Raw genomic sequence first — 57671 nt, 5'->3', positions numbered from 1 at the left:
GGCATGGCGCCGGGCGCTGCAAGCGGCCTGTTCACCGCCATGATGGCCATGCGCCGGGGCGGGCGCAGCATCGTGTTTCCCTACACCGAGGACTGCGTGCCCATGATCGTGTTCCAGGGCGATCTGGACAAGGTGGTGCATCCCACCAATGCCCAGCACCTGGTGGCGGCCTGCGTGGCGCCCGATGCCGAGGTGAGCAGCAAGCGTTTCCGTGCCAACGGCCGCGATGTGACGCGCACCAGCTACCGCACGGCTGACGGCGAGGTGATGGCCGAAAGCTGGTTGGTGCATGGCTGCGCGCACGCTTGGTGCGGCGGCCATGCCGGCGGCAGCTATACCGATCCGCTGGGGCCGAATGCCGCGGCCGAGATGGTGCGCTTTTTCGGGCAGCACGTGCGCAAGCCGGCGCGGGCGCAAGCAGCGGTCGCCGCGGCGGCCTGAGCGCCCTGCCCGGGCGCCCCCGCGCTCAGGCGCCGAAGGGTGCCACGCCAATCCAGGCGAAGTGCAGCCAGAAGGCGAATGCCGCCCACAGTGCGGTGCCGATCACAATGGCCACGGCGCTGCGGCCCAGCGTGCCCGGCGGGTAGCTGATGCCCTGTTCGCGGTCGCGCTTGCGCGCGGCGCGGTAGTCGAGCACGGCCCAGAGCAGAAAGGCGCCGAACAGCACCAGATCGGCCAACATGCTGTTGGCCAGCAGGTGGGCAAACGCCCACAGCTTCACGCCCAGGATCATCGGGTGGTGCAGGCGGCCCTTGATGCTGTTGCCCGGCACGTAGGCGGCGGTGAGCAGGATGAAAGCAAACAGCGTGAGCAGGCTGGCGATATGGCGCATGGCCACGGGCGGCTGCCACAGCACCACCGGGTCGGCGCGCGCCACCCCGTAGCCCCAGATGATGAGCACGAAACCCAGCAGCGACACCAGGCTGTACAGGCCCTTCCAGGGCTTTTCGCCGAGGCGCTGCAGCATCTGCGTGCGCCAGGGTTCGGCCACGACACGCACGGAATGCGGGCCCAGGAACAGCACCAGGCCCAGAATCAGAATGGTCATCCCTACTCCTGCTTGAAAACGACAGGACCATTATTGGCGCGTTGCGTGTCAGGGGCAAGGCGGGGGTGCGCAGGCCGTGGCGGGCAGAGAGCAGCCCGGAGGCAATCAAGGGTGACCCACGTCAGGGATTTGGCTGCATGCCGATGCGCTGTTCTCCCACAGCCTGGGAGGGATTTGATCCCTAGACTGGTTGCACGCGTGACCGGGTGATGCCGCCGCGCGTCCGTGTACGGGCGATGCAGTCTGGTCGCAAACACCAATCAGAAAAGGAGTGTTCCATGAAACGCATGATTCTGCCCGCCGTGGCTTGCGCCGCCGCGTTGACCCTGTCTGCCTGCAGCGAAGAAATCCGGGACACCGCCCGTCCCGAAACGCCAGCGTCTACCAGCGAAGCCCTTACCCGGGCCGTGAATGCGTCCGACGCCGTGGCCAACACCCGTGCCAATGCCGATCTGGCAGCCTCTGCCGCACGGGATGCGGCGGCCCTGCCGGTGCCGGGCTCGGTGGATGACGAGGCGGCCCATGCCGCGCAGCGTGCTGCTTCGAACGTGGCGGCCGCGGCGGAAAAGGCAGCCAGCGCCGCCGTGACGGCAGGCGAGAAGGCCGTGCAGGCTGCGAGTGCTGCTGCAGACAAGCGATAAAGCGAAAAAGTGGGTGCGTGGCGCAGGCCGTGCGCCGACGGAAAACGGCTGCGCCGGAAGCAACCGGCTTATGGCAACGCGCTCTGGGCTGCTTCCTGCCTCTGGCGGATTCAGTCCATCACCTGGCCACGCGTCTCGCGCCCGAGCAGCAGCACCCCCGCCACGCCGATCACGATGGTGACGGCAAACAGCGCGAAGATGGCGCTGGTGGGCCAGCCCTGCGCGCCGAGGAGGGGAATCGTCAGCGGCCCCAGAATGCCGCCCAGCCGCCCTATTCCCGCCGCCGTGCCCACGCCGCTGGCGCGGATGCTGCCCGGATAGTTCTCGGGCGTGTAGGCATACAGCGCACCCCAGGCCCCCAGGTTGAAGAAGGACAGCAGGATGCCCGCCACCAGCAGCGCGGTCTCGCTGCCGGCATTGCCAAAGGCCCAGGCGCTGACCGCCGTGCCCAGCAGATAGCTCACCAGCACGAACTTGCGCCCCGCGCGCTCGATCAGCCAGGCCGCGGTGAAATAGCCCGGCAGCTGCGCCAGCGTCATGATCAACACGTATTCGAAGCTCTTGATCAGCGCAAAGCCCTTGGCCACCATCACGCTCGGCAGCCACAGGAACATGCCGTAGTAGGAGAACACCACGGTAAACCACAGCAGCCACAGCATGGCCGTGCTGCGGCGGTGCGGGGCCGACCAGAGCAGCGCGAGGCGCTCCGTCCACGGTGGCACGGGCTGGCGCGTGTCGGGTTGGGGGGCGTCATCATCCAGCCTACGGCGCAGATAGAGCGCATACAGCGCCGGAATGGCCCCCAGCACCATGGCGACGCGCCAGCCGGTATCGGGCGCGAAGCGCGGCATCACGAAATAGGCGATCAGCGCTGCCAGCAGCCAGCCCACCGCCCAGAAGCTTTCCAGCAGCACCACCACGCGCCCGCGCTCGTGCGCCGGCACGCGCTCGGAGACGTAGGTGGACGCCACCGGCAATTCGCCGCCCAAACCGGCGCCGATCAGAAAGCGCAGCGCCATCAGCACCGCCAGGCTGGTGGCAAAGGCACTCAGCCCGCTGGCGATGGAAAACAGCAGCAGCGTGGCGATGAACACGCGCCGGCGCCCCACCCTGTCGGCCCACATGCCGAACGCCACCGCGCCCACGGCCATGCCGATGGAGTTGATGCTGCCCAGCCAGCCCATCTGCGCTGGCGTGAGCGACCAGCTCACCTTCAGCGCGGCCAGCACAAAGGCCAGCAGGCCCACGTCCATGGCATCGAACAGCCAGGCCGTGCCCGAGACGAACAGCAGGCGGTTGCGGCTGAGCGGGACCGGGCTGGGGCTGGCGGGGGTGCTCATGGTGTTCAGGCCTTCTTCAGGAACTCCGACTTCAGCATCATGCTGCCGTGCTCGGTCTTGCAATCCACGTTGTGGCCGCCGGCGCCATCCACTAGGCGGATGCTCTTGATCTTGGTGCCCTTCTTGAGCGTGACGGAACTGCCCTTCACCTTCAGATCCTTCACCAGAATCACGGCATCGCCGTCGGCCAGCGGGGTGCCGTTGGCATCGAGCGCGGCGGCAGAAGCCTCGTCGCCCTCCTCGGCCTGCGCCTGAGCCGGCCACTCGTGGCCGCAATCGGGGCAGATGAAGTTGTCGCCGTCGGGGTAGGTGTTTTCAAGGCCGCATTGCGGGCAGGCGGGGATGGTGGAATTGGGCATGGTCTTGTGATTGTCGGAATGCTTGGATGGCTTGAGTGTAGTCTCTTGCCGATGCTGCGTGGCGGTGGTGCCCTGCCCGATTGCCTTGCCGCGCACAGGGGCACCGCTTGCACGCGGGCGGAAATGGCGCATGATCGCTCTATCTTTCCCAAGGAACGCGCGCATGGACATCATCGGCAGGATTCTCGGCGTCTACACCGGCAAGGCCGTGCCCTACACCCGCCCCGGCACCTTCAGCGCCATCGACCGGCAGCCGGTGGATGGGCCGATCGCGGTGGGCACGGAAGGCCTGCAGGGCGACGAACAAGGCGACCGGCGCGTGCACGGCGGGCCGGACAAGGCCGTGCATGTGTACGCCTGGAGCCACTATGCGGCCTGGCGCGAGCAGTTTCCGGACAACACGCGCTTTGCGGCGGCGCCGGCGTTTGGCGAAAACCTCAGCGTGGAGGGCGTGGACGAGTGGAACGTGTGCCTGCGCGACCAGTGGCGCGTGGGCACGGCACTGCTGGAAGTGAGCCAGGGGCGGCAGCCATGCTGGAAGCTGAATGACCGCTTCGGCATTCCCGACATGGCGCGGCGGGTGCAGGACTCCTTGCGTGCGGGGTGGTACTTGCGGGTGTTGGAGCCGGGGGAGCTGCGGGCGGGGGATGCGATCGGGCTGGTGCGGCGGCCCTATCCGGAGTGGAGTGTGGCGCGGGTGTTGGGGGTGATTCGGGATCGGGAGTGTGAGCCCGCAGTCATGCAGGAACTGCTGGGACTGGGGCTGCCGGCTTCGTGGCAGCGGTTGTTTGCGCGGCGGCTGGATGCGGGGCTGGTGGAGGATTGGGGTTCGCGGTTGCAGGGGAGTCAATAGCCTATTCTATACATTGAAAACGCTATCACCTAGTGGAATAGGTGGCCAATGCTTCGCAATAATCCAAACGCCAAGTCTGGAATCCTAGAGGCTGTGCACGAAACGGCCTCGGATCTGCATCGCCTGGGATTCATCGACAAGCGCAAGCTGCAAAAATTGGATGTGTTGTGCCTGGAACTTATTCTCTTCAATGACAGCGAGCGTGTCTGCACTTTGAAGAATCCACAGGGATAGAACTAAGGGTAATTGTATTAGAATGTATCCTTGACTATGCCTGATCAACCTAGCGGAGTTTTAGAATGACAAAAGTGCTTTTATCTTTCATGTTTTCAATGATGCTGATTGGTTGTACGACGAAATTTGGCGGATCTTATGTTCTTAGCAGTTCGCCGACTCCAGACTTATTGCAAAACGTGTATTTTGGAGATAAACCTAATGATGACCAATTTGATGCGGGTTTTAAGCGCTGGGCAAAATATGGTTTTAAGGATGCTGATTCCATAAAATACGACTGGATTAGTCGGCCTCAGAAAGGATGGATATCTACTTGTTCCCCAGCAGAAGCATATATTAAAGGCTGCCATAAAGATAGCTTTAAATATGGCTATATTGGTCGGATATCTGTCAATGCAAAAAATTCCTATGGAGGGTACATAGGATATGAAGAATATTACATAGTATTTATGAGTGACACCGTTATGAATCTTATACCGGTGGGATTGATTAAAAATAGCGGAAATATTCGTTGAACATTGTCCTCTAGTGAAATGATTTTTGGTAAACTGGCCTCACAACGATTTGTGACGACATTCTGAGTTGCATCGGCTCCTTTAGTCGACAGCAAAAAGTCCGGATTATTCCGGACTTTTTAACTTAATGTGTCACCGATTTTTCAGGAACTTGGCGCAGATTTCACCAATCGAGTCATCCGACAGTTTTAAACATCCAAATTCGCCGCCCGCAACGCATTAGTCTCGATAAAGTCGCGACGCGGCTCCACCTCATCCCCCATCAGCATCGTAAACACCCGATCCGCCTCGATCGCATCATCAATCTGCACGCGCAGCAGACGACGAACAGCCGGATCCATCGTCGTTTCCCACAGCTGCTCGGGGTTCATCTCCCCCAGCCCCTTGTAGCGCTGGCGGCTGACGGCGCTTTCGGCCTGCTGCATCAGCCAGTCCATGGCCTGCTGGAAGTCGCTCACCGGCTGGGATTTCTGCTTTTCGCCCTCCCCGCGCATCACCACCGCATCTTCGGCCAGCAGCCCCTTGAAGGTGTCGCTGGCGGTTTGCAGCGCGGCGTAGTCGGCGCCGTGCACGAATTCGGGCGTGATCAGGCTGGCGCGCTCGTTGCCGTGGTGCATGCGCGCCACGCGCAGGTAGTGCTTGTCGGTGCGCGCATCAAAGCCGTGCGTGACCTTGGCGGTGCTGCCGGCCAGCAGCATGGCCTGCTGCAGGGCCTGGGCGCTGCTTTCGGCTTGTTCGGCGTTGTCCAGGCTCAGGTGCAGGCCGTCGCCAGGGCCGAAGCCGGCCAGTGTACGCAGCGCCTGGCCGTCCATGAAGGTGCTCAGGCGGTCGATCACGGCCATGGCCTGCACGTAGCGCTGCGCCAGGGTGCGCAGGGTTTCGCCCTCCAGCATCGGGCGCCCTGCCCCCGGGTCCACGCGCGCGCCGTCCAGCGCCACGTTGCTCAGGTATTGCTGCAGCGCGTTGGCGTCCTTGAGGTATTGCTCCTGCTTGCCCACGCGCACCTTGTACAGCGGCGGCTGGGCGATGTAGATGTGGCCGCGCTCGACCAGTTCGGGCATCTGGCGGTAGAAGAAGGTCAGCAGCAGCGTGCGGATGTGCGCGCCGTCCACATCCGCGTCGGTCATGATGATGATGCGGTGGTAGCGCAGCTTGTCGATGTTGAAATCGTCGCTGCCGCTCTTGCCGTTGCCGTCTTCAGCCGCCTTGCCGATGCCGGTGCCCAGCGCGGTGATCAGCGTGACGATCTCGTTGCTGGTGAGCAGCTTTTCGTAGCGCGCCTTTTCCACGTTCAGGATCTTGCCGCGCAGCGGCAGAATGGCCTGGAACTTGCGGTCGCGGCCCTGCTTGGCCGAGCCACCGGCGGAGTCACCCTCTACGATGTAGATTTCGCACAGCGACGGGTCTTTTTCCTGGCAATCGGCCAGCTTGCCGGGCAGGCCGAAGCCGTCCAGCACGCCCTTGCGGCGCGTCATCTCGCGCGCCTTGCGCGCTGCCTCGCGCGCACGCGCCGCCTCCACGATCTTGCCGCAGATGATCTTGGCGTCGTTCGGGTTCTCTTCCAGAAAATCCGTCAGCGACTTGGCCACGATGTCTTCCACTGGCGCGCGCACCTCGCTGGAGACCAGCTTGTCCTTGGTCTGCGAGCTGAACTTGGGCTCGGGCACCTTCACCGACAGCACGCAGCACAGGCCCTCGCGCATGTCGTCGCCGCTCACGTCCACCTTGGCCTTCTTGGCCAGTTCGTTGTCGGCGATGTACTTGCTGATCACGCGCGTCATGGCGGCGCGCAGGCCGGTCAGGTGGGTGCCGCCGTCGCGCTGGGGAATGTTGTTGGTGAAGCAGATCACCTGCTCGTTGTAGCCATCGTTCCACTGCATGGCCACTTCCACGCCGATTTCGGTGCCGGGAATACCGCCGTAGCTGTCGGCCGGGCGCGAACCCATGGCGTGGAAGGCATTGGGGTGCAGCACCTTCTTGGTGCCGTTGATGAACTCGACAAAGCCCTTCACGCCGCCCGCACCGGAGAAGTCATCCTCGCGCGCCTCGCGCTCGTCCTTCAGGCGGATGCGCACGCCGTTGTTCAGGAAGCTCAGCTCGCGCAGGCGCTTGCTCAGGATCTCGTAGTGGAAGTCGTTGTTTTCCTTGAAGATTTCGGTATCAGGCAGAAAGTGCACCTCGGTGCCGCGCTTCTCGGTATCGCCGGTGATCTTCATCGGGGAGATCTCGACCCCATCGACCACTTCGATGATGCGGTCCTGCACCACGCCCTGCGCAAACAGCAGCGTGTGCACCTTGCCGTCGCGGCGCACCGTCAGGCGCAACTTGCTCGAGAGTGCGTTCACGCAGCTCACGCCCACGCCGTGCAGGCCGCCGGACACCTTGTAGCTGTTCTGGTTGAACTTGCCGCCGGCGTGCAGCTCGGTCAGGGCAATCTCGGCGGCCGAGCGTTTGGGCTCGTGCTTGTCGTCCATCTTGACGCCGGTGGGAATGCCGCGGCCGTTGTCGCTCACGCTGATGGAGTTGTCCGCATGGATGGTGACGACGATATCGTCGCAGTGGCCGGCCAGCGCCTCGTCGATGGAGTTGTCGACCACCTCGAACACCAGATGGTGCAGGCCGGTGCCGTCGCTGGTATCGCCGATGTACATGCCCGGGCGCTTGCGCACCGCTTCCAGACCTTCCAGGATCTGGATCGCGCCTTCGCCGTAGCTGGTGTCAGGGGCTGTGGATTGCGGGAGGTTCTCGGAAGGGTTCTGCGATTCGGTCATCCGGACATTTTCGCAGATTTGACGCGGGGTTGCAGGGGATTTTGCACGATCGTCAGGGAGATGGGACCGATCTTCGGATGGGGCTTGCCAGCAGCCATGCGCATGGGGAATCAGTCGTCGGATTTCGGGCGTTTACGCGGGGGCGAGAGGGCAAGGAGGTATTGACGTGGTATATACGTTTTATATACTTTGACTGAACAACCGTGCCCCGGGAGTGTCCCATGTCAAAAAATGCCGTTTTCACCCTCAAGCTCGATCCCCAATTGCGCGCCGACTTCATGAGCGAAGCAGCCGGCGAAGACCGTCCTGCCTCGCAGGTGGTGCGCGAGTTGATGCGCGACTACATCATGCAGCGTCGCCAGGCGCGCGATTACGAAAGCTACCTGCAGCGCAAGGTGGATGCCGGGCGGGCCTCGATGCACGCCGGCCGTGGCCGATCGAATGAGGACGTGGAGGCGGCCTTTGCTGCCAGGCGTCAGCAGATCAAAGCGCCTGACGCATGAGGGTTCTCTGGACGCCGGAATAGTTTCCGTAGCGCAGGAACGGGCCGTATCAAACACAAAAGCCACCCGAAGGTGGCTTTTGCACGAAGAAAGCGCCCCGCCTCAGGCAGTCGCCATCGTATCGCTGTCGTTCACCGCAGCCAGCCAGTAGTTGGCATTGAACGGGCTGCTCATGCGCAGCGCCAGCGGGGAGACGTCCACGATCTTGTCGGTGGGCATTTTTTCTTCTTCCAGGGCCGGATCGGCGTCGTCGGTGATTTCCACCTCAGCCGTTTTCGCCCGTTCTGCTTGGCCAGCTTGTGCAGAACGGGCTACAGAAAAGAATAGAAACACCGGAAGGGTATTTTCCGGTCCCCCCAGTAGTCGGCGGCATCGCGGAAGATGTCGAGCAGTTGCTCGCGCGATTCCTTGTCGAACTTGGCGTTGGTGGGGATCTGCTCCAGCACCACGATGAAGCCCGGCTGCGGGCCCGACTTGTGCAGCGGGTCGGTGATGCAGTCGTAGAGGGCGTCGAAGTTCTTGCCGAAATGCGCCGGCAGGGTGAACTGCTGGGCGATCATGTCCAGCACGTCCTGCTTGGTCTGGGCGCCGCCCAGGTTGGCATACAGGAAGTGGTGGCCCATCTGGGTGGCTGCGGCTTGCAGGTCGGGCACGCGGAAGGCGCGGATGGACTGCACGATGTTCGTGCGTACATTGCGCAATGGCGTGGTTTCTGGGGAGAGTTTGGGGTCGATGCTCACGGTGACTTTCTGCGTCCGCTTTGAGGGCAGCCGCATCCTGGGTTGTTCTTAGTCCACTATCTGGCGGAAGCTGTTGTAGTGATCCTGGGTGTAGTAACACACGTCCGGTGTGCGCGGGGCCCCTCCACAAACGATGCGCTTGGCGCCCCGGTTGCGGGCGTGAGCAGGGGCCACGGTATATTCACGGTAATAGCCGCGCGGATGCTTGGGCAGCAGGCGTTCACGGTTGCCGAACACGTCGCCGTCCTTGTCGAACGGGAACGGGCCGCCAGCCAGAATCATCTTGTAGACGATCTGGCCCTGGCGCGGCAGTTCGGCGACGCGGATCGAGGCCATGCCCGGTTTGGCGGCCTTGTTCGCGGGTTCGGCCTGCGGACGCACGGGCTCGGGTGCGGTTTGCACGTAAGCCTGCGAAGGCGCTTCTGCCGCGACGCTGGAGGCAGCGCGGGGCGTGCAGGCGCTGGTCAGCGAGGCCAGGGCGAGCAGGGCGGCACCGGATGCCAGGGCGATTCGCCAGCTGCGTACCGGAGCCTCGGGCCGGCTGCCGGTGGCGCCGGCCGCACAGGGGGTGGCGGCAGCGAACAGGGCAGCAGTCATCGGGTTCCAGTCAGCATGAGGTTCCATTTGCACGGCTTGTGAATCACAGGATTCACAAGGTTTCCGATGGGCAAGTGTGCCGCAAAGCCCTTGGGAAATCAATAGCGCGCGGCTATTGTGCAGGACGCAACATGGGGTTGCCACAAGGCGCTTGCCTGTTGGCGCGGGAATATGCTATTTGCGTGAAAGCCGCGCCGGACAAGGGCTGCGGCGCGTCGTGCAGTGCAGCATGGTGCGGCTCGGGGAGCGAACAGCGGACGGGACATCCGCCGTTCGCAGCCAGCATGAACGGCCGGCCGGCGGTCAGCGTCCGGCGTGCACTTCGGAGACCGTCACCGCCGTCATGTTGACGATGCGGCGCACAGTGGCGCTGGCGGTGAGGATGTGCACCGGCTTTCTCGCGCCCAGCAGGATCGGGCCGATGGCGATGCCGCCGCCGGCTGCCGTCTTGAGCAGGTTGTAGGCGATGTTGGCCGCATCCAGGTTGGGCATGACCAGCAGGTTGGCCGAGCCGCTCAGGGTGGTGGCGGGCATCAGCTTGCGGCGCATGTCCTCGTCGAGCGCCGCGTCACCGTGCATTTCGCCATCCACCTCGAGCCACGGGGCCGTTTCCTGCAGCAGGGCCAGCACGGCGCGCATCTTCTCGGCGCTGGGCTGGTTGGACGAGCCGAAGCTGGAGTGGCTGAGCAGGGCGGCCTTGGGACGGATGCCGAAGCGCTTCATTTCCTGCGCGGCCATGATGGTGTACTCGGCGATCTGCTCGGCGCTCGGGTCGTAGTTGATGTGGGTATCGACGATGAAGACCTGGCGCTCGGGCAGCAGCAGGGCGTTCATCGCGGCGTAGGTGTGCACGCCTTCGCGGCGGCCGATGACCTGGTCGATGTACTGCAGGTGCATGGCGTTGGTGCCCCAGGTGCCGCAGATCATGCCGTCGGCATGGCCCTTGAGCACCATCATGGCGCTGATCAGCGACAGGCGGCGGCGCATCTCGATCTTGGCGATCGGGATGGTCATGCCCTTGCGTGCGGTCATCTGGTAGTAGCTCTGCCAGAAATCGCGGTAGCGGTGGTCGTTTTCGACGTTGACCACGTCATAATGCTCGCCTTCCTTCAGGCGCAGGCCGAATTTCTCGCAGCGCTGGGCAATGACGGCGGGGCGGCCGACCAGGATGGGGCGGGCCAGCTTTTCGTCCACCACGATCTGCACGGCGCGCAACACGCGCTCTTCCTCGCCCTCGGCGTAGACCACACGCTTTTTCTCGGCGCGGCGGGCGGCGGCGAAGATCGGCTTCATGATGGAGCCGGAGGCGTAGGTGAAGGCCTGCAGCTTCTCGCGGTAGGCGTTCATGTCGGAGATCGGGCGTGCGGCCACGCCGGCTTCCATGGCGGCCGCCGCCACGGCCGGCGCGATCTTGATCATCAGGCGCGGATCGAACGGCTTGGGAATCAGGTATTCGGGGCCGAAGGCCAGTTCATGGCCGACGTAGGCCGCAGCCACCACTTCGCTCTGCTCGGCCTGGGCCAGCTCGGCAATGGCGTGCACCGCCGCGATTTCCATCTCGTCGGTGATGGTGGTGGCGCCGCAGTCGAGCGCGCCGCGGAAGATGTAGGGGAAGCACAGGACGTTGTTGACCTGGTTCGGATAGTCGGTGCGGCCGGTGGCCATCAGGGCGTCGTCGCGCACCTGTTTGACTTCGTCGGGCGTGATTTCGGGCGTGGGGTTGGCCAGCGCGAAGATCAGCGGCTTGTCGGCCATGCGGCGCACCATGTCCTGCTTGAGCACGCCGCCAGCGGACAGGCCGAGGAACACGTCGGCACCGTCGATGATTTCGCCCAGCGTGCGCAGCGGGGTGTCCTGCATGAACTGGGCCTTGTCCTCGTCCATCAGCTCGGTGCGGCCCTTGTAGACCACGCCGGCCAGGTCGGTCACCCAGATGTTGCTGCGGCGCACGCCGAGCTTGACCAGCAGGTTGATGCAGGCCAGCGCGGCGGCACCGGCGCCGGAGGTGACGACCTTCACGTCCTCGATCTTCTTGCCGACCACCTTCAGGCCGTTGAGCAGGGCGGCGCCGACAACGATGGCGGTGCCGTGCTGGTCATCGTGGAACACCGGGATCTTCATGCGCTCGCGCAGCTTGCGCTCGATGTAGAAGCAGTCGGGGGCCTTGATGTCTTCGAGGTTGATGCCGCCGAAGGTGGGTTCCATGGCCGCGATGATCTCGACCAGACGGTCCGGATCCTTTTCGTTGAGTTCGATGTCGAACACGTCGATGCCGGCGAACTTCTTGAACAGCACGCCCTTGCCTTCCATCACCGGCTTGCCGGCCAGCGGGCCGATGTCGCCCAGGCCCAGCACGGCGGTGCCGTTGGTGACCACGCCGACCAGGTTGCCGCGCGCGGTGTAGCGGAACGCGGCTGCGGGGTCTTTCACGATCTCCTCGCAGGGAGCGGCCACGCCGGGGGAGTAGGCCAGCGCCAGATCGTGCTGGTTCACCATCTGCTTGGTGGCCTCGACGCTGATCTTGCCGGGGCGCGGCAGCTCGTGGTAGTCGAGGGCGGCCTGGCGCAGCTCGGGGTGGCGGTTGGTGCTGCTGCTGGGATTGCTGGCGGGAATATCAGTGGGCATGGGTGGCTCCGAAACGACAAAAGGCACGGCACACGGGTGGCGTGCCGGCCGGAAAACGGGGGCTGTTACATGCCGATTGTAGGTGCTGTTTCCTGCCGGTGCGGGGTTCGGGAGAACCCGCGGCGCGGCATGCGCTTTACGATTGTCATGAACGGGGCAAGGACGTAGACGCGGACGTCAACAAGTGCCCCCCGAAGCTCAACGCACGGAAAGTTGCCGCCGGCGGAGCGGCGCCGAAGCGCAATGCCTGTTTCAGGCGCGCGGATCGGGGTGCAGATCCATCTCCTGCAGCGTCACCATGCGCGTGCGGTAGCGCAGCTTGTGGTACAGGAAGAAGGCCAGAAACACCGGGATGCCCATGTAGGTGACGGACAGGCGTTGCCAGTTCAGGTCGCCATGCAGCAGCAGCTGCGTGTCCTGCCCGACGATGACCAGCAGGCACATGGCCAGCGCCATCAGCGGGCCGAAGGGGAACCAGCGGGCGCGGTAGCGCAGCGCGTTCACGTCGCGCCCCTGCACCATGTAGGCGCGGCGGAAGCGGTAGTGGCTGATGGCGATGCCGACCCAGGCGATGAAACCGGTGAGACCGGAAGCGGCCAGCACGTAGGCGTAGGCGTTGTCGCTGCCCTGCTGCAGCAGGAACACCAGCAGCACCACCGCGCTGGTGGCCAGCACGGCCGGCAGCGGCACGCCCAGGCGCGAGGCGCGGCCGAAGATGGGCCAGGCCATGCCGCTGCGGCCCATGGCAAACAGCATGCGGGTGGAGGCATACATGCCGGAGTTGCCGGCCGAAAGGATGGAGGTGAGGATCACCGCATTCATCACCGCGGCGGCAAAGGCCAGGCCGGCGCGCTCGAACACCAGCGTGAAGGGCGACTTGGCGATCTCGTTCACGTTGCCACCGAGCAGCTCGGGGCTGGTGTAGGGAATCAGCAGGCCGATCACGGCAATCGCCAGGATGTAGAAGATCAGGATGCGCCAGAACACCTGCTTGATGGCCTGCGGGATGGCTTTTTCCGGTTCTTCCGATTCGCCCGCGGTGACGCCGATCAGCTCGGTGCCCTGGAAGGAGAAGCCGGCGATCAGGAACACGCCCAGCGTGGTGAGGAACTGTCCGCCCAGGCCCTGGCCGAGGAAGGGCGCATCGCCCAGCGTGAAGTTGGAAAAGCCCACATAGGCGCCGCCGAGGATGCCGAAGATGGTGAGTACGCCCACGCCCAGAAACACGATCACCGTCACCACCTTGACCAGCGCCATCCAGTACTCGGTTTCGCCATAGACGCGCACCGGCAGCAGGTTGAGCAGCACGATGATGGCCAGGATCAGCCCGCTCCAGGCCCAGGGCGGCATGAAGCGCAGCGGCTCCCAGTAGGAGATGACCAGCGCCGCAATGGTGACGTCGGCCGCGACCGTGATGACCCAGTTGAACCAGTAGTTCCAACCCAGCGCGAAGCCGAGCGATGGGTGCACGAAGCGTGCAGCATAGGTGCTGAAGGAGCCCGTTACCGGCATGTAGGTGGCCAGTTCGCCGAGCGAGGTCATGAAGAAATAGACCATGAAGCCGATGGCGGCGTAGGCGAGCAGGGCGCCGCCGGGACCGGCTTCGTGGATGGCGGAGCCGCTGGCCATGAACAGGCCGGTGCCGATGCAGCCGCCGATGGCGATCATAGAGAGATGGCGCGTCTTGAGCTGGCGATGCATGGCCGCGTCGGCCTGGGTGGTGGCGTGGGTCATGGAAAAACCGCCCGGTGCAGGGTGCACGGGGCGGGCGGGAAAAAGTCCTGATGGGGGTGGATTCTATGCGCTCCCTGCAGAAAACCACAGGGAGGCCGTGGGGTTCAGGCCACGCGCACTGCAGGTGGCGGCACAGCTTCGGCCGGTGCTGGTGCGGGTGCCTCCAGTTGCTCGCGCAGATCCTGCCAGCGCGTGCGCGCCGCCGCCAGGTTGCGTTCCTTCACATGGCCAAAGCCGCGGATGCTGTCGGGCACCTGGGCGATCTGCAGGATCAGCTTGTGCGTATCCGGCGTGAGGCGCTGCAAGGCCTGCTCGATCAGGGCGCGATAGTCCCGGATCAGGGCACGCTCGGTGACGCGCTCGGGATGGCGGCCGAACACGTCGAGCGCACCACCGCGCAGGCCCTTGAATTTGGCCAGGAAGCGGAACAGCTGCATCATGCGCGGACCGTACTCGCGCTTGAGCAGTTCGCCCTTGGCGTTGGTCTTGGCCGAGCTGGGCGGGGCCAGGTGGTAGTGGATGGTGTAGTCGCCTTCGAACATGTCGGCGATCTTCTTCTCGAAATCGCCGTTGCTGAACAGGCGCGCCACCTCGTACTCGTCCTTGTAGGCCATCAGCTTGAACAGGTTGTGCGCCACGGCCAGCGCGATGCTGGTGCGCGGCTTGCCGCTGGGCAGGGCCGGCAGGGCGGCTTCGGCGGCAGCCACGCGGTCGACAAAGTCGCTGTACTCGCGGGCGTAGGCGGCGTTCTGGTAGTCGGTAAGGAACTCCACGCGGCGCTTGACCACGTCGGCCAGGGCCTCCGGCTTGCGGAAGGCGATGACCTGGCTCGGCGCCAGCAGCTTCTGCACGGCAGCATAGTCGTGTGCAGCGCGGCGGCCCCAGAGGAAGGCCTGCTTGTTCTTTTCCACCTGCACGTTGTTCAGCTCCATGGCGCGCAGCAGCGCGGCCTCGGAGAGCGGCACCCAGCCCTTCTGCCAGGCGTAGCCCAGGATCATGGGGTTGACGAACAGGGTGTCGCCCAGCAGTTCGCGTGCCATGGCTTCGGCGTCGAACAGGCCGAGATGTTCGGTGCCGACCACATCGGCCACGGCGCTGGCGCAGGCCTGTGCCGGGTTTTGCCACTGCGTGTTCTTCACAAACGCCGCCGTGGGGCTGGCGCTGCTGTTGAGTGCCACATGGGTGCGGCCCTGGCGCATGCGCGCCGTGGTTTCCTGGTGCGCGGCCACCAGCGGATCGCAGCCGAGGATCAGGTCGGCACCGGCCAGACTGACGCGCGTGGTGCGGATGGCGTCCTGATTGGCACCGATCAGCACATGGCTCCAGGTAGCGCCGCCTTTCTGGGCCAGGCCGGCGGCATCCTGTGTGACGATGCCCTTGCCTTCCAGATGCGCGGCCACGCCGAGCAGCTGGCCGATGGTGATGACGCCGGTGCCGCCGACGCCGGCCACCACCGTGCCCCAGACATCGGCCGGCTGTTCGCCCTGTGCAGCACGCAGCACGGGCAGCACCGGCTCGGGCAGATTGGCAAAGGCCGACAGGTCACGTTCGGGCGCTGCAGCACTGGTGGCCGGCGCCTTGCGCAACTGGCCGCCCTCGACCGTGACAAAGCTCGGGCAGAAGCCCTTCACGCAGGAGTAGTCCTTGTTGCAGGTGCTCTGGTTGATGGTGCGCTTGCGGCCGAATTCGGTTTCCAGCGGCTCCACGCTCAGGCAGTTGCTCTGTACGCCGCAGTCGCCACAGCCTTCGCAAACGGCTTCGTTGATCACCACGCGCTTGGCCGGATCCTCCAGCAGGCCGCGCTTGCGGCGGCGGCGCTTTTCGGTGGCGCAGGTCTGGTCGTAGATCATCACCGTGGTGCCGGGCGTTTCGCGCAGTTCGCGCTGCACTTCGTCCAGATCGTCGCGGTGGTACACGCGCGCGCCGCCGGGCAGGGTCACGCCCTGGTATTTCTCGGGCTGGTCGCTCACGATAACCAGCTTGCTCACGCCTTCGCTGACCACGCTGTTGGCGATCTGCAGCACGGTGTGGCCCTCCGGGCGCTCGCCCACGCGCTGGCCGCCGGTCATGGCGACAGCGTCGTTGTAGAGGATCTTGTAGGTGATGTTGACGCCCGCAGCGATGCTCTGGCGGATCGCCAGCAGGCCGCTGTGGAAGTAGGTGCCGTCCCCCAGGTTGGTGAACAGGTGCTTCTCGTTGGTGAACGGCGCCTGGCCGACCCAGGGCACGCCTTCGCCGCCCATCTGGGTGAAGCCGAAGTGCTCGCGGTCCATCCAGTTGACCATGTAGTGGCAGCCGATGCCGGCCATGCCGCGCGAACCCTCGGGCAGGCGCGTGCTGGTGTTGTGAGGGCAGCCGGAGCAGAACCAGGGTGTGCGGTCGCCGCCTTCGACGTGGATGGTCTTGAGCGCGGCTTCCTGCGCATCCAGAATCGCCAACTGTGCCTGCATGCGCGCCTGCACATCGGCCGGCACGCCCATCTTGATCAGGCGCCCCGCGACGGCACGCGCGATGATGGCCGGGTTCAGGTCGGCCGTGGCGCGCAGCAGGATGTGGTCGGACGGGTTGGGCATGCTCCACTCGCCGCCGCTCATGTCGCCTTCCATCTCGTCGAACTGGCCGAGCACGTTGGGACGCACATCTTCACGCCAGTTGTAGAGCTGCTCCTTGATCTGGTATTCGATCAGCTGGCGCTTTTCTTCCACTACCAGGATCTCGTCCAGCCCGGTGGCAAAGTCACGCGTGATGTGCGCCTCCAGCGGCCACACCACGCCCACCTTGTGCACGCGCACGCCGATGCGGCGGCAGGTGTCCTCGTCCAGCCCCAGATCCTGCAGCGCCTGGCGCAGGTCGTTGTAGGCCTTGCCGCTGGAGATGATGCCCAGGCGGTCGTTCGGCCCTTCGATGACGTTGTGATTCAGCCTGTTGGCGCGGATGTAGGCCAGCGCGGCATACCACTTGGTGTTGAACAGGCGCGCCTCCTGCTCCAGCGGGGGATCGGGCCAGCGAATATGCACGCCGCCGGGCGGCATCTCGAAATCGGGGATCACCACCTTCACGCGCCCGGGGTCGATCTCGACGCTGGCGCTGGATTCGACCACTTCCTGGATCGTCTTCATGCCGGTCCAGACGCCGGCGAAACGGCTCATGGCGAAGGCGTGGATGCCGAGGTCGAGGATTTCCTGCACGCTCGAAGGGAAGAACACCGGAAAGCCGCAGGCCTTGAAGATGTGGTCGCTCTGGTGCGCGGCGGTGCTGCTCTTGCTGATGTGGTCGTCGCCGGCGATGGCGATCACGCCGCCCCAGGGAGTGGTGCCGGCCATGTTGGCGTGCTTGAACACGTCCACGCTGCGGTCCACGCCTGGGCCCTTGCCATACCAGATGCCGAACACGCCGTCGAACTTCTGCTCTTCCTTGGGCGCATAGCCCAGCATCTGCGTGCCCCAGACGGCGGTGGCGCCGAGTTCCTCGTTCACGCCGGGCTGGAACACGATGTCGTGCTTGGCGAGGTGCTTGCTGGCGGCCTGCAGCATCTGGTCATAGCCGCCGAGAGGCGAGCCGCGGTAACCGCTGATGAAGCCGGCCGTGTGCTTGCCGGCGAGCTGGTCGCGCTGCTGCTGCAGCATCGGCAGGCGTACCAGGGCTTGCACGCCACTCATGAAGGCGTGGCCCTTGTCCAGGGCGTATTTGTCGTCGAGGGAAACCGTATCAATGGCGTGGCGCAGGCGTGCTGCGGCGCCCGGATCCAGGGGGGCGTTCATATCGCGTTGTCTCCTTGCAGGATGGGCCGGGTAGGCTTTTCCTGTGCGTGTTGTGTCTTTGGATTGCAGGGACGGGCCGCACTTGTGGCGCGGCACGACTCAGCCCGGAGTGTAAGGCTGAAGAAAGATCCCGGACACGGGGAGAAACGCTAAAAACGTGCTGCCGGCAGGGGGATTGCCCCGATCGGTGCGATCAGCGCGGCCACAGCACCCAGAGGTTGAGCGGCTGCTTCATGCGGTGCGCCAGATCGGCGGCTTCCTGGCTCCAGCCGGCGAAATAATCGGCGCGCACGGCGCCGCGGATGGCGGTGCCGGTATCCTGCGCCACCACCATGCGGTTGAGGTTGGCGGCGGGGCCTGTGGTGGAGAGCCACACTGGGGTGCCGTAGGGAATGCTCTCGCGGTCGACCGCAATCGAGCGGCCCGGTGTGAGCGGCACGCCCTGGGCGCCGCGCGGGCCGGCGTTGGTGTCTGCGCTGGAGATGGCTTCCTCGCGGAAGAACACGTAGCGCGGGTTGCTCCACAGCATCTCGTTGACCCGGCCGGGATTCTGCGCCGCCCATTGCCTGATGGCATCCCAGCTGCCGCCACGCCCGCCCTGCGACACCACCCAGGCGGAGGGGCTGCGGAAGGGCTGCTGGTTGGTGCCGGCAAAGGCCAGGCGCACGGCGCGCTCGCTGCCGTCGCGCTCGCGCACCTGCATGCGGCCGGAGCCCTGCACGTGCAGGATCATGGCGTCGACCGGATCGGCCATGTAGACGATCTCGCGACCGCGCAGTTCGGACTGGGCGGCCGGGGCGGTGTCGATCTGCTGACGTGTGAACCAGGGGCTGCGCGGCGCGCCGCTGGCCGGCACGCCATACAGCGGCACGCGGAAGCTGCCATTCGGGCTGCGGCTGGCGCGCATCACCGGTTCGTAGTAGCCGGTGAGCAGGCCGCTGGCGTCACCGCCGTGGCTTTCCACCCGGTAGGGCTGCAGGCGCTGCATCATCCAGGCGCGCTTGTCGGCATCGCTGGCGTTGCTCATGCGGCGCGCATCGTTGCAGACGCGGGCGAACACCGGGCCGGGCTTGGCGCAGCTGCGCATCCAGGCGCTCCAGGCCTCGCCGACCGGATCGCTGGCAAAGCCAGGCACGGTGTTCCATGCCACCGGCACCCAGCGGCTCTTGGCCTGGGTGATGGGCGTGCCGCTGATGCCGGGCGCGGCGGGCGGCTTGGTGGAGCAGCCGGCCATGAACAGGGCGGTGGCGATCCCGGTGGCAGCCAGCAGGCGCAGCGGGAATCGGATGTCGGACAGGCGGGGGAAGATGGCGGTGTTCGGCATGGGCTCTACTGTAGCGAAGCTTGCCTGCTTTTTTGGCAGGGTAGGCCCTTAACAGGATGTAACGCTAATGAAGGCAGAGGCAGAGGCAAGGGTAGTGCAGCAACACCGGCGATGCGGGAATGCCGCTTGTCGGATAATTTCTTCCATGAGCACGACGCTTCCCCACGATGCCGATCCCTTGGATCCCATGCCGCAACCGCCGGTGCAGCCGGATCTGGATGCCTGCTGCGGCAACGGCTGCGATCCCTGCATCTTCGATACCTATGATCTGGAGATGGATGCCTATCGGCAGGCGATGCGCGCATGGAAGGCGCGGCATCCCGAGGCACCTGAAGCCTGATCCACCCGGTTGGCCGGACAGCTGGCACGGATAGGGGGCTTGCGCTATGCTGCCCCCATGGAACCGCGCAAGACCCTGCTGATCGTCTACCACTCTCTCACCAACGGCACGCTCCAGATGGCCGAGGCGGCGCGCGCCGGTGCGCAGGCGGATGGCAGCGTGGAGGTGCGCCTGCTGCACGCCGGTGAGGCCGGGCCGGAAGAGGTGCTGGCGGCCGATGGCTATGTGTTTGCCACCCCCGAAAACCTGGGCGCCATGAGCGGCCTGCTCAAGGACTTTTTCGATCGCAGCTACTACGGCGCACTCGACCGCATCAACGGCCGGCCCTATGCCAGCCTGATCTGCGCCGGCAGCGACGGCCAGAATGCCGCACGCCAGATTGCCCGCATTGCCACCGGCTGGCGGCTGAAGGAAGTGGCCGAGCCGCTGATCGTCTGCACCCAGGCGCAGACGCCGGAGGCGATTCTGGCGCCCAAGACGATTGGCGCAGAGGATCAGGAGCAGTGTCGTGCTCTGGGCGAGGCCATGGCGGGGGGCCTGGCGATGGGAGTCTTCTAGGCGCGCACATGCCGCACGCGCGTAGCAGGCAGGCAATGCATCAACTGCTCGTCCTTGCGCGGCAGGCGCGCCGCTGACCAACTTCACGAGCAATCGAGCGCTTGCCCCGCACGCACCAGCGGCTTGGCGCTGCCCTGCGGTGTTACGCCGACAGCAGCCTGCGCCCCAATTTCTGCAACGGCGGCTGCACCCATTTTTCCACCCGTTTCGGCAGGTCCATGGGCTTGAGCAGCATGCGGATCACCTGCTCGATCGGCAGGCTGCTGCTCACCAGTTGGTAGGTGCGCTGGCTTTGCTGCTCGAAGCTGTCTTCGCGGAACAGCGGCGGGCGGTGCTGCCAGACATGGCGCAGCGCCACGTCCGAATCGCTTTCGCGCATCTCGGCCAGGCGCTTGTAGAGCACGCTGGCGATGCGTGCGCGGCTGAGCTTCTGGCTGGCCTGCAGCTCGCGGAAATACTGGAAGAAGTACTTGTAGTGCTGCACCTCGTCGGTGCGGATGCGGTTGGCCAGGTCGGCCAGCACCGGTTCGGTGGCGAGATTGCGCAGCGTTTCGTAATAGGTGGTGGTGCCGGTCTCGACCACGCAGCGCGCCACCAGTTCCAGCGTGCGGTCTTCCTCCAGTTCCTCGTCGGTGCACAGGGCGCCGTATTCGGTGAAGAAGGCGTCGAAGGCGGTCTGCCAGTCGAATTCGGGCCAGACCGTTTCCACGTAGGTGCGCAGCGCCAGCCCGTGCTGCAGTTCTTCCGGCTCCCAGCGCTGCTGCAGCCATTCGGCCACCTCGGGATAGGCGCTGTAGTGGCGCACCAGGTTGCGCGTGTACATGTCCGAGCCGGTTTCGATGAAGGACGCGCTGGTTACCAGGTAGAACAGGTCGCCATTGTGGCGGATGCGCGGGATGTCGATGCGGCTGAAGTCGATCTCGCTGATGTGCCAGCGCACCGGAGCGGGCGCCGTGCTTGCGGAAGAGGTGGGGGAGGATTGCATGCTGTTGTTCTTTTCGTCAATGGCCGGAGCCGGCCGGCGCGCCCGTCCTTGTGCGGGGCGCCGCTGGTGATTCCCTGTCGCCCATTTTGCCTAAAGGTGGCCTGCTGCAGGGGCAACAGTGGTATGCAAATGTGTCCATGGCGCGCACGCCGGAGGGACGGCGTGCCGAATTCGGGCCGGCCAGGTGCGCGGGGACAACAGAAGCTGTGTGCGGCCGGGACAGGGTGTCTGCCTGCACGGGCAGGCCCGCAATGCCACAATGGGGCTTTTTCCGCCTCACGGAGTTCCGCCATGCCTGCCAGCGCCGAAGCCGCCACCCGGCCCCATGCCCACGATCTGAGTGCCCACCTGCAGCCGCGTCCGCTGCCGGCCGAACTGCTGCAGGCGCTGCAGCAGCGCTTCGGTGCGCAGCTGGCTACCTCGCTGGCGCTGCGCGAACAGCATGGCCGCGACGAATCGGTCTACAACGTGCCGCCGCCCGATGCCGTGGTGTTTGCCGAAGGCAGCGAGGACGTGGCCGATCTGCTGAAGCTGGCCACGCATTACCGCGTGCCGGTAATCCCCTTCGGTGCCGGCTCCTCGCTCGAAGGCCACCTGCTGGCGGTGCAGGGCGGCATCAGCCTGGATCTGAACCGCATGAACCAGATCGTGGCCGTCAATGCCGAAGACCTGACCGTGACCGTGCAGCCCGGCGTGACGCGCAAGCAGATGAACGAGGCGCTGCGCCACGACGGCCTGTTCTTCCCGATCGACCCGGGTGCCGATGCCAGCATCGGCGGCATGTGCGCCACCCGCGCCAGCGGCACCAACGCCGTGCGTTACGGCACCATGCGCGAGAACGTGCTGGCGCTCGAGGTGGTGACCAGTTCCGGCGAAGTGATCCGCACCGGCACGCGCGCGCGCAAGAGCAGCGCCGGCTACGACCTGACGCGCCTGATGGTGGGCAGCGAGGGCACGCTGGGCGTGATGACCGAGATCACCCTGCGCGTGCATCCGCTGCCCGAGGCAGTGTCGGCCGCCACCTGCATGTTCCCCGGCATTGCCGAGGCGGTGCAGACGGTGATCCAGATCATCCAGCTCGGAGTGCCGATTGCGCGCTGCGAGTTGATCGACGCCAACTCGGTACGCATGGTCAACGCCTACAGCAAGATGGATCTGCCCGAGTCGCCCATGCTGCTGATGGAATTCCACGGCTCGCCCGCCGGCGTGGAGGAACAGGCCGCCACCGTGCAGGAGATTGCCAGCGACAACGGCGGCGCCGATTTTCAGTGGGCGGTAACGCCCGAGGAGCGCACCCGCCTCTGGACGGCGCGCCACAACGCGCTGTTCGCCGCGCTGGCTTCGCGCCCCGGCTGCCGCGCCATCAGCACCGACACCTGCGTGCCGATCAGCCGCCTGGCCGATTGCCTGCTGGTGTCGGCGGAAGAAACTGTGGCTTCGGGCATCCCGTTCTTTCTGGTCGGCCATGTGGGCGACGGCAATTTCCATTTCGGCTATCTGGTCGATCCCGAGGATGCCGACGAGTGCGCCCGCGCCGAGCAGCTCAACCATGCGCTGGTGAGCCGTGCCATTGCCATGGGCGGGACCTGCACCGGCGAGCATGGCATCGGCCTGCACAAGATGGGCTTTCTGCGCGACGAGGCGGGCGAGGGCGCGATTGCCATGATGCGTGCCATCAAGCAGGCGCTTGATCCGCACAACATCCTGAATCCGGGCAAGATTTTCAGTTGACGGGCTCGGCCTCGGGGCGGGTTGCAGGCAGGGTGGCTGCCGCTGGCGCGGGAGGGGTGGGAGCTTCCGGCACGGCCGGCGTGGCGGGTTCTGCGGGGGGCGCCGCTTCAGGCGCATCGGCCGGCAGGTCGCGCACCGGTGCCGTGGGCGGCACGGGGTAGGCGCCGAAGTAGTTGCTGCCCTGGCCGGTCACGGGCCACCAGTCCCACATCAGGCTGCTGCCGGTAACCGGCCACCAGTCCCACAGCGGGTCCACCGGGCGTGGCGTGGAGTGGCTGACCAGGATGCGGCGCGCGGCTTCGCTGGCCGCTTCGCCCTTGAGCGTGTCGACCACCGGCTCGTTCCACGGCCCGCTGATGTGCAGCACCTGCGTCGCGGCCGAATTGATCGATTCGCTCAGCAGCAGCTGTGCAAAATAGGTGCCCAGGCCGATGGCCGGATTCACCGCCGCAGCAATCAGCGCCGCGCCGCCCAGGTCGATCTTGGGCTGCACCAGCACGTCGAGGTTCAGCGTCTGTTCCAGCAGCGAGACTTGGCCGTTGACCTTCACATCGGCCATGGTGGTGCCGATGACTTCGGTATCGTCCGTCGTCACGATGCCGTTGTTGATACGCAGCATGCCGCCGACACGGTCGAAGGCAAAGCCCCGGCCGGGGTTGGCGCCCAGCTTGGACAGCGCCTGCAGGCTGAACAGGCTGATCAGCCGTGCCGCGCCCGGGTCGACCTTGGTGACACGGCCGTTGCGCACGTCCATGCGCACGGTGCCGTCCAGCGTGGCCATGTCGATCGAGATGGGCGAGCCGCGCCAGCGGATGGTGCCGGCCAGCACGCCCGCGCCGCCGGCCACCAGATCCTTCGCGCCGAAATGGTCGAGCATGTTGCCGAGATTGGTGGTCTCCAGCCGCACGTTCAGGGCCACGAAGCGGCGCGCCGGGGTGCCGTCGGGCAGGCGGGCGTTGCGCGGCTGGCCCCAGACGCCGCTGCCATGCAGCACGCTGTCGGGCACGGTGGCGGTGAGCTGGTGGATGCGCCAGCCGGTGCTGGCGTCTTCCGGTTCATCCACCAGCGGGGCATCGGCCACCATGGGAGTGGCGGAGTTGCTGGCCAGCAGCACCAGCTTGTCGAGCTTGTAGCCCAGCACGTCGACGTTGGTGGCCTCGATGTCCAGCGCCGGCAGGCGTTCCGGATCCTCGGTCTTGCGCACGATTTCCTTCACGTCTTCCACCTGGGCCGGCTCGATGATCAGGCGCGCCAGCCGCGCCTTGACGCTGCCCATGTTGTTGCCGCGTGGCTGCAGGTATTCGATATAGCCGTTGATCTGGCGCGAATCGAGCGTGAAGCGCCAGAGGCGGCCCTCGCGCGAGCCACCGATCACCAGGTTTTCCAGTTTGCGGTCGGCAATCTTGAGCGAGGTGGTCTGGATGGCGAGCACGCTGGGCAGGTAGCTCAGGTCGTCGCCGCTGCCGCTGTCCTGGCGGCTGCCGGCCAGCGCAGGCGCGGCGGAGATGCGCTGCAGCACCTGCTGCCAGGCGTCCACGTCCACCGCATCCAGCAGCACCAGCGCGTGCACGTCGCTCTCGGGCAGGGGTGGCAGGTTCTCGTGCGCGCGCTCGCCGATGGCGATACTGCCGCGCAGCACGCGCGGCTCCTTGCCGCGCACGTCGCGCACATAGTGCACCGACACCTGCTGGCCGGCGCGCACCAGCAGCCGGTCTTCGGCCGGCATCAGCTTGCCGTTGCGGTCGGTGTAGTTGCTGACCACCGTGTTTTCGATGTGCAGCGGCAGGCTGCCGGCTGCCGGCTTGGACAGCGGCGCCGGCAGGTTCAGCGCCATGCCGTTCAGGTCGGTGTCGATGGTGAGTTCGGGCGCGCCGCGGTCGAACTGCAGCCTGGCCTTGTAACGGCTGCGCCCCTGCATATAGCCGGCCAGCGGCGCCACGAAGCTGACCATGCGCTCCTGGCGCAGGCCCTCGGCGCTGAAGTCGCCCTCGGCGTTGAACACGATCTGGCGCTTTTCGCCCGGGCGCGTGGCGGATTTCAGGCCGCCGGCCAGCGTGGCGCTGCCGCCCAGCATGCGCGTGCGCACCTGGCGCAGCTCGAAGCCCTTTTCGGTGAAGGCGACCGCGCCGGTGCTGCCCGCCAGCAGCGGGGTTTCGGGCGTGATGCGCAGGTCATTGCTTTTGAGCACCACCTGGCCTTCCACCTTGGCGTTGTCCATGTGGTTGATGGGCAGGCCCAGCGCAATGGTCAGGTCGGTATTGCCGGTGGCCGTGGCCTTTTCCAGCGCGTGGTTGGCGATGACGGTAAGCGGCGAGGTGTTGGCCAGATGCAGTGCCTGCGAGAGCGGACCGGAGGCGCGTGCGGCCACGCCCACGGTCAGGTCGTGCGCCAGATCGGGCACGGTGGCGGCCAGCTCGTGCACCACCAGATCCGGCGCAGTGCTGAAGCGTGCCTTGGCATCGACGATCTCCAGCCGGTTGTGGTCGATGATGAGCTTGCCATTCAGGTGCGTGAGCGCCGGCCAGGGCAGATCGCCCGGCTTTTGCAGCTTCGGCGGCAGGAACTGGTAATTGGCGTTGACCAGCGGCACCTCGAAGCGGAACACGCTGGGCACCGGCTTGCCGTCCTTGTCGCGCTTGTTGGGAATATGGTCGAGATCACCCTTGATGGTGACCTTCGCATTGCGGATGTCGCCGTCACGCACGGCCAGCTGCACATACTCGCGCGCCATCTTGCCCAGCGACAGCGGCAGGTAGCGGTGGACGCGCTCGGCGCGGGCGCTTTCCATGGTGGCGCTCAGATCGAGCAAGCCGGGAAAACGGTTGGCGGCCGGCTCGTCGCCCACCAGTTCGCGCGTGCGCCACTCTGCCTTGAGCGAGCCTTTGGCATCGGCATTGGCAAAGCGCACCTCCGGCAGCGTGGCCTTGATGGCGTCGCCGTCGATCTCCCACAGCACCTTGGCATCGAAGCGGTCGAACGGCACGCGTGGCTCCTCGAACACGCCGGGCAGCACCACATTGCCCTTGCGCATGGCGATGTCCATGCGGCCGCCGCGCTCGGTCAGGTCGAAATCCACCGCGGCGCCTTCGACGCCCGGCGTGCCAGGCTCGAAGCGGTCCTTCTTGCGGTTGAAAGGTCCCTGGCGCGAGAGCCAGCCGATCTGTCTGGCCGAGCCCTTGGCGCTGTAGGCCGACGGCTGGTTGATGTTGCCTTTCCAGGTGAGGGTGATGTCGTCCAGATGGCCGCCGGGCTGGTAGGTTTCCAGCGCTTCCAGCATGGCCTCGCCCAGCGGCAGGCTACCCGCGAGTTCGAAGATGATGCCGAGATCCCAGTTGTCGCCCTGCACCAGGCCGCTGCTGTCGGGGCGCTGGGTACCGTTCTTCATTTCCACCCGCACGTTGCCGCCGGACCACTGGCGGTTGCTGAGCGTGGTGAAGGCCAGTTCCTGCGTGTTGAAGGTATAGGTGGAATTGGCCGGGGCACCCGGTGGATTCTTTTCTTCGGACGGCTTCTCGTCCGAGGCAAACTGCACGCTGAACATGCTGCGGATGTTCTTGAGTGCCAGCGGCGGCAGGCCCTGGCCCAGCGTCATGTCCACCTCGTCGAGCTGGGCGTCGACGGTGGCGGTGCTGCTGCGCATTTCCTTGAAGTCGGCCCACACGCGCATGCGGCCGTGGCCCTTGCGCAGATCCACGTTGTGGCCTATCTCCATGTAGCGGCGCAGCTGCGACACGTCCAGCTCGGGCATGTCGGCATAAGCCACGCCATTCCAGTTGCGCCACAGTGTGCGGTCGCCGAACAGCGGGTGCGACCAGTCGCTGATGAACAGGATGGGCTGGCCCCAGCCCTGCGGCGGCGTGGCGCTGATCTGCAGCGAATGCGAGGTGCCGGCGTTGGTCAGGCTGGCCTCCACCTTCGAGAGCAGCAGCGGGGGCTGCTGGCGCTGGTCGTCGGTCCAGCGGATGCTGCCGTTGTGAATGGCCAGCTCGGGCTGGGACAGCAGCCAGTTCAGCGCCGGGCCGGAATCGCCGCCCTTGCCCTGTGCCAGTCGCACGCCGGCCACGTCTACCGTGCCGTCGGGGTTGCGGCGCGCCTCCAGTTCGGGCGTGAACACCTGCAGCCGCTCGAAGCCCGAGCGCAGCAGCGCAGCCTGCAGCGAGACCACCGCCTGCACGCTCTGCACGCGCAGGCCATGGCGGCCGTTGCCGTCCTCGACCGTGAGCTGCTCCATGGCGATGGTGGGCTCCCAGCCCTGCTGCAGCACCACGATGCGGCCGATGCGCACCGGCTTGCCGAGCGCCTGGCTGGCGGCTTGTTCGATGCGCGGGCGGAAACTGTCGATGTGCGGCAGAATGGCATATTGCAGCACCACTGCAAGCAGGCCGAACAGCCCCAGCAGCAAGGCCGCCGTCAGCCACAGCCAGCGCAAGGCGCGCCGGAGCCAGGCCAGCCGGCGGCGCTTGGGAGGACTGGGGGGCGAGGCGACTTCCTGCATGGGCTCCGCAACGAGAAAAAAACGGGCATGAACAACCAGAGCAATCCCCTGCACACGCCGCACAGCACATTATCACCGGCACCGGCAGGCAGTCCAGGCGTGGTGCACCCTGTTACCGCCAGCCGTGCGCTGCATTCACGCTTCATCCAGCGCCTGCACCGCCGCTACGGGAAGGAGCTGCCGCTGCTCGCTCCCGGCCTGCCGGACCGCGACGGCATGCGCGCCTGCTACCGGACCCTGCGCGAACGCGGGCTGGACGTGGGCGGCGCCCTGCGCATGCTGCGCCAGCTGGTCATGGAGCGCCTGGCCGTGCTCGACTGCGACGCCGGCGCCCCCATGCCCGACATTGCCCTGAGCGTGACCTGGCTGGCCGAAATCGCGCTGGACATCGCCTGCATGGAAGCCTTCGAGCAGCTCGATGCCCGCTTCGGCGCCCCGCTCAAGCCGGACGGCAGCCGCTGCAAGCTGTGGATCATGGGCATGGGCAAGCTGGGCGCGCGCGAGCTCAACGTCTCCAGCGACATCGACCTGATCTACATCTACGAGTGCGATGGCGAAACCGGTGGCCGCCCCGGGCCCGATGGCCGGCCCAGCGGCGCCGGCCGCACCAGCTTCCAGGAATATTTCACGCGCGCGGTCAAGATCATCTACGCGCTGGTGGGCGAGACCACCGAGCACGGCTTCGTGTTCCGCGTCGATCTGGCGCTGCGCCCCAATGGCAATTCGGGCCCCACCGTGTCCTCGCTCGATGCGCTGGAAGAGTACCTGATGGTGCAGGGCCGCGAATGGGAGCGCTTTGCCTGGATGAAAAGCCGCTGCGTGGCGCCGCGTGCCAGCATCGAGGACGGCGCCGGCCAGGCGCTGCGCAACGTGGTGCTGCCCTTCGTGTTCCGCCGCTATCTCGACTACAACGTGTTCGAATCGCTGCGTGTGCTGCACCGCCAGATCCGCGACCATGCGGCCAAGCGCAGCGCCGGACGGCCCGAGCGCGCCAATGACGTGAAACTCTCGCGCGGCGGCATCCGCGAGATCGAATTCACCGTGCAGCTGCTGCAGGTGGTGCGCGGCGGCCAGTTTCCCGAGCTGCGCACGCGCCCCACGCTGGAGGCGCTGGAACGGGTGAGCCACGCCGGGCTGATGACGCCCGAAATCGCCGCCGAACTGGCCGAAGCCTACATCTTCCTGCGCCGCGTCGAGCACCGCATCCAGTATCTGGACGACCAGCAGACGCACCTGCTGCCCACCAACGAGGACGATCTGGAATGGATTGCCCACACCATGGGCTACGAGAGCGCCTGCCCCTTCCTGCAGGAGCTGATGCGCCACCGCGAACTGGTGGCGCGCGAGTTCGACGCGCTGCTGGGCGGCGACAGCGGCGAATGCAAAACCTGCCAGAAGAACGGCAGCGACATCGCCCGCTCGGCCGATGACATCGGCGAGCTGACCGCGCTGCTGGCCGCCACGCCGGTGCTGGCGCAACGCGTGGAGCAATGGCGCGAGCACACCCGCGTGCAGGCACTGCGGCTGGAGGCCCGTGCGCGCCTGATGCGCCTGATGCAGCGCACCGTGCAGTGGCTGCACGAGGATGGCCCGCAGCAGGGCGTGACCACCGAGGGCGTGCTGCGCTTCATCGACTGGATCGAGACGCTGTTGCGGCGCGAGAGCTATCTGGCCATGCTGCTGGAGCGCCCGGCCGTGCACGAACGCCTGCTGCGCCTGCTCGGCGTGGCCAAGTGGCCGGCGCGCTACCTGATCCAGCATCCGGCGGTGATCGACGAGCTGACCAGCAATGCCATGCTGGAAGAGCGCTTCAGCGCCGCCGATTTCCAGGATGACCTGCGCCGCCGCATCGAATCGCTGCAGTCCACCGGCGAAGACGACGAGGAATCGCTGCTCAACCTGCTGCGCCGCGCCATGCACGCCGAAACCTTCCGCACGCTGGCGCGCGACCTGGACGGCCGCCTCACGGTGGAGCAGGTGGCCGACGACCTGAGCGCACTGGCCGATGCCGTGCTCGCCATCGCCACGCGCTGGTGCTGGCAGCGCTACCTGCCGCGCGCCCGCAAGCTGGGCTGGAGCGGCCCGGACGATGCCGACATTGCCGACCGCTTCGCCATCATCGCCTATGGCAAGCTGGGCGGGCTGGAACTGGGCTACGGCAGCGATCTGGACCTGGTGTTCGTCTACGAAGACGACTGCGAACGCGCCGGCGAGGTCTATGCCGGCCTGGTGCGCAAGCTGATCTCCTGGCTGACCGTCAAGACCGGCGAGGGCGACCTGTACGAAATCGACACCGAATTGCGGCCCAATGGCAACTCGGGCCTGCTCAGCATCACGCTGGATGCCTTCGAGGCCTACCAGCTGCAGCGTGGCAGCAACACCGCCTGGGTGTGGGAGCATCAGGCCATGACGCGGGCGCGTTGCTGTTTTGGCAGCGCCCGCCTGCGCGCGCACTTCGAGCGCATCCGCAGCGCCGTGCTCACGGCCGAACGCGATCCGGCGGCACTGGCCGACGAGATCATCGCCATGCGCCGCCGCATGGGCCAGGCGCACCCGGCAGAGCCCGGCGTGTTCGAGCTCAAGCACAGCCATGGCGGCATGATCGACGTGGAATTCGTCACCCAGTACCTGGTGCTGCTGCACAGCCGCGAGCACCCGGCCATGATCGAGAACCGTGGCAATATCGCGCTGCTGGAGCGGGCCGACGACCTGGGCATCCTGCCCGGCCAGGTCGGTCACGCCGCCGCTGCCGCCTACCGCGAGCTGCGCCGCATGCAGCACCGCGCGCGGCTGGACGAGGAATCCACCGTGTTCCCGGAGGACATGCTGCAATCCCAGGCCGACGCCGGCCGGGCGCTGTGGCAGCAGGTGTTTGGCGCACCGTGGTGACGGTTACATGACGTTTCCGACTCGCCAGCAGGGATTTCAATCAAACGATTGATTTCGTGCTGTAATCCGGCCGTATGGCCACCCAGACAACTCCAATGCCATCCGACGAGCCAGCCCGCCCGGCCCGCAGCGATGGCCAGCTGGCCCGCGAGCGCCTGCTGGCCGAGGCGCTGCGCCTGTTTTCCGAGCAGGGCTTTGCCCGTACCTCCACCCGCGCCATTGCCCAAGCCGCTGGCGCCAACATCTCTGCCATCAGCTACTACTTCGGCGACAAGCAGGGTCTGTACCGCTGCGCCTTTCTCGAGCCCATGTCGGGCCACAATGTGCAGGCGCAGATCGATGACTGGAACCACCCCGGCCTGAGTCTGGAGCAGGCGCTGCACCGCTTCTTTAGTGGCCTGCTGGCGCCGCTGGAGCAGGGCGAGGCGATGCGCCACTGCCTGCGCCTGCATATGCGCGAAATGCTGGACCCGACCGGCCTGTGGCAGCACGAAATCGAGCACAGCCTGCGCCCCATCTACCACGCCTTGTGGGATCTGGTGGGCCGCCACCTGGGGCTGGCGCAGGTGGATGAAGACCTGCAGCGCCTGACGCTTGCCATGTGCGGCATGCCGATCCACCTGCTGGCAGTGCAGGACATGGTGCAGACCATCTGCCCCGCGCTGCAGCAAGGGCCCAGCCCGGTGGCACGCGCAGTGGACAAGCTGGTGCGTTACGCGCTGGCCCTGATCGACAGCGAGGCCCGTGCGCGCGGCCTGCCTTCTCCCGTTTCCGGAGCAACTTCATGACATCCCTGCAATTCCGAACCCTGGCCGCGCTGTCCGTGGCCGCCGTGCTGGCGGGCTGCGCCAGCGCGCCGCCGGAACAGGCCGAGGCTACTGCGCCCGCGCAATGGCGCGCGCCGCAAGTGGCCGGCGTGGCCGTGCTGCCGCATGGCGGCAATGTGCAGCAACTGCTGGGCTGGTGGCAGCGCTGGAACGATCCGCTGCTGGTGGATCTGATCGATGCCGCGCAGCAGGCCAGTCCGACGCTGGCCGGCGCTGCGGCGAAGATAGCCCAGGCCCGGGCCGGCGCTGTTGGCGCGCAGGCGGCCATGCTGCCGAATCTGGATGCGCAGGCAGGGGTGCAGCGTGGCACTTCCACGCAACCCGGCCTGGAGGGCACGGTGGTCAACACCGGCCAGGCCGGATTGCAGGCACAGTGGGAACTGGACCTGTTCGGCGGCCTGCGCCACGGCAACCGTGCGGCGCAGGCGCGGCTGCAGGGCGCGCAGGCGCAATGGCACGAGGCGCGCGTTTCGCTCGCGGCCGATGTGGCCAACCAGTATTTCGGGCTGCGCAGCTGCCGCAGCTCGCTCGACATTGCCGGGGCGGACGCCATCTCGCGTACGGAAACGGCGCGCCTGACCGGCCAGATGAGCAAGGCCGGCTTCACCGCGCCCGCCACCCACGCGCTGGCACAGGCTGGCGCGGCGCAGTCGCAGGCACAGCGCACCCAGATCGAGGCCCAGTGCACGGCCGCCGTGAAGGCGCTGGTGGCGCTCACGGCACTGGATGAGGACACGCTGCGCCGTCGCCTGGCAGCGGGCAGCCCGGGCAAGGCGCCCGGCCTGTCGCTGGACAGCGTGCCCGCCGCCATGCTGGCGCAGCGCCCCGATGTCTATGCCGCCGCCATGGCCGTGGCGGCGGCCAGCGGCGATGTCGGCCAGGCCGATGCCCAGCGCTACCCCCGCCTGGGTCTGAGCGGCAATATCTTCCGCACCCGGCTCGATGCGCCGCAGTTCGACCTGAGTGCCACCACCTGGAGCATCGGCCCGCTCTCGCTCACCATCCCGCTGTTCGACGGAGGGCGCCGCCGGGCCAATGTGGAAGCGGCCAAGGCCCAGTACGAAGCCGCTGCCAGCCAGTACCGCGCCACGGTGCGCAATGCTGTGCGCGAAGTGGAAACCGCGCTGTCCGACCTGCATGCCGCGCAGCAGCGCAGCAGCCAGACGGCCGCCGCCGTGGCCGGCTTCAACAAGGCATTTGTCGCCGCCAATGCCAAGTACAAGGCCGGCATGGGCAGCATGCTCGAACTGGAAGACGCCCGTCGCAGCCTGCTGGCGGCGCGCATGAGCCAGGCTACGCTGCAGCGCGAGACGCAGGCAGCCTGGGTGGCGCTCTACCGTGCACTGGGAGGCGGCTGGGAACCGGCAGCCAACCCGACCGATGCCGACAAGACCCTGGTTCGCAGTGGCGAGGCGGCGCGTGCCGCCCGCACGGCAGCCTCCACCCCCCAATCCGAAATCGCAGTCCAGCCATGAAACGCAATACCCTGATCGGCCTCGCCGCCGCTGCCGCCCTGGTGCTGGGCGGAGGCTACTGGATGCTGCAGCGCAGCTCGGTACCGGCCAGCGCACCTGCTGCCAGCGCGGTGGGGGGATCAGCCCCGGCCGGCAAGCCGGCGCTGACGGTGGAAGTGGTGCATGCCACGCGCGGCAGCGTGCCGCTCACGCTGGGTGCGAGCGGCAACATCACTGCCTGGCAGGAGGCGATTGTCGGCTCGCAGAGCAACGGACTGCGCCTGGCCGAATTGCGTGCCAACGTGGGTGACTGGGTGAAGAAGGGGCAGGTGCTGGCCGTCTTCGCTGCCGATACCGTCAATGCCGACGTGCTGCAGGCGCGGGCCGCCCTGCTCGAGGCCGAGGCGCAGGCAGCCGATGCGCGCTCCAACGCCGTACGCGCACGCAGCATTGCCGGCACCGGCGCCCTCAGCACGCAGCAGATCAACCAGTTCCGCACCGCGGAAAAGGCCACCGCGGCCCGCGTGCAGGCCGCCCGCGCCGCGCTCTCCTCGCAACAGCTGCGCCAGGGTTTCACGCGCGTGCTGGCGCCGGACAGCGGCGTGATCTCCTCGCGCAGCGCCACCGTGGGCGCCGTGGTGCCCGCCGGCACCGAACTGTTCCGCCTTGTGCGCCAGGGCCGGCTGGAGTGGCGGGCCGAGGTGGTCGGCCAGGATCTGGCCCGCATCCGCAGCGGCCAGCGTGCACTGGTCACCAGCAACGCCGGCACTTCGGTGGAAGGCACTGTACGCAGCATCGCACCCACGCTGGATCCGGCCAAGCGCGTGGCGCTGGTGTATGTAGACCTGCCCGGTGGCACCGACAACGGCGGCCTGAAGGCAGGCATGTATGCCAGCGGCCAGTTCATCCTTGGCGAGGCGGATGGCTGGCTGGTGCCGCAGACCGCCGTGGTCTCGCGCGACGGCTTCAACTACGTGTTTGCCGTCTCGCCCCAGGGCAGGGTGCTGCAGCGCAAGGTGACGCTGGGCGCGCGCCAGGGCGAACTGGTGCAGGTGCTCGAAGGCGTGGACGGCGAAATGCCGCTGGTGCGCGCCGGGGCCGGCTTCCTCAACGATGGCGACATCGTGCGCGTGACCCGCGCGCCGGCGGTGGCCGCATCGGCCGCCTCGGCGCCTGCATCCGCTGCCAGCCAGCCCTGACCCGCAAGGCAGACCCATCGTGAACGTCTCCGCCTATTCCATCCGCAACCCGATTCCGGCCATCCTGCTGTTTGCGCTGCTGACCCTGGCGGGCCTGCTGGCGTTCAAGAACACCATCGTGCAGGATTTTCCGGACATCCAGCTGCCCATCGTCACCGTCACGGTGGCGCAGCCCGGCACCGCGCCGGCCCAGCTCGAGACCGAAGTCGCGCGCAAGGTCGAGAACTCGGTCGCCACGGTGTCGGGCATCAAGAACATGTACACCACGGTGCTCGATGGCGTGGCCACCACCACGGTGGAATTCCAGCTCGAGAAGAACATCACCGATGCCGTGACCGAGGTGCGTGATGCCGTCTCGCAGATCCGCTCCGACTTGCCGGCCGATGTGCGCGAGCCCATCATCGCCAAGCTGCCCACGGCTGGTCGCGTGGTGGAAGTGCATGCGGTGCAGCTCAAGCCCGGCACCGGCTGGGATGTGCAGCAGCTGAGCTGGTATGTGGACAACACGCTCAACAAGCGCCTGCTCAACATCAAGGGCGTGGGCGCGGTCAAGCGCGTGGGCGGCGTCACGCGCGAGGTGCAGGTGATGCTGCAGCCCGAGCGCATGCAGGCGCTGGGCGTGACGGCGGCTGACGTGTCGCGCCAGATTGGCCTGGTGCAGCAGGATGCGCCCAGCGGACGCGCCGAAGTGGGCGAGGGCGAGCAGAGCGTGCGCACCGTGGCCTCGGCACGCAGCGCCGAAGAGCTGGCCCAGCTGCAGATTCCGCTTGCCAGCGGTGGCACGGCGCGTCTGGGCGATGTGGCCGAGGTGCGCGATACCGTGGCCGAGCCGCGCGCCGAGGCGCTGGTCAACGGCAAGCCGGTGGTGGCGGTCGAGATTTTCCGCTCCAAGGGTGCGAGCGAGGTGGACGTGTCGCGCGACATCGGCAAGGCCATGCAGGAGCTGCAGCAGCAGAACCCCGATGTGCTCATCACGCGCGTGATCGACAACGCCACCCCGGTCGAAGAGAACTTCGATGGCAGCATGCATCTGCTGTACGAGGGCGCCATCCTGGCGGTGCTGGTGGTGTGGCTGTTTCTGCGCGACTGGCGTGCCACCATCGTGGCGGCCACGGCGCTGCCGCTGTCCATCATCCCCACTTATCTGGGGCTGGCCTATTTCGGCTATACGCTCAACGGCGTGACGCTGCTGGCGCTGGCGCTGGTGGTCGGCGTGCTGGTGGATGACGCCATCGTCGAGATCGAGAACATCTCGCGCCACCTGGCCATGGGCAAGACGCCGTTCCAGGCGGCGCTGGAGGCGGCCGACGAGATCGGCATGGCGGTGATCGCCACCACCTTCGCGCTGGTGTCGGTGTTCCTGCCCACTGCCTTCATGAGCGGCATTTCGGGCATGTTCTTCAAACAGTTCGGCTGGACGGCGGTGCTGGCGATTCTGGCCTCCCTCGCGGTGGCGCGCCTGCTCACGCCGATGATGGCGGCCTACCTGCTCAAGCCGCACAAGGGTGCGCGCGTGGTGGAGGAGCACGGCGACGTGCCGCCCGACCAGTCGCACGACGGCCCGGTGATGCGCTTCTACATGCGGCTGATGCAGTGGTGCCTGCGCCACCGCCTGGTCACCATCCTCGCGGCCATCGGCTTCTTTGTGGGTTCGCTGATGCTGGTGCCGCTGCTGCCCACCGGTTTCGTGCCGCCGGCCGACCGCGGCCAGACGCAGATCACCATCGAGCTGCCGCCGGGCAGCACGCTGGCGCAGACGCGCAGCGTGGCAGAGACGGCGCGTGTGCAGCTGGCGCGCAACCCGAACGTGGTGAGCGTGTACTCCTCCGTGGGCGGTGGCTCCAGCGGCGACGGCTTCAAGCCCGGTGCGGCGGCCGAGGTGCACCGTGCGGTGCTCACGCTCAACCTGGTGCACCGCGACGCGCGCAGCGCCAGCCTGGCCGACATCGACGGCCAGATCCGCGACGTGCTCGACAGAATTCCCGGCGCACGCTTCCAGGTGGGCAGCGGCGACATGGGCAGCAAGATGGAACTGGTGTTGCTGGGCGATGATCCGGTGGTGCTGACGCAGGCCGCGCGCGAGGCCGAGCGCCAGCTGCGCACGCTGGAAGGCGTGGGCGGGGTCAGTTCCAGCGCCGCGCTGGTGCAGCCCGAGCTCATCATCCGGCCCGACTTTGCCCGTGCGGCGGATCTGGGCGTGTCCACCGCCGCCATTGCTCAGACTGTGCGCGTGGCCACGGCTGGCGACTACGATCAGCAATTGCCCAAGATGAATCTGGCCGACCGCCAGGTGCCGATCCGCGTCAAGCTGCCGGATGAAGCACGCACCAGCGTGGCCGACATCGAGCAGCTGCTGGTGCCCAGCCGCGCCGGCATGATCCCGCTGGTGAACGTGGCCAGCGTCAGCCTGGAAAGCGGGCCTTCCGTCATCAACCGCATCAACCGCAGCCGCAGCGTGCGGCTGGAAGTGGAGCTGGGCAGCCGCACCTTGGGCGAGGTGAACGAGGAGGCGCGCGCCCTGCCCGCCTTCCGCCAGCTGCCGCCCGGCGTGCGCATTGCCGAACTCGGCGACGCACAGGAAATGCAGGACCTGTTCAACAGCTTCGGCATCGCCATGCTGATTGGCGTGCTGTGCATCTACGGCGTGCTGGTGCTGCTGTTCCACGACTTCATGCAGCCGGGCACCATCCTGGGGGCATTGCCCATGGCCATCGGCGGGGCCTTCGTCGCGCTGCTGATCACCGGCAAGGCCCTGTCCATGCCCAGCATGATCGGCCTGATCATGCTGATGGGCATTGTCACCAAGAACTCGATCCTGCTGGTGGATTACGCCATCCTGGCGCGTGAAGCGGGCAAGAGCCGCACCAATGCCCTGATCGACGCCTGCCACAAGCGCAGCCGCCCGATCGTGATGACCACCATCGCCATGGGCGCGGGCATGCTGCCGCTGGCGCTGGGCATGAGCAAGGGCGACCCCAGCTTCAACTCGCCCATGGCCATCACCGTGATCGGCGGCCTGCTCACCTCCACGCTGCTGAGCCTGCTGGTGGTGCCGGCGCTGTTCACCTATGTGGATGACCTCAAGCTGTGGATGATGCGGCGCCTGGGGCTGCGCGAAGCAGTGCGCAAGCAGACCACGCCGCAGGAGGCGACTGCGGCTGGGGACTGGAGCGGGGCTGCACGCGCTCCCATTGCGGCCGCTGCCGCTCCTGCTTCGGCGAGTGATCCTCCCCGAGACAGTGGCCAGCCGCCTGTCCGGTGAGCCCGCCATCATGTGGACCTTGACCTTCAAGGCGCTGCTGTCGGCCGTGCTGATCGTGGCCATCGCAGAACTCGGCAAGCGCAGCAGCTTCTGGGCGGCGGCGCTGGCTTCGCTGCCGCTCACCTCGCTGCTGGCCTTCGTCTGGCTCTACCTGGATACCGGTGATACGGAAAAAGTGGCAGCCACTGCAGGGAGCATCTTCTGGCTGGTGATTCCCTCGCTGCTGCTGTTCGTGCTGCTGCCCTGGCTGCTGCGCAGCGGCTGGGGGTTCTGGCCGGCGTTGCTGCTGTCGTGCGTGGCGACGGCGCTGGCGTATGCGCTGATGGTGTGGTTGCTGCCGCGCTTGGGGATCATGCTCTGATCGGACCGGAGCAGTCATTCCATCAGCGGGCCAGCCGCAGACCCGAAAACTGCCACCGTGCCCCCGCCGGAAAAAAATTCCGGTAGCTGACCCGCGCATGCCCAGCCGGAGTCGCGCACGACCCGCCGCGCAGCACCATCTGTTCCGCCATGAACTTGCCGTTGTACTCCTGCACCGGCCCGTCCCACGGCCGAAAGCCGGGATAGGGCAGGTAGGCACTTTGTGTCCACTGCCACGCTGCATCGTCCACTTGCTGCAATGCGTCCGGCCGGGCCAGCACCGCGTGTTCCCATTCCGCCTCGGTCGGCAGCCGCCACGGCTCCGTGGTGCGGTGGGCGTGCCAAGCCGCATAGGCCGCAGCTTCGTACAGGCTGACATGCACGACCGGTGCCTGCTCCGATAACGGGACTTCGCCCCGCAGCGAAAACCGCACCCACGCACCATCTTCCCGCTGTTGCCAGTAGGCCGGCGCCGCGATGCCCAGCCGCTGCACCCAGTCCCAGCCCGCACTCAGCCACCAGCGCACCTGCCGGTAGCCGCCATCCAGCACAAACTCCAGCCATTCGGTTTCCGAAACAAGCTGGTTGCGCAGCACAAACGGCTCTAGCCACACCTTGTGCACCGGGCTTTCGTTGTCGAAGGCAAAGCCATCGCCTGCATGGCCGATCCGGACCAGCCCGCCTTCAAACGCCAGATCCGCGCGAAGCGCCGGATCCGCCAGCGCCGGCTGCGGCGCATCGGGCGCATACACGGCCTGCGTCGGGCAGGGATGGCAGGACAGCAGATGCAGGATATCGGTCAGCATCAACTCCTGGTGCTGCTGCTCGTGCTGCACGCCCAGCCACACCAACTGGCTCAGCTGCGGCGGCCCATCGGAGCGCTCCAGCAGGCGCAGCACGCGCGTCTCCACTTCGGCGCGATAGCGCAGCACCTCCCGCAGCGAGGGCCGCGTGACCAGTCCGCGCCGCGGCCGCGCATGCTGCGGCCCGATCGCGTGGTAGTAGCTGTTGAACAGCATGCGGTAGTCCGCATCGAAGGGCATGAAGCCGGGCTCGAAGGCCTCCAGCACAAAGGTCTCGAACAGCCAGGTGGTATGCGCCAGATGCCATTTGGCCGGACTGGCATCGTCCATGCTCTGCACCTGGCAGTCTTCCTCGCTCAGGGGCGCGATCAGCCGCAGCGTTGCGGCGCGCGTTGCGGCAAAACGCTCTGCCAGATCGGCGGGGGCGGCAAAGGGCAGCAGGCCGGGTTCAGGCCGCGGCGGCAAAGAGGGCGAAGCGGGCATGCTCATCGGTCCAGGAGCGCGGGGCCTGCCAGCCGGCCTGCTGCAGGCAGTCGGCAAAACCGTCCCGCGTCCATTTGTAGGAGTTTTCGGTGTGGATGTACTCGGCATCGGCAAAACGGCGCTCGCCGCCGGGCCAGTGCACGGTCTGCGCACCGATGGCGGCCAGCCGCATTTCCACGCGCTGGCGCTCGCTGTCCACATGGGCGATGTGCTGCCACTGGCGCGGGTCGAAGTCCGCTCCGATCAGCCGGTTCACATGACGCAGCACGTTGCGGTTGAAGGCGGCCGTCACGCCGGTGGCGTCGTCGTAGGCGGCTTGCAGCTCTGCCGGCGATTTCCACAGATCCACCCCGATCAGCAGCGCGCCGCCCCGTGCCACGGCGTGCATTTCGCGCAGCAGGCGCAGCGCCTGTTCCGGCTCGAAGTTGCCGATGCTCGAGCCCGGATAGAACAGCACTGCCGGGCGTGCGATATGCGAGGCCAGCCTTGGCAGCTGCCAGACCAGATCCAGCGCCACGCACTGCATGCGCACCCCGGGATGGCGTGTGCGCAGCCCCAGCAGGGCACGCTCCACGTGTTCGCGCGCCAGATCGACGGCCACATATTCGGTGCAGCCCAGCGGCCCGAACCAGAACGGCGCCTTGCTGCAGCTGCCAGCGCCCAGATCCACCAGCGGCGCCTGCGGTCCGGCATGGTCGGTGAGAAAATCGGCAATGGGCACGCGATGCTGCTCGGCAATGGCGCGCTCGGTGCGTGTGGGGTAGTACTCGTCCAGCTCCGTGATGGCATCGAACAGGTGGCAGCCCAATGCGTCGTACAGATAGCGCGGCGAGATGCTGGCCTGGCGCTCCATCAGGTGGGCGGCGATGCGCGTGCGCTCGTCCTGCAGCGGTTGCGCAGTGGGGGCGGGAGCGGGGGCAATGGTGTACAGGGCGGTAGTCAAGCGGGCCTCCTGCGGGGTGGGGTCATGGGGCATGCTACCCCGCCGCGGTGACAGGGCTGTGTGGGACTGGGCCGCATGCCGCCATGGCAGCCACCTGGATGGCACTGCAGGCGGACCCGCAGATCGCCGGCATCCAGCTGCAGCAGATCCCGCCGCAACGCAGGAGGCGATGAAGTCGCTGCCGACGCAGAAACAGGGCATACTCCATCCCGTGTGGCAAACTTGTATCAGAATGTCCTGATGCCGGTTGCGCCGCCACCTGCGGGCTTTCCCTGTCTCATGCGCACGCTTTCGAAAAAACCTGTTGCCTTCCTTGTCGCCTGTGCCGCACCGGTGCTGGTGTTCGTCGTCCTCGTGCTGACTTTCGGCCTTTTCGGCGAAAGCCAGTTCATCGATGCCCTGTTCTTTGCCAGTACCCAGCTGGCGCTGATGAGCATTCCGATCGGCTCCGGGCTCGCGCTGGCCTACAGCTGGCAGAACCGGGGTCGCCTGCGTGCCGACCGCGAACTTCTGGCCGGCCTGCTCGCCATCGGCCATGCGGCCCTGCTGGCCTCCTCGCTGGTGCTGATCTACTGGATGATTGCCTGAGCGAGCGGCGTGCAAAAAACAAGGCCACCGGCCTTGCGGCAGGTGGCCTGGTCGTGAACGCAGCCGCAATCAGGCGCGGCGTGCCAGCTCGGCGGCCTTGCCCACGTAGCTGCCGGGCGTCATGGCCAGCAGGCGTTCCTTTTCGGATTCGGGAATTTCCAGCCCGCGGATCAGGTTGTGCAGATCGGCCGCCTGCACCGTCTTGCCGCGCGTGACTTCCTTGAGCTTCTCGTAGGCGCCTTGCACGCCATAGCGGCGCATCACGGTCTGGATCGGCTCGGCCAGCACTTCCCAGGCATGGTCCAGGTCTTCGGCCAGGCGCTCCTCGTTCAGCTGCAGCTTGCCCAGGCCGGTCATCAGCGACTGGTGTGCCAGGATGGCGTAGCCCAGCGCCACGCCCATGTTGCGCAGCACGGTGGAGTCGGTCAGGTCACGCTGCCAGCGGCTGATCGGCAGCTTCTCGCTCAGGTGGCGCAGCAGCGCGTTGGCCAGGCCCAGATTGCCCTCGGCGTTCTCGAAGTCGATCGGGTTGACCTTGTGCGGCATGGTGGACGAGCCGATCTCGCCTTCCTTCAGCTTCTGCTTGAAGTAGCCCATGCTGATGTAGCCCCAGATGTCGCGGGCAAAGTCGATCAGGATGGTGTTGCTGCGCGCCACGGCATCGAACAGTTCGGCCATGTAGTCATGCGGCTCGATCTGGATGCTGTAGGGCTGGAAGGTCAGGCCCAGGCCGATCGGCTCGGGCGTCTCGATCACGTTGCGGCTGAAGGCTTCCCAGTCCAGATCCGGTGCGGCGCTCAGGTGCGCGTTGTAGTTGCCCACGGCACCGTTCATCTTGCCCAGCAGGGGCACGGCGGCGATCTGGGCGCGCGCCTTGTCCAGGCGCACCAGCACGTTGGCGATTTCCTTGCCCACGGTGGTGGGGCTGGCGGTCTGGCCGTGGGTGCGGCTCAGCATGGGCACCTCGGCAAACTTCTGCGCCATGTCGCGCAGCGTGTTGCAGATGGCGTCCAGGCCGGGCAGCAGCACCTGCTCGCGGCAGGCCTTGAGCTGCAGCGCGTGGCTGGTGTTGTTGATGTCTTCGCTGGTGCAGGAGAAGTGTACGAACTCCGAGGCGTCCTGCAGCTCGGGGCGGCCGTCGAACTTGCCCTTGATCCAGTATTCCACCGCCTTCACGTCGTGGTTGGTGGTCTTCTCGATTTCCTTGATGGCGCGCGCGTCATCCAGGGAGAAGTTCTTCACCAGTTCCAGCAGATACTTGCGGGCACCGGGCGTGAGCGGCTTGAATTGCTCCATGCCGGCATCGCTCAGGGCCATGAACCAGGCCACTTCCACCTGCACGCGGGCGCGCATGTAGCCGTATTCGCTCATGCTGGCGCGCAGGGGCTTGAGTTTGGCGGCGTAGCGGCCGTCCAGCGGCGATACGGCGGTGACGGGGGTGAGGTCGAGGGAGTTCGCTTGCATCATGGGCCACATTGTAGGGAAACTGCAGACGGCGTGGGCAATTCATGCTGCAGTGCAGCAACACTTGCGGATACCGCCTTTTACATCTGCGGCACTGCACCCGGACGCGGACGGCTGGCTACAATGAGGCCTTCGTATAACAGCTGCAACCGGCATGAAACTCTTTGGCTCCACAACCAGCCCCTACGTGCGCAAGGTGCGCGTGGTGATGGCGGAAAAGAAACTCGAATACCAGTTCGAGCCAACCGATGTGTGGGCGCCCGATTGCGACATGGCCGACACCAACCCGCTGGGCAAGGTGCCCACGCTGCAGTTGCTCAAGTCGGGCGACGTCATCTACGACTCGCGCGTCATCGCCGAATACCTCGACACCCTCAGCCCGGTGGGCAAGCTGGTGCCGGCCTCCAGCCGCGACCGGCTGGACGTGAAGGTATGGGAGGCACTTGCCGACGGCGTTTGCGATGCCGGCGCGCTGGCCCGCCTCGAAGCCGTGTGGCACGGCCGCAGCGACGCCGAGCGCAGCCAGGCCTGGATCAACCGCCAGCTTGCCAAGGTGCAGGCCGGCGTGGCCGAGATGGACCGCCGCCTGAGCGACCATCCCCATTGCTGCGGCGTGCACCTCACCCTGGCCGACATCGCCGTCGGCTGCGCGCTGGGCTGGCTGAGTTTCCGCTTTCCGCAGATCGACTGGCGCAGCGAGCATCCCAACCTGGCCCAGCTGCAGGAGCGGCTGGAGCAGCGTCCGAGCTTTGCCGAAACCATGCCGGGCTGAGCTGAGCTGAGCTGAGCTGAGCGGCACGGCACGGCCACCGGTCATCCCTCCGCCGGGCGCCCGTCTCGTCCGCCGTACTGATGCGCCGGCGATACACCCGGGCCTTGATCCGGGGCAAAAACACGCCGATTGCACGATTCACCGGGGCCTATATCGAGTATGATTCTCATTTAGAACATACATCGCCGGGCATTCACGATCATGCAACACAGTCAACACGGGATGGAAGACGTGCGCCTGCACGCGCTGCCCATCGGCCAATGGGCCACGGTGCGCCGGGTGCTCCCGGCGCCGGACGGCACTGACGACGCACTGATGCTGCGCCTGCTCGAGATCGGCTTCGTGCCCGGCGAACCGGTGCGCATCATGGCCTCTGCCGGACTGCGGCGCGATCCGCTGGCCGTGCGCGTGGGCCACACCACCTTTGCCCTGCGTCGCCACGAGGCGGACCGCATCTGCGTCACGCCGGGAGTGGCCGATGCGCACTGAACCCCTGCAGTTCCAGCCGCGCGGTTCGCGCCAGCCGCAGCGCATCGCCCTGCTCGGCAATCCCAACTGCGGCAAGACCGCGCTGTTCAACCTGCTCACCGGCAGCCGCCAGAAGGTGGCCAACTACGCCGGCGTCACGGTCGAGCGCAAGGAGGGCATTGCCGTCACACCGCAGGGCCGCAGCGTATTCGTGCTCGATTTGCCCGGCACCTACAGTCTGCATGCCGCCTCGGCCGACGAGGCGGTGGCGCGCGACGTGGTCACCGGCCGCAGCAACGAGCCCATGCCCGATCTGCTGGTCTGCGTCACCGACGCCACCAATCTGCGCCTGAGCCTGCAGCTGGTGCTGCAGGCGCGCCAGCTCGGCCTGCCGATGCTGGTGGTGCTGAACATGACCGACATGATGCAGGCTGCCCACATCGAGATCGACCGCGCCGCGCTGTCCAGGGAGCTGGGCGTGCCGGTAATCGACGCGGTGGGCGTGCAGGCCGAAGGTGCCCGGGCATTGCTGCGCGCGCTGGACGAGCCGCTGTCCCCCGCACCGCGCAAGGCGCTGGAGCAGGACTGGAGCCGCCCCCCCTCCACCGCCGATGTGCTGGCGCTGCAATCCGAGGTGCGCCGCATCCACCGCCATGCCGTGCACGAGCCCAAGAAGAAGCTGCAGACCACCGACCGCATCGACCGCGTGGTCCTGCATCCGGTCTGGGGCCCGCTGCTGCTGGCCGCCGTGCTGTTCCTGATGTTCCAGGCCGTGTTCAGCTGGGCTGCCTGGCCCATGGACCTGATCACCGGCAGTTTCGACGCGCTGGGGGGCTGGCTCAGCGAGCACATGCCCGAAGGCGTGCTGCGCAGCCTGCTGGTCGACGGCGTGATCGCCGGGGCCGGCGGCGTGCTGGTGTTTCTGCCGCAGATCCTGATTCTGTTCCTGTTCATCCTGGCACTGGAGGATTCCGGCTACCTGCCGCGCGCCGCCTTCCTGCTGGACCGCGTGATGGGCAAGGTGGGGCTTTCTGGCCGCTCCTTCATCCCGCTGCTGTCCAGCTTTGCCTGTGCCGTACCCGGCATCATGGCCACGCGCACCATCGGCAACTGGCGCGACCGCCTCATGACCATCATGATCGCGCCGCTGATGACCTGCTCGGCGCGCCTGCCGGTGTATGCGCTGCTGATCGCTGCCTTCATCCCTTCGCGCAAGGTCTGGGGCCTGTTCAACCTGCAGGGGCTGGTGCTGTTCGTGCTGTACGTGGCCGGCATTCTTTCGGCCATGCTGGTGGCCTGGAGCATGAAGCGCTGGCGCAAGAGTGCGGAATTCTCCCCGCTGCTGATGGAGCTGCCGGCCTACCGCTGGCCCAACCTGCGCAACCTGCTGCTGGGCCTGTACGAGCGCGCCTGGATCTTCCTGCGCCGCGTCGGCACCATCATCCTGGCGCTGACCATCGTGCTGTGGGCGCTGTCGAGCTTCCCCGCGCCGCCGGAAGGCTTCACCGGCCCCGCCATCGAATACAGCCTGGCCGGCCGCCTCGGCCGCCTGCTGGAGCTGGTATTTGCGCCGATCGGCTTCAACTGGCAGATCTCCATCGCGCTGGTGCCCGGCATGGCCGCGCGCGAGGTGGTGGTGGGTGCGCTGGGTACGGTCTACGCACTCTCCGGCAGTGGCGATGGGGTGGCGGAAGCGCTGTCGCCACTGATCTCCGCGCAATGGTCGCTGGCCACCGCGCTGTCGCTGCTGGCCTGGTTCGTGTTTGCGCCGCAATGCCTGTCCACGCTGGCCGCGGTCAAGCGCGAGACGCACAGTTGGCGCCATGTCTGGATCATGGCGGCCTATCTGTTCGGCCTGGCCTATCTGGCCAGCTTCATCACCTACCGCGTGGCATTGGCGCTGGGCGCGGGCTGAGGCAGGAGGAGACCAGCATGTGGCAGGAAATCATCGTCTATGCCGTGGTGGCGCTGGCCGCCGTGTATGCCGTCTGGAAGCTGATGCCGGGCGCCTGGCGCGAGCGCCTGGGGGGCAAGGCGGGCGGCTGCGGTGATGCCGGCAGCAGCGACGCCTGTGCCAATTGCCCGGGCAAGCGCGACGGCGGCAGTTGCCACTGAAGCAGCACTGACACGCAGCGCTCGTACAATAAAGGGTTGACGGCGCGGGGCGCCGGAAAGGATTGTATGGAGTTGCTGTCTCCCGGCTGGTGGTCTTCGCTGCTGGCCATTATTCTGATTGACCTGGTACTGGCGGGTGACAACGCCATCGTGATCGCGCTGGCGGCGCGCAACCTGCCCAAGCACCTGCAGCGGCGCGCCATCGTCTGGGGCACGCTGGGTGCGGTGGTGGTGCGTACCCTCATGACCATTGGCGTGGTCTGGCTGCTGCGCATTCCGGGTCTGATGCTGGTCGGTGGTCTCGGCCTGATCTACATCGCCTACAAGCTGCTCTCCGACGAAAGCCACGACGAGGAAGGCGGCGAAAGCGCCACCTCGTTCTGGGGCGCCATTAAAACCATCGTGGTCGCCGATGCCCTGATGGGCGTGGACAACGTACTCGGCGTGGCCGGTGCCGCGCACGGCGCCATCGACCTGGTGGTGGCCGGCCTGCTGATCAGCATCCCGATCATGGTGTTCGGCAGCTCGCTGGTGCTCAAGCTGGTGGATCGTTTCCCCATCATCACTTTCCTCGGCGCCGGCGTGCTGGCCTTTACTGCGGCCAAGATGATCGTGAACGAGCCGTGGCAGCTCAAGGCCTTCTTTGCCACCAGTCCGCTCTGGTACTGGGGTTTCGTGGCCCTGGTGGTGGCCCTGGTGCTGATCGCTGGCTGGCGCCGCCAGCGCCAGATCCATGCGCAGGAAGTGGAAGAAGTCAACGAGGCGCTGGCACGGCAGGAGGCGGGGCAGCGCTGATTTGCAGCACCGCGGTTGCGTTCGTGCATCGCGCCTACCGGCGTTTTGAGCCCAGCCGGATCAATGCCGCGAAGCCTGTCGCTCCGAGCACAGCCAGCGCCAGCATCTGCGGCGCCACGTCCGCCAGGCTGGCCCCCATCTGGTTGAGTCGGATCGAGGCCTCGATCGCGGGCGTACTGGGCGACAGCCAGCGCAGCAGTTGCAGGGCTTCCGGCAGCGCACTCACCGGCCAGGGGTGGCCGCTCAGGAAGAACAGCGGCAGCGCCCCGAACAGCAGCAGCTGCATGGCACGCTCGCGGTTGCGCAGCGCCAGCCCCAGCAGGCAGCCCAGCGCGGCGCAGGCCAGGCTGAACAGCGCGATCAGCAGCACGCTGGCCGGCACGTTGCCGCCATGGCCGTAGCCCTGCCACTGGAACAGCCAGCCGAAGTAGAACGCCCCCAGCAGCGCATTCGGCACGGCCAGTGCCACGACGCGTGCCGTCCAGCCGGCGGCAGTAGTGCGCAGCAGGGGAGGCGCAGCCGCCGGCATGGAACCCTCATGTGACGCTGGCGCATGGCCGCTTTCGGGGCCATCAGTGACTCGCAGGGCGCCGGAGTTCTGCAACTGCTGCCGCAGCACCGGCTCCGGTTCCGACTCCGCTTCCTGCTCCGCCCAGGTGCCGATCAGCATCCCCGCCGCCATCAGCAGCGTCTGCTGCAGGATCAGCATCGCCACCGCCGGCACCAGGCTGCTGCCATAGCCTTCGGCCGGATTGAATTGCGCCACGGCCTGCAACGGTACCGGGTCGCGCAGCGCATTGGCCACGTCAGGCGCCACCCCGCGTGCACCCAGCTGGCGCAGCTCGATCCCCGCCGAGACCGTGCCCACCGCCTCCGCAAAGCCGTACAGCACCGTCTTGTTCAGCAGCAGGTAGCTGCCATTGGCGGCCACCGGCACCACCGCCTGCCGGCCGCGCAGCACGTCGCGCTTGAGATCACGCGGCAGCACCGCATAGCCGACGATGCGTCCTTCCCAGAACGCCTGTTTCGCCTCCGCCTCGGACGCCAGCGTCTGCACGGCCAGCCGCGGGCTGGCCTGGGCAAAGCGCGTGATCTGGCGCGACAGGGCCGAGTGGTCCAGATCGACCACCGCCACCGGCACGCGCTGCGCCACTTCGGTGCTGTAGGGCCAGGGGTAGAAGAAGCCGTAGATTACCGGCGCGATCACCAGCAGCAGCACGGTACCGGCATCGGTAAAGGCGGCACGCCAGGTGGCCAGCAGTTCGCGCAGAAAGGTCGCCATCAGCAGACCTCCCGCCCTGCACAGGGACGAAGTGCCGCCATCAGCGTGCCCCCCAGCGTTCGGGCAGCGCCTGCGCGCGGCGCAACGCCAGCGCCGCCAGCGCCAGCGTTGCCAGCGTTCCCAGGGCCAGGCTTGCCAGCGGCCAGACGGCCAGCGCCAGCGGCGCCTGCATCTCCAGCATGCGCACCTGCAGCTGCAGGTAGTGCGTGAGCGGCAGTGCATTGGCCCAGAGCTGGGCGCCCGGCGGCATCGCCAGCACCGGATAGCCCACGCCGCTGAAGGCAAACGCGGGTGCAGTGATGAATCCGGTCATCGACAGTGCCATGCGCAACGACAGCGTCAGCGAGGCGGCCAGCGCCCCCAGCGCCACCGACAGCAGCACCAGCAGCAACAGGCCCGACCAGGTCATGACCCAGGCGCCCGGTGCGGCGTGCAGCCGCGTCGTCATCAGGGTGAAGGCCACGCTGGCGGCTGCCATCATGCCCAGCATGGGCCACACCACCTTGCCCAGGATCGCGGCCAGCAGTTCGCTCCAGCGCGGCAGCGCGCCGAAGGATTCGCCGATGGCATCGCGCAGCCAGACGTCGAGCGAGCGGTCGCGCAGCTTGCGTCCCATGGCCCAGGCACCGGCCGTCATGGCCAGGATGTGCAGCAGCGCCGGCATCAGCGTGGTGGCCAGAAACACCTGGTAGTTGGCGGAGATGTTGAACAGCCCGGCGGCATCGAGGCGCAGCGGCGCGAGAGCCTGCTCGGCCTGTGCCGGGCTCTGCCCGCGCCGCATGCGCGCCTCCAGTTCGATGCCGGCCGAAAGGGCCCCGATGGCTGCACGCACATCGCGCTGCACCGCGCCCGAGGGCATGCTGCGCTGGGCGTTGTGCACCAGCACCACGCGCGTGGGCCGTGCGCTTGCAACCTGCCGCGCAAAGTCTGGCGGAATCTGCACATAGGCCTCGATACGGCCGCTGCGCAGTGCCTGTTCGGCCTCACGCTCGCTCGCCAGCGAACGGGTGATGTCCAGCCCGGGCGAAGCCTGCAGCAGGCGCGCCGCCTGGCGCGACAGCGCGCTGTGATCCTGATCCAGCAGGCCGATCGGCAGCTTTCCCGGCAGTCCGGCCGAGAAAATCCACCACAGCAGCAGCACGGTCAGCATGGGCACCAGGCTGATCATGGCCAGGTCCCAGGGATCTTCGCGCAGGCGCTCCCACTCATGCAGGGCGCTGGCTCGGGCGATGCGCAGCATGGCTTGCCCCCCGGCTCAGGGCTGCACCAGCACGCTCATGCCGGGGCGCACGCCGGCAATCGGCTGCAGTGGCCTGGCCTTGATCTCGAAGGTGCGCATGTCGAAGCCCTGGTCGCTGCGCGTGGCACGCCAGGTGGCAAAGTCCGGCAGCACCGAGCTGGCGGTGACCTTGAACACCACCTTGTCCTGCTTCAGCGCCGGGATGCTGCCCTCGAACTGGCTGCCGATGGCAAAGCGCTGCACCCGGTCCTCGCGCACGTTCAGCACCAGCCACTGGTCCTGCAGGTCGACCACGGTGACTACCGGCACGCCCTGCGGCGCAATCTCGCCGACCTTGGCGTAGACCTTGGCCACTTCGCCAGCCACCGGGCTGGACAGGGCCGCTTCGGACTGCGCCACGCGCGCCTCGGCCACCACGGCAGCCACCTGGCGCTCCTGCGCGTTGGCGGCGGCACGGTCCTCGCTGCGGGCACCGGCCACGGCCAGGTCGTACTGGGCACGGGCCGCCGTGGCCTGATCGCGTGCGGCCACGAAATTGGCATAGGCTTCATCGCGCTTCTGCGCGGCCACCAGCCCTTCTCGTGCGAGCCGGTCCACGCGCTGCCAGCTCTTGCTGGCCAGATCGGCCGCGGCCTGGGCGCGCTGCCAGTTGGCGCGGGCCATTTCCACTTCCTGCGGACGGGCGCCATTGGCGGCCTTGCGCGCCACCGCGCTGGCGGCATCGCGCGCGGCCTGTGCCTGCGCCACCTTGGCCTCGATCTCGGGGCTGTCCATGCGGATCAGCGCGTCTCCGGAGCGCACCTGCTGGCCTTCGCGCACCAGCACCTCGCCAATGCGGCCGGCCACCTTGGGCGCCACATCGGTTTCCTGCGCCTCCATCTGCCCTTGCAGCACCACGGCGGGCGGCACGGCGGCACGCCACAGGCCGTAGCCGATGGTGCCCGCCACGGCCAGCAGGGCCAGGGCCAATACGGTCTTGCGAAGCGTCGTTTTCTGCATGCAATGCTTTCGGAAAATCAGGGGGCGTCAGCGCAGCCGCACATCGGCGCGCTGGGCGTAACTGTCGAACTGCTCGGGTACGCCGGCACTCTCCAGCAGGCGCGACAGCGCCAGCACATAGTCATGCGCGGCCTTGGCGCGTTCGGTTTCGGCCTTGGTGTACTGGGTATGCGCATCGATCAGGTCGATCATGGTGCTGGTGCCCTCGCGCAGACCGCTGGAGCGCAGGCGCATCATCTCCTGCGCCAGCTGCACGCCGGGCGCCAGCGCCAGATACTGCTGGCGGGCGTCGTCGAGGGCGCGCCAGTTCTTTTCCACCAGCAGCGCGATGTCGCTGCGCACCTGTGCATCGGTGCGTTCGGCCTGGATGATGCGCTGCGCCGCAGCCTGCTGCATGGCGCTGCGGTCCACCGAGGACCACAGCGTCCAGTTGGCCTGCACACCGGCCATCCAGCTGCTGTTGTTGCGCTGCAGTTCGCGCCGGCCGAACAGGGTCACGGTCGGTTTCCAGCGCGAGGATTCCAGCGCATGCAGCTGCTCGGCCTGTGCTTTCTTCGCCGCAACCTTCTCCAGCCCGGGGTGATGGCCCAGCGCCAGCTGGCGGAACTGCTCCAGCGGCGGCAGCGGGCGCGTATCGACGAACAGTGGCGTGCTCGGCTGCACTGCCTGCTCGCTGTGCAGCAGGCTTTGCAGGGCGGCCTGCGCCAGCGCCAGGTCGCCCTGCGCCTTGAGCTGCTCGCGCCGCGCCTGCTCCAGCGCCACGCTGGCCTGCAGCCGGTCCACACGGGCGATCATGCCGACCTGCAGCAGCCGCTCGGCGGCATGGTCATGCTCGGCAATGGTGCTGGCGGCCTGCTGGCGCAGCATCAGCGCACGGCGGGCCAGCTGCACGCCGAAATAGCGCTGTACCAGCGTGTCCTCCAGCTGGTGCGCGGTGTGCTGGGCCTCTGCCGCGGCCTCCTGCTGCTGGGCCGCGCTGAATCCCCTCACGGCACGCGTCAGGCCACCGGTATAGACCGGCCAGACGGCGTTGACGGACTGGCTGGTGCGGGTGCCTGTCACCTCGTAGGGAAGCGTGTCGGGAATGGCCTGCGGCAGCCGCGTCACCAGCTGCCCCAGCGGCGCCGGAAACAGCGCACCCACGCCGGAGAGCTGGCCGCCCATGTCCTGCCTGAGTTCGGCCGTGTCCAGGTCGCCCTGCAGGTTGTAGCGGGTCGCTCCGGCAGACAGGCCGACCATCGGGCCGCCCAGATACTTCAGGCTGTCGGTCTGCAGACGCTTGCTTTCCACCGCGGCCTGGGCTGCCGCAAGCTGGTCGGAAACCTGCAGCAGGCGCGTGCGTGCGTCCTGCAGGCTGATGGCCATGGCTCCGCGGGAGGCAACTCCTGGCGTGGCCGGCATCCGATCAACGGCAGCGGACAGCTTTCCAGTGCCGGCGGGTGCAGGGGGCACCGGCCGGCCTGATTCTGCAGCCAGGGGAGCCGCAACCGGCTTGACAGGGCCGGCGGCGAGGGCGCCCGGCACCGCAAGCCCCAGAGATACTGCCAGCCCCCAGGCCGGCAGGCGCTCACGCCGCATCCGTCGATCCGGCCGCATCGTGCTGGTCCGTCCCGGTGCGTTGCGATGCGCCCAGCAGACTGGTCGAGAGCGGACGCAGGTTCTGGGCAAGATGCTCGGCCTCCTGTTGCAGCAGCACCGGCAGCATGGCCTGCACCGCTTCCAGCAGCAGCAGCGGGGCGCTTTGCAGCAGGCGCTGCACCTGTTCGTCCGAATCGGCCTCGGGGCGACGGCCCGCTTCCTGCAGCACGGTACGCAGGCTGCTGCGCACCAGGCGGCGCAGGTCGCGACTCACGGTTTCCTGCATCTCCAGCGCATCGTCCAGTGGCACGCCCATGTCGGCCAGCTGCTGGGCGATGGCGCGCAGGCCGGGCGTCAGGTATTCGATGCTGCCATCAGGCAGGATGCGCTGCAGGCCGCTGCGCACCAGCTGTTCGGTCTGCGCCGGGGTGAAGTCGGCGCGCCAGGTGGCCTCGATGGTGGACAGGGGCAAGCGCAGCGCTTCCTGGTCCACCGGAATGTGCCAGGACAGCACGCGCGCCAGATCCCCAAGCTTGTTCCAGGCGCCACTGGACTCGTTGCGGTTGTTCTGCTCCACCACGGCCTTGATGCGCTCCAGGCTCAGGCCCTGGCCGCGCAGGGTGCGGATGGCCTGCAGCTGCGCCAGATGCTCCTCGCCATACAGGCCCAGGCGGCCGCGCAGCGTGGGCGGCGGCAACAGGCCGGTACTGTTGTAGGCGCGCACGTTGCGCACCGTCATCCCGACCTGGGTGGCCAGCTCCTCGATGGTCATGGTGTGGGCGCTGGCCGGACGGCTCTGCTGCACGGCGCGCAGCGCGCTGTCGGTGGCCAGCGTGGTGTGCGGCCGCTCGGAAGAGGGTGGAGTGAATGCGGTCATGAGCGTGTCGGTTTTCAATGTGACAGAAATTATGTCGCATTAGAAATGTCATATAGAGTGTCCGACCTTATTCTGTCGCAACAGTTACAGATTGGCCACAGGGTTTACTTGAGCCAGCCGCGCTTGCGGAAGTACCACATCGGCAGCAGCGCGCTGGCAATCATCAGGCCCAGCGCCCAGGCGTAGCCATACTGCCATTCCAGCTCCGGCATGAAGCGGAAGTTCATGCCATACAGGCTGGCCACCAGCGTCGGCGGCAGCAAGGCCACGCTGGCCACCGAGAACAGCTTGATGATCTTGTTCTGGTTGATGTTGATGAAACCGACCGTCGCATCCATCAAAAAGTTGATCTTGTCGAACAGGAAGGTGGTGTGGCTGTCGAGCGAGTCGATGTCGCGCATGATCTGGCGTGCCTCCTCGAACTGCTCGGCATTGAGCATGCGGCTGCGCATCATGAAGCTGACGGCGCGGCGCGTGTCGGTCGCATTGCGGCGGATGCGGCCGTTCATGTCTTCCTGGCGCGCAATGGTGGCCAGCACCTCGCCGGCCACGTCGTCCGTCACGTCACCTTTCAGCACGCGCGCGCTGGCATGCTCCAGCTCTTCGTGGATCTCTTCCAGCGTGTCGGCGCTGTACTCGGCGTCGGCGTCGAACAGCTTGAGCAGCAGCTCCTTGGCATCGGTGATCAGCCCCGGCATGCGGCGTGCGCGCAGGCGCAGCAGGCGGAACACCGGCACCGTGTCGTCGTGGATCGAGAACAGGATGTTGTAGCTCTTGAGCTCGGGATTGCTCTGGTTCAGGATGAAGGCCACGCGCTCGGTGCTCGGGTCGTCGAAATCGGCCACCAGAAAGTCGGCGCGGATGTGCAGTTCGCCGTTGTCTTCCTCGTAGAAGCGGGCGGATTCCTCGATGTCCTCGTCCATCGCGTCTTCGGGAATGGACAGGCCGTAGTGCTGCTTGATCCAGCGTTTCTCTTCGAGGGTGGGGTCTTCCAGATCGACCCAGATCGGCTTGAAGCGGGTCAGCTCCTCGAGCGACTCGATTTCTTCCTGGAACAGGCGGCCATTGGCCAGCGTGAAGATGTTCAGCATGACGGATTTCCTGCGGCCACGCACGATGCACGACCGGTATGGCGGGATAACGGGGGGCGGGAGGTGCTTCCGCTGCCCGCGACCGCCGGCTCAGGGCCGCGAATCCGTCAGGTGCGGAAGCTAGCAACTAGGGCTAGGTTCCATGGGGTGTAAGCAAGCGCTCCACATAATGAAGAAGCTGGGATTATCGCACTGCAGCATGACAGCCACAAGGCGCGCGGCAGGGGAATGCAACAACGCACAAGCAAAACGGGCATGCCGTTGCCGACATGCCCGCCCGGGGAATCAGAGGCGCCCGCCTGCGAGGCAGGGCCCCTTGTGCTGGATCAGTGGTTCGAAGCCGCCGCCGCGCCGTACCCGGTCTGTGCACGCACATACTGGTCGTCGAAGGCGTCGATCTCGTTCCTGGCACGCACGCTGCTGTCCGTCTTGGAGAAGATGTAGGCCAGCAGGAAGGCCACCGGCATGGCGAACAGCGCCGGCTGCGTGTACGGGAACAGCGGGGCCGGGTTGTGCAGCACGTCCACCCAGACCGACTTGGAGAACAGCACGAACAGCACGGCAGACACCAGGCCGCCGTAGCCGCCCCACAGCGCGCCGCGCGTGGTCAGGCCCTTCCAGTACATGGACAGGATCAGCACCGGGAAGTTGGCCGCAGCCGCCACGCCGAAGGCCAGACCCACCATGAAGGCGATGTTCTGCTTCTCGAAGGCAATGCCCAGCACGATGGCCAGCAGACCCAGCACCACGGTGGCGTACTTGGAGACGCGGATCTCGTCGGTTTCGGACACCTGGCCCTTCTTGATCACGCGGGCGTACAGGTCATGCGAGATGGCGGAAGCACCGGCCAGCGCCAGGCCCGACACCACGGCCAGGATGGTGGCAAAGGCCACGGCTGCCAGGAAGCCCAGCAGCATGTTGCCGCCCACCGCCTTGGACAGGTGCATTGCCACCATGTTGCCGCCGCCGATCAGCTTGCCCTGCAGGTCGCCGCCCTCGAAGAACTCGGGGTTCTGGCCCACGATCACGATGGACGCCAGGCCCATGATGAAGATCACGTTGAAGAAGTAGGCCACGAAGCCGGAGGCGTACAACACGGACTTGCGCGCTTCCTTGGCATCGGTCACGGTGAAGAAGCGCATCAGGATGTGCGGCAGGCCGGCGGTGCCGAACATCAGGCCCAGGCCCAGCGAGATGGCGGTGACCGGATCGGCCAGCAGGCTGCCCGGATACATCAGCTTGTCGCCCAGCTTGTGCACGGCGGTGACGCGCGTGATCATCTCGCTGTAAGAGAAGCCGAACTGGCTGAAAGCCAGCACCATCACCAGCGTGCCACCGGCCAGCAGCAGGCCGGCCTTGATGATCTGCACCCAGGTGGTGGCGACCATGCCGCCGAAGGTCACGTAAACCATCATCAGAATGCCCACGGCAAAGATGGCGACGTTGTAGTCCAGGCCGAACAGCAGCTTGATCAGCTGGCCGGCGCCGACCATCTGCGCGATCAGGTAGAAACACACCACGGTCAGCGAGGACACGGCGGCCATGGTGCGGATCTTGCCCTGGTCGAGGCGGTAGGCGGTGATGTCCGAGAAGGTGAAGCGGCCCAGGTTGCGCAGGCGCTCGGCCATCAGGAACAGGATGATGGGCCAGCCGGCGAAGAAGGCCATCATGTAGATGTAGCCGTCGTAGCCGGAGGTGAAGGTCATGGCCGTCAGGCCCAGCAGCGTGGCGGCCGACATGTAGTCACCCGCGATCGCCATGCCGTTCTGAAAGCCCGTGATGCCGCCGCCGGCGGTGTAGAAATCGGCGGCCGACTTGGTACGGCGTGCCGCCCAGTAGGTGATGCCCATGGTCAGCGCCACGAACACCAGGAACATGATGATGGCGTGCCAGTTGGTGGCCTGCTTCTGGATGGCGCCTTCCATGGCGGGGCCGGCGGCCAGTGCCAGTGCGGGAGCGGCCAGCAGCGGGGCGGCCAGCAGGCGGGAAATCGGTTTGCCTTGCATCACTTGCCTCCCTTGGCCGCGTCGCGGATGATCTGCTGGTTCAGGGCGTCGAACTCGGTGTTGGCACGGCGCACGTACAGGGCGGTCAGCACCCAGAACAGGATGAACAGGAACAGCTCCAGCACCACGCCCACGGTGAACTTGGAACCGGCCGCGATGGGCTGGCCCAGCGCCGTGGGGTTGAAGGCCACGGTCAGCACGAAACCGTAGAACAGCACCAGCACCACGATGGCCAGCGTCCAGGCGAAGCGGCTGCGTCGGCGCACCAGCTCCTTGAATTGCGGATGGTTCCGCATGTTTTTGTAAATGGCACTGCTCATGCGCCTGCCCCTTTCTTGTCTATATTTACGTTTACGTCAACTTCACTTTGTCCGGGGCGGATTGTAGGCGGCGGAGTTTCCGTCTGGCTTACAAATGGAAAAAATTGTCGTATTAGCGACAAAACAGGGGTTTTCGCTGACATTTAAACGACGATGTCTGCATGATGAGCCAAAAAAGCAAGGGTAAACCCTTGGTATTGGCGCCCGTGCAGCGGGCTGCGGGCGTGGGCAAGCCGCGTCAGGCCGTCGTGCTGCCGCGCGACAGGGCGGCGAGCATCTGTTCCAGCCGGCCCGGTTCCAGCGCCAGCACCGCCTGCGCCCCATCCAGCAGTCCCTGCTTGACTAGCACTTTCTGTTCATCGGGCGTCGGCCCCCGCTGCAGCTGACGCTGGAAATCCTCCAGCAGGGAGCCGTCGCCATGGGCCAGAAAATAATCCCAGCGGTTGCACTGTCCGTAGGTCTTGTGGTTGCCCTCGCCCATGCCGGAGGGGAACATGTTGGCATTGAGCGTGGCCAGGTGCTCGAGGATCTGCGCGTCGTCCTCGCCCGCCAGCTTGCGGTGCGCGATCTCCCCGAACACGTCGCGCGTGCGGATGCCGAAATCGTCCTCGTTCTCGATCGCCAGCGGAAAATACAGTTCGCTGCGACCCCCCACTTTCTCTAGGCACAGCGTGTACTGGTTGAGCCAGGCATGCGCCTCGCCCATTTCGCGTGAACGGGCGTAGGCTTCGGCCGAGTCGAAGCTGTCCATGGCATTCCACTGCTCGGGGTAGAACAGGGCATGTCCCAGCTCGTGTGCCAGCGAGGAATAGCGCGAATGCGTGCGCTGCGCCGGGTCCTCCGGCACATAGAAGCTGATGGCCGAAGGATGGCCGTTGGCGGCTGAAAAATCCGCAGGAATGGTCTGGATGCATCCGCCCTGCGCGTGAAAGCGCGTGAGTTGCTCCCACATCGGCGGCGTGTTGCGCACGGCCTGGATTTCCGGCTCGGGGAAGCCGGCGCTGCGCAGGTCCGACAGGATGGCGACCGGGTCGAACGGAAGGGCGGGCATGGGGAAGACGTTGGGCGCGTCAGCCCAGTCGCGCCACATCGGGCGTCGCCACGCGCACATCCGCGCACTGCGCGCGGTGCCGCAGCACGTGCTCCATCACCACCAGCGCCAGCAGCGCCTCGGCGATCGGCGTGGCGCGGATGCCGACACAGGGGTCGTGCCGGCCCTTGGTCTGCACCACGGTCGGGTTGCCCTGCAGGTCGATCGAGTCGCGCGGCGTCATGATGGAGCTGGTCGGCTTGATGGCGATGCTCACCTCCAGATCCTGCCCGCTGCTGATGCCGCCCAGGATGCCGCCGGCATGGTTGCTGGCAAAGCCCTGCGGCGTGGGCGAATCGCCGTGGTAGCTGCCCTTCTGAGCTACCGTGGCAAAGCCGTCGCCGATCTCCACGCCCTTGACGGCGTTCAGGCCCATCATGGCGTGGGCGATGTCGGCGTCGAGGCGGTCATAAATCGGCTGGCCCAGGCCCACCGGCACCTGTGTGGCCGTTACGCGCAGGCGCGCGCCGCAGCTGTCGCCAGCCTTGCGCAGGCTGTCCATGTAGGCTTCCAGCGCACTCACATCGGCGCATGGAGCGAAGAAGGGATTGTTCGGCACATGCTCCCAGCCCTCGAAGGCAATCGGCAGCTCGCCCAGCTGCGTCATGCAGCCGCGGAATTCCATGCCGAATTTTTCCTTCAACCACTTTTTCGCCACCGCACCGGCCGCCACCGTGGGTGCCGTCAGCCGCGCCGAGGAGCGCCCGCCGCCGCGCGGATCGCGGATGCCGAACTTGTGCCAGTAGCCATAGTCGGCATGGCCGGGGCGGAAGGTCTGCAGGATCTCGCCATAGTCCTTGCTGCGCTGGTCGGTGTTGCGGATCAGCAGGCAGATCGGCGTGCCCGTAGTGCGCCCCTCGTACACGCCGGAGAGGATCTCCACCTGGTCCGCCTCGGCGCGCTGCGTCACGTGGCGGCTGGTGCCGGGGCGGCGCCGGTCCAGGTCCGGCTGGATGTCTTCGGCCGACAGCAGCATGCCCGGCGGGCAGCCGTCGATCACGCAGCCGATGGCCGGGCCGTGGGATTCACCGAAATTGGTGACTGCAAACAGGTTTCCTAAAGTATTGCCGCTCATGCCGCGATTATCGGGGATAAGCTAGCGGGTGCCCTGATTTTTGGAGTTCGCATGCTGGAAGCCACCCTCGCCTATCTGCATTTCATCGCCATCCTGAGCATGACCGTATTCCTCGGCTCCGAGGCGGCGCTGTGCCGCACCGAGTGGATGAACGGCGCCATGCTGCGCCGCCTGGTGCGCGTGGACGCGATCTACCTGACGTTTGCCGCGCTGGTGCTGGTAACCGGCACGGCGCGCATGGTGTGGGGGGCGAAAGGGCTGGACTGGTACCTGGCGCAGCCCTTGCTGCACCTGAAGATCACCATCTTCCTGGTGATGCTGTGGCTGTCGGTGAAGCCGGCGCTACGTTTTCGCCAGTGGGTGCGCGCGCACGAGGCCGACGGCAGCCTGCCGGCCGAGCCCGAGGTGCGCAGCCTGCGCCGCCGGCTGATGTTGTCCTCGCACCTGATGCTGGTCATCCCGCTGCCGGCCGTGCTGGTGGCGCGGGGCTTCAGCTTCTGATCATGCCCCTTTTTTTGCGGTGCGCAAACCGGCCCC

47 protein-coding genes (1 of these 47 cut by a window edge) are annotated in these 57671 nt (G+C 66.6%); 21 read left to right on the top strand and 26 right to left on the bottom strand.

Going from position 1 to position 57671, the window contains the following annotated elements; translation table 11 throughout:
- Positions 1-441 carry the 3' portion of an extracellular catalytic domain type 1 short-chain-length polyhydroxyalkanoate depolymerase gene (locus tag ACX36O_RS13050; RefSeq protein WP_213362146.1) on the top strand. The gene continues 546 nt to the left of window position 1, outside the view, so only the last 441 of its 987 coding nucleotides appear in the window; the start codon falls outside the window, past its left edge; its stop codon occupies positions 439-441.
- Between the two features lie 25 nt (positions 442-466).
- On the opposite strand, the gene ACX36O_RS13045 is transcribed toward ACX36O_RS13050, so the two are convergent.
- Positions 467-1048: an NnrU family protein gene (locus ACX36O_RS13045; RefSeq protein ID WP_213362144.1), complete on the bottom strand. Its 582-nt coding sequence runs from the start codon at positions 1046-1048 to the stop codon at positions 467-469.
- A gap of 278 nt (positions 1049-1326) precedes the next feature.
- Here ACX36O_RS13045 and ACX36O_RS13040 point away from each other — a divergent pair, with 278 nt between their 5' ends.
- Positions 1327-1689, top strand: a complete 363-nt coding sequence (locus tag ACX36O_RS13040) for a hypothetical protein (RefSeq protein ID WP_213362142.1) — start codon at positions 1327-1329, stop codon at positions 1687-1689.
- Between the two features lie 110 nt (positions 1690-1799).
- Here ACX36O_RS13040 and ACX36O_RS13035 read toward each other — a convergent pair whose 3' ends face one another.
- Positions 1800-3029, bottom strand: coding sequence for an MFS transporter (locus ACX36O_RS13035; RefSeq protein ID WP_213362140.1), 1230 nt, complete (start codon positions 3027-3029; stop codon positions 1800-1802).
- 5 nt (positions 3030-3034) lie between these two features.
- Positions 3035-3388, bottom strand: coding sequence for a zinc ribbon domain-containing protein YjdM (locus ACX36O_RS13030; RefSeq protein ID WP_213362139.1), 354 nt, complete (start codon positions 3386-3388; stop codon positions 3035-3037).
- A 130-nt stretch (positions 3389-3518) separates the two neighbouring features.
- On the opposite strand from ACX36O_RS13030, the gene ACX36O_RS13025 reads away from it, so the two are divergent.
- Together ACX36O_RS13025 and ACX36O_RS13020 are read left to right on the top strand one after the other, a co-directional pair.
- Positions 3519-4241, top strand: coding sequence for an MOSC domain-containing protein (locus ACX36O_RS13025; RefSeq protein ID WP_371699378.1), 723 nt, complete (start codon positions 3519-3521; stop codon positions 4239-4241).
- Between the two features lie 299 nt (positions 4242-4540).
- Positions 4541-4990: a hypothetical protein gene (locus ACX36O_RS13020; RefSeq protein ID WP_213362137.1), complete on the top strand. Its 450-nt coding sequence runs from the start codon at positions 4541-4543 to the stop codon at positions 4988-4990.
- 188 nt (positions 4991-5178) lie between these two features.
- On the opposite strand, the gene gyrB is transcribed toward ACX36O_RS13020, so the two are convergent.
- Positions 5179-7761, bottom strand: a complete 2583-nt coding sequence (gene gyrB / locus ACX36O_RS13015; protein ID WP_213362136.1) for a DNA topoisomerase (ATP-hydrolyzing) subunit B — start codon at positions 7759-7761, stop codon at positions 5179-5181.
- Between the two features lie 221 nt (positions 7762-7982).
- On the opposite strand from gyrB, the gene ACX36O_RS13010 reads away from it, so the two are divergent.
- Positions 7983-8264: a CopG family ribbon-helix-helix protein gene (locus ACX36O_RS13010; RefSeq protein ID WP_213362135.1), complete on the top strand. Its 282-nt coding sequence runs from the start codon at positions 7983-7985 to the stop codon at positions 8262-8264.
- A gap of 102 nt (positions 8265-8366) precedes the next feature.
- On the opposite strand, the gene ACX36O_RS13005 is transcribed toward ACX36O_RS13010, so the two are convergent.
- The 7 genes from ACX36O_RS13005 to mltA form a co-directional block, all read right to left on the bottom strand.
- Complete coding sequence (locus tag ACX36O_RS13005; protein WP_159430741.1) at positions 8367-8528, bottom strand: hypothetical protein; 162 nt, start codon at positions 8526-8528, stop codon at positions 8367-8369.
- Between the two features lie 47 nt (positions 8529-8575).
- Positions 8576-8998: a barstar family protein gene (locus ACX36O_RS13000; RefSeq protein ID WP_371686795.1), complete on the bottom strand. Its 423-nt coding sequence runs from the start codon at positions 8996-8998 to the stop codon at positions 8576-8578.
- Positions 8999-9052: 54 nt separating this feature from the next.
- On the bottom strand, positions 9053-9385 hold the full coding sequence (locus tag ACX36O_RS12995) for a guanyl-specific ribonuclease (RefSeq protein WP_371686796.1): 333 nt from the start codon (positions 9383-9385) through the stop codon (positions 9053-9055).
- A gap of 519 nt (positions 9386-9904) precedes the next feature.
- Entirely contained in the window at positions 9905-12226 is a 2322-nt protein-coding gene (locus ACX36O_RS12990; RefSeq protein WP_213362132.1) for an NADP-dependent malic enzyme, read from the bottom strand.
- Between the two features lie 252 nt (positions 12227-12478).
- A complete protein-coding gene (locus ACX36O_RS12985; protein WP_488359871.1) occupies positions 12479-13960 on the bottom strand; it encodes an amino acid permease in 1482 nt (493 codons plus the stop codon).
- Between the two features lie 104 nt (positions 13961-14064).
- On the bottom strand, positions 14065-17721 hold the full coding sequence (locus ACX36O_RS12980) for an indolepyruvate ferredoxin oxidoreductase family protein (RefSeq protein ID WP_488359870.1): 3657 nt from the start codon (positions 17719-17721) through the stop codon (positions 14065-14067).
- Positions 17722-17914: 193 nt separating this feature from the next.
- Positions 17915-19045 (bottom strand): murein transglycosylase A, encoded by a 1131-nt coding sequence (gene mltA / locus ACX36O_RS12975; RefSeq protein WP_213362129.1) that lies wholly within the window; start codon positions 19043-19045, stop codon positions 17915-17917.
- A 145-nt stretch (positions 19046-19190) separates the two neighbouring features.
- Between mltA and ACX36O_RS12970 the strand changes: the two genes are divergently transcribed.
- Together ACX36O_RS12970 and ACX36O_RS12965 are read left to right on the top strand one after the other, a co-directional pair.
- Positions 19191-19385: an oxidoreductase-like domain-containing protein gene (locus ACX36O_RS12970; protein WP_213362128.1), complete on the top strand. Its 195-nt coding sequence runs from the start codon at positions 19191-19193 to the stop codon at positions 19383-19385.
- A gap of 57 nt (positions 19386-19442) precedes the next feature.
- A complete protein-coding gene (locus tag ACX36O_RS12965) occupies positions 19443-19943 on the top strand; it encodes a flavodoxin family protein (RefSeq protein WP_213362780.1) in 501 nt (166 codons plus the stop codon).
- Positions 19944-20085: 142 nt separating this feature from the next.
- On the opposite strand, the gene ACX36O_RS12960 is transcribed toward ACX36O_RS12965, so the two are convergent.
- Complete coding sequence (locus tag ACX36O_RS12960) at positions 20086-20928, bottom strand: ferritin-like domain-containing protein (RefSeq protein ID WP_213362127.1); 843 nt, start codon at positions 20926-20928, stop codon at positions 20086-20088.
- 291 nt (positions 20929-21219) lie between these two features.
- Between ACX36O_RS12960 and ACX36O_RS12955 the strand changes: the two genes are divergently transcribed.
- A complete protein-coding gene (locus ACX36O_RS12955) occupies positions 21220-22659 on the top strand; it encodes an FAD-binding oxidoreductase (protein ID WP_371698707.1) in 1440 nt (479 codons plus the stop codon).
- Here the strand turns inward: ACX36O_RS12955 and ACX36O_RS12950 are convergent.
- Positions 22652-27154: a YhdP family protein gene (locus ACX36O_RS12950; RefSeq protein WP_488359869.1), complete on the bottom strand. Its 4503-nt coding sequence runs from the start codon at positions 27152-27154 to the stop codon at positions 22652-22654. The two genes, ACX36O_RS12955 and ACX36O_RS12950, sit on opposite strands and share 8 nt — an antisense overlap.
- A gap of 27 nt (positions 27155-27181) precedes the next feature.
- Between ACX36O_RS12950 and glnE the strand changes: the two genes are divergently transcribed.
- The 6 genes from glnE to ACX36O_RS12920 all read left to right on the top strand — a co-directional run bounded on the left by glnE (position 27182) and on the right by ACX36O_RS12920 (position 37146).
- Complete coding sequence (gene glnE, locus ACX36O_RS12945) at positions 27182-30043, top strand: bifunctional [glutamate--ammonia ligase]-adenylyl-L-tyrosine phosphorylase/[glutamate--ammonia-ligase] adenylyltransferase (RefSeq protein WP_488359868.1); 2862 nt, start codon at positions 27182-27184, stop codon at positions 30041-30043.
- 95 nt (positions 30044-30138) lie between these two features.
- Positions 30139-30831 (top strand): CerR family C-terminal domain-containing protein, encoded by a 693-nt coding sequence (locus tag ACX36O_RS12940; RefSeq protein WP_488359867.1) that lies wholly within the window; start codon positions 30139-30141, stop codon positions 30829-30831.
- Positions 30828-32345, top strand: coding sequence for an efflux transporter outer membrane subunit (locus ACX36O_RS12935; RefSeq protein ID WP_488359866.1), 1518 nt, complete (start codon positions 30828-30830; stop codon positions 32343-32345). Before ACX36O_RS12940 ends, ACX36O_RS12935 begins: the two co-directional genes overlap by 4 nt.
- Positions 32342-33523, top strand: coding sequence for an efflux RND transporter periplasmic adaptor subunit (locus ACX36O_RS12930; protein WP_488359865.1), 1182 nt, complete (start codon positions 32342-32344; stop codon positions 33521-33523). Before ACX36O_RS12935 ends, ACX36O_RS12930 begins: the two co-directional genes overlap by 4 nt.
- Before the next feature lie 19 nt (positions 33524-33542).
- On the top strand, positions 33543-36785 hold the full coding sequence (locus tag ACX36O_RS12925; RefSeq protein ID WP_488359864.1) for an efflux RND transporter permease subunit: 3243 nt from the start codon (positions 33543-33545) through the stop codon (positions 36783-36785).
- Between the two features lie 10 nt (positions 36786-36795).
- A complete protein-coding gene (locus ACX36O_RS12920; protein ID WP_213362119.1) occupies positions 36796-37146 on the top strand; it encodes a DUF3147 family protein in 351 nt (116 codons plus the stop codon).
- Positions 37147-37168: 22 nt separating this feature from the next.
- Here ACX36O_RS12920 and egtB read toward each other — a convergent pair whose 3' ends face one another.
- Together egtB and egtD are read right to left on the bottom strand one after the other, a co-directional pair.
- Positions 37169-38437, bottom strand: coding sequence for an ergothioneine biosynthesis protein EgtB (gene egtB / locus ACX36O_RS12915; protein ID WP_371686779.1), 1269 nt, complete (start codon positions 38435-38437; stop codon positions 37169-37171).
- Entirely contained in the window at positions 38397-39374 is a 978-nt protein-coding gene (egtD, locus tag ACX36O_RS12910; RefSeq protein ID WP_371686780.1) for an L-histidine N(alpha)-methyltransferase, read from the bottom strand. Before egtD ends, egtB begins: the two co-directional genes overlap by 41 nt.
- A 279-nt stretch (positions 39375-39653) precedes the next feature.
- Between egtD and ACX36O_RS12905 the strand changes: the two genes are divergently transcribed.
- Positions 39654-39962, top strand: a complete 309-nt coding sequence (locus ACX36O_RS12905; protein ID WP_213362116.1) for a hypothetical protein — start codon at positions 39654-39656, stop codon at positions 39960-39962.
- Positions 39963-40031: 69 nt separating this feature from the next.
- Here the strand turns inward: ACX36O_RS12905 and purB are convergent, their stop codons facing one another.
- Positions 40032-41429, bottom strand: a complete 1398-nt coding sequence (gene purB / locus ACX36O_RS12900; protein WP_371686781.1) for an adenylosuccinate lyase — start codon at positions 41427-41429, stop codon at positions 40032-40034.
- A 151-nt stretch (positions 41430-41580) separates the two neighbouring features.
- Here purB and ACX36O_RS12895 point away from each other — a divergent pair, with 151 nt between their 5' ends.
- The 5 genes from ACX36O_RS12895 to ACX36O_RS12875 all read left to right on the top strand — a co-directional run bounded on the left by ACX36O_RS12895 (position 41581) and on the right by ACX36O_RS12875 (position 45576).
- Complete coding sequence (locus ACX36O_RS12895; protein WP_371686782.1) at positions 41581-42198, top strand: glutathione S-transferase family protein; 618 nt, start codon at positions 41581-41583, stop codon at positions 42196-42198.
- A 201-nt stretch (positions 42199-42399) separates the two neighbouring features.
- A complete protein-coding gene (locus tag ACX36O_RS12890; RefSeq protein WP_213362114.1) occupies positions 42400-42687 on the top strand; it encodes a FeoA family protein in 288 nt (95 codons plus the stop codon).
- Entirely contained in the window at positions 42677-44581 is a 1905-nt protein-coding gene (gene feoB / locus ACX36O_RS12885; RefSeq protein WP_347255523.1) for a ferrous iron transport protein B, read from the top strand. Before ACX36O_RS12890 ends, feoB begins: the two co-directional genes overlap by 11 nt.
- Positions 44582-44598: 17 nt before the next feature.
- Positions 44599-44781, top strand: coding sequence for a hypothetical protein (locus ACX36O_RS12880; RefSeq protein ID WP_213362112.1), 183 nt, complete (start codon positions 44599-44601; stop codon positions 44779-44781).
- Positions 44782-44847: 66 nt separating this feature from the next.
- Complete coding sequence (locus ACX36O_RS12875) at positions 44848-45576, top strand: TerC family protein (protein WP_213362111.1); 729 nt, start codon at positions 44848-44850, stop codon at positions 45574-45576.
- 34 nt (positions 45577-45610) lie between these two features.
- Here ACX36O_RS12875 and ACX36O_RS12870 read toward each other — a convergent pair whose 3' ends face one another.
- The 10 genes from ACX36O_RS12870 to aroC form a co-directional block, all read right to left on the bottom strand.
- Entirely contained in the window at positions 45611-46858 is a 1248-nt protein-coding gene (locus tag ACX36O_RS12870; RefSeq protein ID WP_213362109.1) for an ABC transporter permease, read from the bottom strand.
- A 40-nt stretch (positions 46859-46898) separates the two neighbouring features.
- Complete coding sequence (locus ACX36O_RS12865) at positions 46899-48098, bottom strand: ABC transporter permease (protein WP_213362107.1); 1200 nt, start codon at positions 48096-48098, stop codon at positions 46899-46901.
- Between the two features lie 15 nt (positions 48099-48113).
- Positions 48114-49097 carry an HlyD family secretion protein gene (locus ACX36O_RS12860; protein WP_213362106.1) on the bottom strand — a complete coding sequence of 328 codons (984 nt, stop codon included), beginning with the start codon at positions 49095-49097 and terminating at the stop codon, positions 48114-48116.
- A gap of 27 nt (positions 49098-49124) precedes the next feature.
- Positions 49125-50462, bottom strand: coding sequence for a TolC family protein (locus tag ACX36O_RS12855; RefSeq protein WP_213362105.1), 1338 nt, complete (start codon positions 50460-50462; stop codon positions 49125-49127).
- A gap of 202 nt (positions 50463-50664) precedes the next feature.
- A complete protein-coding gene (locus ACX36O_RS12850) occupies positions 50665-51552 on the bottom strand; it encodes a MerR family transcriptional regulator (protein WP_213362104.1) in 888 nt (295 codons plus the stop codon).
- Between the two features lie 104 nt (positions 51553-51656).
- Entirely contained in the window at positions 51657-52643 is a 987-nt protein-coding gene (gene corA / locus ACX36O_RS12845) for a magnesium/cobalt transporter CorA (RefSeq protein ID WP_213362103.1), read from the bottom strand.
- A 326-nt stretch (positions 52644-52969) separates the two neighbouring features.
- Positions 52970-54649, bottom strand: coding sequence for a cation acetate symporter (locus ACX36O_RS12840; protein ID WP_213362102.1), 1680 nt, complete (start codon positions 54647-54649; stop codon positions 52970-52972).
- Positions 54649-54945 carry a DUF485 domain-containing protein gene (locus tag ACX36O_RS12835; RefSeq protein WP_250131068.1) on the bottom strand — a complete coding sequence of 99 codons (297 nt, stop codon included), beginning with the start codon at positions 54943-54945 and terminating at the stop codon, positions 54649-54651. Before ACX36O_RS12835 ends, ACX36O_RS12840 begins: the two co-directional genes overlap by 1 nt.
- Positions 54946-55207: 262 nt before the next feature.
- Positions 55208-56020, bottom strand: a complete 813-nt coding sequence (locus ACX36O_RS12830) for a hypothetical protein (protein ID WP_213362100.1) — start codon at positions 56018-56020, stop codon at positions 55208-55210.
- Between the two features lie 19 nt (positions 56021-56039).
- Complete coding sequence (gene aroC, locus ACX36O_RS12825) at positions 56040-57134, bottom strand: chorismate synthase (protein ID WP_213362097.1); 1095 nt, start codon at positions 57132-57134, stop codon at positions 56040-56042.
- A gap of 51 nt (positions 57135-57185) precedes the next feature.
- Here aroC and ACX36O_RS12820 point away from each other — a divergent pair, with 51 nt between their 5' ends.
- Positions 57186-57635, top strand: a complete 450-nt coding sequence (locus tag ACX36O_RS12820; RefSeq protein WP_213362095.1) for a DUF2214 family protein — start codon at positions 57186-57188, stop codon at positions 57633-57635.
- The last annotated feature ends 36 nt before the right edge of the window (positions 57636-57671 follow it).

The sequence above is a fragment of the Brachymonas sp. KE5 genome (assembly GCF_057773645.1).
Note: the sequence above shows the minus strand (reverse complement) of the source record. Positions and strands in the feature narration are given on the sequence as shown.

What these genes read in the sequence shown, in the direction of transcription:
- ACX36O_RS13040 (WP_213362142.1), top strand. Translation starts at nt 1,327, where the DNA reads ATGAAACGCATGATTCTGCCCGCCGTGGCTTGCGCCGCCGCGTTGACC.
- ACX36O_RS12955 (WP_371698707.1), top strand. Translation starts at nt 21,220, where the DNA reads ATGCCTGCCAGCGCCGAAGCCGCCACCCGGCCCCATGCCCACGATCTG.
- ACX36O_RS12855 (WP_213362105.1), bottom strand. Translation starts at nt 50,462, where the DNA reads ATGGCCATCAGCCTGCAGGACGCACGCACGCGCCTGCTGCAGGTTTCC.
- ACX36O_RS13025 (WP_371699378.1), top strand. Translation starts at nt 3,519, where the DNA reads ATGATCGCTCTATCTTTCCCAAGGAACGCGCGCATGGACATCATCGGC.
- mltA (WP_213362129.1), bottom strand. Translation starts at nt 19,045, where the DNA reads ATGCCGAACACCGCCATCTTCCCCCGCCTGTCCGACATCCGATTCCCG.
- ACX36O_RS12840 (WP_213362102.1), bottom strand. Translation starts at nt 54,649, where the DNA reads ATGCAAGGCAAACCGATTTCCCGCCTGCTGGCCGCCCCGCTGCTGGCC.
- ACX36O_RS12990 (WP_213362132.1), bottom strand. Translation starts at nt 12,226, where the DNA reads ATGCCCACTGATATTCCCGCCAGCAATCCCAGCAGCAGCACCAACCGC.
- ACX36O_RS13035 (WP_213362140.1), bottom strand. Translation starts at nt 3,029, where the DNA reads ATGAGCACCCCCGCCAGCCCCAGCCCGGTCCCGCTCAGCCGCAACCGC.
- ACX36O_RS12870 (WP_213362109.1), bottom strand. Translation starts at nt 46,858, where the DNA reads ATGGCGACCTTTCTGCGCGAACTGCTGGCCACCTGGCGTGCCGCCTTT.
- ACX36O_RS12970 (WP_213362128.1), top strand. Translation starts at nt 19,191, where the DNA reads ATGAGCACGACGCTTCCCCACGATGCCGATCCCTTGGATCCCATGCCG.
- ACX36O_RS12865 (WP_213362107.1), bottom strand. Translation starts at nt 48,098, where the DNA reads ATGCTGCGCATCGCCCGAGCCAGCGCCCTGCATGAGTGGGAGCGCCTG.
- ACX36O_RS12920 (WP_213362119.1), top strand. Translation starts at nt 36,796, where the DNA reads ATGTGGACCTTGACCTTCAAGGCGCTGCTGTCGGCCGTGCTGATCGTG.
- ACX36O_RS12965 (WP_213362780.1), top strand. Translation starts at nt 19,443, where the DNA reads ATGGAACCGCGCAAGACCCTGCTGATCGTCTACCACTCTCTCACCAAC.
- ACX36O_RS13010 (WP_213362135.1), top strand. Translation starts at nt 7,983, where the DNA reads ATGTCAAAAAATGCCGTTTTCACCCTCAAGCTCGATCCCCAATTGCGC.
- ACX36O_RS12950 (WP_488359869.1), bottom strand. Translation starts at nt 27,154, where the DNA reads ATGCAGGAAGTCGCCTCGCCCCCCAGTCCTCCCAAGCGCCGCCGGCTG.
- ACX36O_RS12985 (WP_488359871.1), bottom strand. Translation starts at nt 13,960, where the DNA reads ATGACCCACGCCACCACCCAGGCCGACGCGGCCATGCATCGCCAGCTC.
- ACX36O_RS12875 (WP_213362111.1), top strand. Translation starts at nt 44,848, where the DNA reads ATGGAGTTGCTGTCTCCCGGCTGGTGGTCTTCGCTGCTGGCCATTATT.
- ACX36O_RS12895 (WP_371686782.1), top strand. Translation starts at nt 41,581, where the DNA reads ATGAAACTCTTTGGCTCCACAACCAGCCCCTACGTGCGCAAGGTGCGC.
- glnE (WP_488359868.1), top strand. Translation starts at nt 27,182, where the DNA reads ATGAACAACCAGAGCAATCCCCTGCACACGCCGCACAGCACATTATCA.
- ACX36O_RS12960 (WP_213362127.1), bottom strand. Translation starts at nt 20,928, where the DNA reads ATGCAATCCTCCCCCACCTCTTCCGCAAGCACGGCGCCCGCTCCGGTG.
- ACX36O_RS12820 (WP_213362095.1), top strand. Translation starts at nt 57,186, where the DNA reads ATGCTGGAAGCCACCCTCGCCTATCTGCATTTCATCGCCATCCTGAGC.
- ACX36O_RS12940 (WP_488359867.1), top strand. Translation starts at nt 30,139, where the DNA reads ATGCCATCCGACGAGCCAGCCCGCCCGGCCCGCAGCGATGGCCAGCTG.
- ACX36O_RS12905 (WP_213362116.1), top strand. Translation starts at nt 39,654, where the DNA reads ATGCGCACGCTTTCGAAAAAACCTGTTGCCTTCCTTGTCGCCTGTGCC.
- ACX36O_RS12830 (WP_213362100.1), bottom strand. Translation starts at nt 56,020, where the DNA reads ATGCCCGCCCTTCCGTTCGACCCGGTCGCCATCCTGTCGGACCTGCGC.
- feoB (WP_347255523.1), top strand. Translation starts at nt 42,677, where the DNA reads ATGCGCACTGAACCCCTGCAGTTCCAGCCGCGCGGTTCGCGCCAGCCG.
- egtB (WP_371686779.1), bottom strand. Translation starts at nt 38,437, where the DNA reads ATGAGCATGCCCGCTTCGCCCTCTTTGCCGCCGCGGCCTGAACCCGGC.
- ACX36O_RS13020 (WP_213362137.1), top strand. Translation starts at nt 4,541, where the DNA reads ATGACAAAAGTGCTTTTATCTTTCATGTTTTCAATGATGCTGATTGGT.
- aroC (WP_213362097.1), bottom strand. Translation starts at nt 57,134, where the DNA reads ATGAGCGGCAATACTTTAGGAAACCTGTTTGCAGTCACCAATTTCGGT.
- ACX36O_RS13045 (WP_213362144.1), bottom strand. Translation starts at nt 1,048, where the DNA reads ATGACCATTCTGATTCTGGGCCTGGTGCTGTTCCTGGGCCCGCATTCC.
- corA (WP_213362103.1), bottom strand. Translation starts at nt 52,643, where the DNA reads ATGCTGAACATCTTCACGCTGGCCAATGGCCGCCTGTTCCAGGAAGAA.
- ACX36O_RS12935 (WP_488359866.1), top strand. Translation starts at nt 30,828, where the DNA reads ATGACATCCCTGCAATTCCGAACCCTGGCCGCGCTGTCCGTGGCCGCC.
- ACX36O_RS13030 (WP_213362139.1), bottom strand. Translation starts at nt 3,388, where the DNA reads ATGCCCAATTCCACCATCCCCGCCTGCCCGCAATGCGGCCTTGAAAAC.
- ACX36O_RS12880 (WP_213362112.1), top strand. Translation starts at nt 44,599, where the DNA reads ATGTGGCAGGAAATCATCGTCTATGCCGTGGTGGCGCTGGCCGCCGTG.
- ACX36O_RS12850 (WP_213362104.1), bottom strand. Translation starts at nt 51,552, where the DNA reads ATGACCGCATTCACTCCACCCTCTTCCGAGCGGCCGCACACCACGCTG.
- gyrB (WP_213362136.1), bottom strand. Translation starts at nt 7,761, where the DNA reads ATGACCGAATCGCAGAACCCTTCCGAGAACCTCCCGCAATCCACAGCC.
- ACX36O_RS12835 (WP_250131068.1), bottom strand. Translation starts at nt 54,945, where the DNA reads ATGCGGAACCATCCGCAATTCAAGGAGCTGGTGCGCCGACGCAGCCGC.
- purB (WP_371686781.1), bottom strand. Translation starts at nt 41,429, where the DNA reads ATGATGCAAGCGAACTCCCTCGACCTCACCCCCGTCACCGCCGTATCG.
- ACX36O_RS12980 (WP_488359870.1), bottom strand. Translation starts at nt 17,721, where the DNA reads ATGAACGCCCCCCTGGATCCGGGCGCCGCAGCACGCCTGCGCCACGCC.
- ACX36O_RS12930 (WP_488359865.1), top strand. Translation starts at nt 32,342, where the DNA reads ATGAAACGCAATACCCTGATCGGCCTCGCCGCCGCTGCCGCCCTGGTG.
- ACX36O_RS12860 (WP_213362106.1), bottom strand. Translation starts at nt 49,097, where the DNA reads ATGCAGAAAACGACGCTTCGCAAGACCGTATTGGCCCTGGCCCTGCTG.
- ACX36O_RS12890 (WP_213362114.1), top strand. Translation starts at nt 42,400, where the DNA reads ATGCAACACAGTCAACACGGGATGGAAGACGTGCGCCTGCACGCGCTG.